This is a genomic window from Bacillus jepli (assembly GCF_047238305.1).
Taxonomy (GTDB): domain Bacteria; phylum Bacillota; class Bacilli; order Bacillales; family Bacillaceae_L; genus Ferdinandcohnia.
Genome location: NZ_JBDFMO010000001.1, coordinates 2,825,903 through 2,883,573, shown reverse-complemented (window position 1 = coordinate 2,883,573; position 57,671 = coordinate 2,825,903). Strand labels below are relative to the sequence as shown.

Annotated in this window: 51 protein-coding genes (2 of these 51 running past the window's edge); 11 read left to right on the top strand and 40 right to left on the bottom strand. The window is 38.3% G+C overall.

Features of this window, described 5'->3' with window-relative positions:
• Positions 1–2,282: the 5' portion of an efflux RND transporter permease subunit gene (locus ABC371_RS14675; RefSeq protein WP_412897462.1), read on the bottom strand. Its footprint begins 778 nt before the window's first position; the window shows 2,282 of its 3,060 coding nt (coding positions 1–2,282); its start codon is at positions 2,280–2,282; its stop codon lies beyond the left edge, outside the window.
• Between the two features lie 216 nt (positions 2,283–2,498).
• Between ABC371_RS14675 and ABC371_RS14670 the strand changes: the two genes are divergently transcribed.
• Entirely contained in the window at positions 2,499–3,407 is a 909-nt protein-coding gene (locus ABC371_RS14670; RefSeq protein WP_412899362.1) for an alpha/beta hydrolase, read from the top strand.
• A gap of 14 nt (positions 3,408–3,421) precedes the next feature.
• Here ABC371_RS14670 and ABC371_RS14665 read toward each other — a convergent pair whose 3' ends face one another.
• Together ABC371_RS14665 and ABC371_RS14660 are read right to left on the bottom strand one after the other, a co-directional pair.
• On the bottom strand, positions 3,422–3,664 hold the full coding sequence (locus tag ABC371_RS14665; protein ID WP_412897461.1) for a DUF2552 family protein: 243 nt from the start codon (positions 3,662–3,664) through the stop codon (positions 3,422–3,424).
• On the bottom strand, positions 3,648–3,992 hold the full coding sequence (locus ABC371_RS14660; RefSeq protein WP_412897460.1) for an iron-sulfur cluster biosynthesis family protein: 345 nt from the start codon (positions 3,990–3,992) through the stop codon (positions 3,648–3,650). The genes ABC371_RS14665 and ABC371_RS14660 overlap by 17 nt, the downstream gene beginning before the upstream one ends.
• A gap of 162 nt (positions 3,993–4,154) precedes the next feature.
• Here ABC371_RS14660 and ABC371_RS14655 point away from each other — a divergent pair, with 162 nt between their 5' ends.
• Positions 4,155–4,358 (top strand): CDGSH iron-sulfur domain-containing protein, encoded by a 204-nt coding sequence (locus tag ABC371_RS14655; protein WP_116352468.1) that lies wholly within the window; start codon positions 4,155–4,157, stop codon positions 4,356–4,358.
• A gap of 99 nt (positions 4,359–4,457) precedes the next feature.
• Positions 4,458–6,251, top strand: coding sequence for a dihydroorotate dehydrogenase (locus ABC371_RS14650; protein ID WP_412897459.1), 1,794 nt, complete (start codon positions 4,458–4,460; stop codon positions 6,249–6,251).
• Positions 6,252–6,350: 99 nt separating this feature from the next.
• On the opposite strand, the gene ABC371_RS14645 is transcribed toward ABC371_RS14650, so the two are convergent.
• The 9 genes from ABC371_RS14645 to ABC371_RS14605 all read right to left on the bottom strand — a co-directional run bounded on the left by ABC371_RS14645 (position 6,351) and on the right by ABC371_RS14605 (position 14,771).
• Positions 6,351–7,067, bottom strand: a complete 717-nt coding sequence (locus ABC371_RS14645) for a dihydropteridine reductase (protein WP_412897458.1) — start codon at positions 7,065–7,067, stop codon at positions 6,351–6,353.
• Positions 7,068–7,204: 137 nt separating this feature from the next.
• Positions 7,205–8,122 carry a ketopantoate reductase family protein gene (locus ABC371_RS14640; protein WP_412897457.1) on the bottom strand — a complete coding sequence of 306 codons (918 nt, stop codon included), beginning with the start codon at positions 8,120–8,122 and terminating at the stop codon, positions 7,205–7,207.
• A 209-nt stretch (positions 8,123–8,331) separates the two neighbouring features.
• Positions 8,332–8,880: a GNAT family N-acetyltransferase gene (locus ABC371_RS14635; RefSeq protein ID WP_412897456.1), complete on the bottom strand. Its 549-nt coding sequence runs from the start codon at positions 8,878–8,880 to the stop codon at positions 8,332–8,334.
• A 66-nt stretch (positions 8,881–8,946) separates the two neighbouring features.
• A complete protein-coding gene (locus ABC371_RS14630) occupies positions 8,947–9,279 on the bottom strand; it encodes a YolD-like family protein (protein WP_412897455.1) in 333 nt (110 codons plus the stop codon).
• 53 nt (positions 9,280–9,332) lie between these two features.
• Positions 9,333–10,595, bottom strand: a complete 1,263-nt coding sequence (locus ABC371_RS14625) for a Y-family DNA polymerase (protein ID WP_412897454.1) — start codon at positions 10,593–10,595, stop codon at positions 9,333–9,335.
• Positions 10,596–10,800: 205 nt separating this feature from the next.
• Complete coding sequence (locus ABC371_RS14620) at positions 10,801–11,301, bottom strand: GNAT family N-acetyltransferase (RefSeq protein WP_412897453.1); 501 nt, start codon at positions 11,299–11,301, stop codon at positions 10,801–10,803.
• A 12-nt stretch (positions 11,302–11,313) separates the two neighbouring features.
• A complete protein-coding gene (locus tag ABC371_RS14615) occupies positions 11,314–12,354 on the bottom strand; it encodes a glutathione S-transferase family protein (RefSeq protein WP_412897452.1) in 1,041 nt (346 codons plus the stop codon).
• Positions 12,355–12,983: 629 nt separating this feature from the next.
• On the bottom strand, positions 12,984–13,778 hold the full coding sequence (locus tag ABC371_RS14610) for an SDR family NAD(P)-dependent oxidoreductase (protein WP_412897451.1): 795 nt from the start codon (positions 13,776–13,778) through the stop codon (positions 12,984–12,986).
• A gap of 27 nt (positions 13,779–13,805) precedes the next feature.
• On the bottom strand, positions 13,806–14,771 hold the full coding sequence (locus ABC371_RS14605) for an MBL fold metallo-hydrolase (RefSeq protein WP_412897450.1): 966 nt from the start codon (positions 14,769–14,771) through the stop codon (positions 13,806–13,808).
• Between the two features lie 463 nt (positions 14,772–15,234).
• On the opposite strand from ABC371_RS14605, the gene proI reads away from it, so the two are divergent.
• The 5 genes from proI (at position 15,235) to namA (ending at position 20,662) form a co-directional block, all read left to right on the top strand.
• The gene (gene proI / locus ABC371_RS14600) at positions 15,235–16,080 is read left to right on the top strand and encodes a pyrroline-5-carboxylate reductase ProI (protein WP_412897449.1); all 846 of its coding nucleotides are present in this window, start codon (positions 15,235–15,237) and stop codon (positions 16,078–16,080) included.
• A gap of 135 nt (positions 16,081–16,215) precedes the next feature.
• Entirely contained in the window at positions 16,216–17,415 is a 1,200-nt protein-coding gene (locus ABC371_RS14595; protein ID WP_412897448.1) for an MFS transporter, read from the top strand.
• Positions 17,416–17,510: 95 nt separating this feature from the next.
• Entirely contained in the window at positions 17,511–18,650 is a 1,140-nt protein-coding gene (locus ABC371_RS14590; protein WP_412897447.1) for a CAP domain-containing protein, read from the top strand.
• Positions 18,651–18,706: 56 nt separating this feature from the next.
• Positions 18,707–19,519 (top strand): hypothetical protein, encoded by an 813-nt coding sequence (locus ABC371_RS14585; protein WP_412897446.1) that lies wholly within the window; start codon positions 18,707–18,709, stop codon positions 19,517–19,519.
• Between the two features lie 123 nt (positions 19,520–19,642).
• Positions 19,643–20,662 (top strand): NADPH dehydrogenase NamA, encoded by a 1,020-nt coding sequence (gene namA, locus ABC371_RS14580; RefSeq protein ID WP_412897445.1) that lies wholly within the window; start codon positions 19,643–19,645, stop codon positions 20,660–20,662.
• Between the two features lie 50 nt (positions 20,663–20,712).
• Here the strand turns inward: namA and ABC371_RS14575 are convergent, their stop codons facing one another.
• From ABC371_RS14575 to rnz, 3 genes are read right to left on the bottom strand one after another with little or no spacing between them, the layout of a single operon-like run.
• Complete coding sequence (locus ABC371_RS14575; protein WP_412897444.1) at positions 20,713–23,916, bottom strand: DEAD/DEAH box helicase; 3,204 nt, start codon at positions 23,914–23,916, stop codon at positions 20,713–20,715.
• A 30-nt stretch (positions 23,917–23,946) separates the two neighbouring features.
• A complete protein-coding gene (gene nfsA / locus ABC371_RS14570) occupies positions 23,947–24,696 on the bottom strand; it encodes an oxygen-insensitive NADPH nitroreductase (protein WP_412897443.1) in 750 nt (249 codons plus the stop codon).
• Positions 24,697–24,722: 26 nt separating this feature from the next.
• Positions 24,723–25,655, bottom strand: coding sequence for a ribonuclease Z (rnz, locus tag ABC371_RS14565; protein WP_412897442.1), 933 nt, complete (start codon positions 25,653–25,655; stop codon positions 24,723–24,725).
• A gap of 246 nt (positions 25,656–25,901) precedes the next feature.
• Between rnz and zwf the strand changes: the two genes are divergently transcribed.
• On the top strand, positions 25,902–27,389 hold the full coding sequence (gene zwf / locus ABC371_RS14560; RefSeq protein ID WP_412897441.1) for a glucose-6-phosphate dehydrogenase: 1,488 nt from the start codon (positions 25,902–25,904) through the stop codon (positions 27,387–27,389).
• A 39-nt stretch (positions 27,390–27,428) separates the two neighbouring features.
• Here zwf and ABC371_RS14555 read toward each other — a convergent pair whose 3' ends face one another.
• The 5 genes from ABC371_RS14555 to mce all read right to left on the bottom strand — a co-directional run bounded on the left by ABC371_RS14555 (position 27,429) and on the right by mce (position 32,499).
• The gene (locus ABC371_RS14555) at positions 27,429–28,682 is read right to left on the bottom strand and encodes a DNA polymerase IV (protein ID WP_412897440.1); all 1,254 of its coding nucleotides are present in this window, start codon (positions 28,680–28,682) and stop codon (positions 27,429–27,431) included.
• A gap of 60 nt (positions 28,683–28,742) precedes the next feature.
• Positions 28,743–29,207 carry a chemotaxis protein CheW gene (locus tag ABC371_RS14550; protein ID WP_412897439.1) on the bottom strand — a complete coding sequence of 155 codons (465 nt, stop codon included), beginning with the start codon at positions 29,205–29,207 and terminating at the stop codon, positions 28,743–28,745.
• A gap of 128 nt (positions 29,208–29,335) precedes the next feature.
• Entirely contained in the window at positions 29,336–30,454 is a 1,119-nt protein-coding gene (locus tag ABC371_RS14545; RefSeq protein WP_412897438.1) for a tripeptidase T, read from the bottom strand.
• A 75-nt stretch (positions 30,455–30,529) separates the two neighbouring features.
• A complete protein-coding gene (locus tag ABC371_RS14540; protein WP_412897437.1) occupies positions 30,530–32,080 on the bottom strand; it encodes an acyl-CoA carboxylase subunit beta in 1,551 nt (516 codons plus the stop codon).
• Positions 32,080–32,499: a methylmalonyl-CoA epimerase gene (gene mce / locus ABC371_RS14535; protein ID WP_412897436.1), complete on the bottom strand. Its 420-nt coding sequence runs from the start codon at positions 32,497–32,499 to the stop codon at positions 32,080–32,082. The genes ABC371_RS14540 and mce overlap by 1 nt, the downstream gene beginning before the upstream one ends.
• Positions 32,500–32,686: 187 nt before the next feature.
• Here mce and prli42 point away from each other — a divergent pair, with 187 nt between their 5' ends.
• Positions 32,687–32,779, top strand: coding sequence for a stressosome-associated protein Prli42 (prli42, locus tag ABC371_RS14530; RefSeq protein WP_152983165.1), 93 nt, complete (start codon positions 32,687–32,689; stop codon positions 32,777–32,779).
• 78 nt (positions 32,780–32,857) lie between these two features.
• On the opposite strand, the gene ABC371_RS14525 is transcribed toward prli42, so the two are convergent.
• The 16 genes from ABC371_RS14525 to ABC371_RS14450 form a co-directional block, all read right to left on the bottom strand.
• On the bottom strand, positions 32,858–33,811 hold the full coding sequence (locus tag ABC371_RS14525) for an aromatic acid exporter family protein (protein WP_412897435.1): 954 nt from the start codon (positions 33,809–33,811) through the stop codon (positions 32,858–32,860).
• 132 nt (positions 33,812–33,943) lie between these two features.
• Positions 33,944–34,678 carry an amino acid ABC transporter ATP-binding protein gene (locus ABC371_RS14520; protein ID WP_278186132.1) on the bottom strand — a complete coding sequence of 245 codons (735 nt, stop codon included), beginning with the start codon at positions 34,676–34,678 and terminating at the stop codon, positions 33,944–33,946.
• Positions 34,671–35,330, bottom strand: a complete 660-nt coding sequence (locus ABC371_RS14515; RefSeq protein ID WP_136378025.1) for an amino acid ABC transporter permease — start codon at positions 35,328–35,330, stop codon at positions 34,671–34,673. The genes ABC371_RS14520 and ABC371_RS14515 overlap by 8 nt, the downstream gene beginning before the upstream one ends.
• 36 nt (positions 35,331–35,366) lie before the next feature.
• A complete protein-coding gene (locus ABC371_RS14510; RefSeq protein ID WP_412897434.1) occupies positions 35,367–36,152 on the bottom strand; it encodes a transporter substrate-binding domain-containing protein in 786 nt (261 codons plus the stop codon).
• A 293-nt stretch (positions 36,153–36,445) separates the two neighbouring features.
• On the bottom strand, positions 36,446–36,883 hold the full coding sequence (locus ABC371_RS14505) for a BrxA/BrxB family bacilliredoxin (protein ID WP_412897433.1): 438 nt from the start codon (positions 36,881–36,883) through the stop codon (positions 36,446–36,448).
• Between the two features lie 187 nt (positions 36,884–37,070).
• On the bottom strand, positions 37,071–38,174 hold the full coding sequence (gene meaB / locus ABC371_RS14500) for a methylmalonyl Co-A mutase-associated GTPase MeaB (RefSeq protein WP_412897432.1): 1,104 nt from the start codon (positions 38,172–38,174) through the stop codon (positions 37,071–37,073).
• A complete protein-coding gene (gene scpA, locus ABC371_RS14495) occupies positions 38,167–40,365 on the bottom strand; it encodes a methylmalonyl-CoA mutase (RefSeq protein WP_412897431.1) in 2,199 nt (732 codons plus the stop codon). Before scpA ends, meaB begins: the two co-directional genes overlap by 8 nt.
• Complete coding sequence (locus ABC371_RS14490) at positions 40,358–42,268, bottom strand: methylmalonyl-CoA mutase family protein (protein WP_412897430.1); 1,911 nt, start codon at positions 42,266–42,268, stop codon at positions 40,358–40,360. Before ABC371_RS14490 ends, scpA begins: the two co-directional genes overlap by 8 nt.
• Before the next feature lie 228 nt (positions 42,269–42,496).
• Positions 42,497–43,780 carry a dihydrolipoamide acetyltransferase family protein gene (locus ABC371_RS14485; RefSeq protein ID WP_412897429.1) on the bottom strand — a complete coding sequence of 428 codons (1,284 nt, stop codon included), beginning with the start codon at positions 43,778–43,780 and terminating at the stop codon, positions 42,497–42,499.
• A gap of 29 nt (positions 43,781–43,809) precedes the next feature.
• Positions 43,810–44,793 (bottom strand): alpha-ketoacid dehydrogenase subunit beta, encoded by a 984-nt coding sequence (locus tag ABC371_RS14480; protein ID WP_412897428.1) that lies wholly within the window; start codon positions 44,791–44,793, stop codon positions 43,810–43,812.
• A 12-nt stretch (positions 44,794–44,805) separates the two neighbouring features.
• Complete coding sequence (locus tag ABC371_RS14475) at positions 44,806–45,801, bottom strand: thiamine pyrophosphate-dependent dehydrogenase E1 component subunit alpha (protein WP_412897427.1); 996 nt, start codon at positions 45,799–45,801, stop codon at positions 44,806–44,808.
• 80 nt (positions 45,802–45,881) lie between these two features.
• Positions 45,882–47,303 carry a dihydrolipoyl dehydrogenase gene (lpdA, locus tag ABC371_RS14470; protein ID WP_412897426.1) on the bottom strand — a complete coding sequence of 474 codons (1,422 nt, stop codon included), beginning with the start codon at positions 47,301–47,303 and terminating at the stop codon, positions 45,882–45,884.
• Between the two features lie 17 nt (positions 47,304–47,320).
• Complete coding sequence (buk, locus tag ABC371_RS14465) at positions 47,321–48,430, bottom strand: butyrate kinase (protein ID WP_412897425.1); 1,110 nt, start codon at positions 48,428–48,430, stop codon at positions 47,321–47,323.
• Between the two features lie 123 nt (positions 48,431–48,553).
• Complete coding sequence (bcd, locus tag ABC371_RS14460; RefSeq protein ID WP_412897424.1) at positions 48,554–49,651, bottom strand: branched-chain amino acid dehydrogenase; 1,098 nt, start codon at positions 49,649–49,651, stop codon at positions 48,554–48,556.
• A 35-nt stretch (positions 49,652–49,686) separates the two neighbouring features.
• A complete protein-coding gene (gene yqiS / locus ABC371_RS14455; protein WP_412897423.1) occupies positions 49,687–50,592 on the bottom strand; it encodes a phosphate butyryltransferase in 906 nt (301 codons plus the stop codon).
• A 158-nt stretch (positions 50,593–50,750) separates the two neighbouring features.
• Positions 50,751–52,472, bottom strand: coding sequence for a sigma 54-interacting transcriptional regulator (locus tag ABC371_RS14450; protein ID WP_412897422.1), 1,722 nt, complete (start codon positions 52,470–52,472; stop codon positions 50,751–50,753).
• Positions 52,473–52,646: 174 nt separating this feature from the next.
• On the opposite strand from ABC371_RS14450, the gene ABC371_RS14445 reads away from it, so the two are divergent.
• A complete protein-coding gene (locus tag ABC371_RS14445) occupies positions 52,647–52,910 on the top strand; it encodes a DUF2627 domain-containing protein (RefSeq protein ID WP_412897421.1) in 264 nt (87 codons plus the stop codon).
• A gap of 28 nt (positions 52,911–52,938) precedes the next feature.
• On the opposite strand, the gene ABC371_RS14440 is transcribed toward ABC371_RS14445, so the two are convergent.
• The 4 genes from ABC371_RS14440 to recN all read right to left on the bottom strand — a co-directional run.
• Positions 52,939–53,667, bottom strand: coding sequence for a glycerophosphodiester phosphodiesterase (locus ABC371_RS14440; RefSeq protein ID WP_412899361.1), 729 nt, complete (start codon positions 53,665–53,667; stop codon positions 52,939–52,941).
• Between the two features lie 145 nt (positions 53,668–53,812).
• Entirely contained in the window at positions 53,813–54,607 is a 795-nt protein-coding gene (gene spo0A, locus ABC371_RS14435) for a sporulation transcription factor Spo0A (RefSeq protein WP_412897420.1), read from the bottom strand.
• A 286-nt stretch (positions 54,608–54,893) separates the two neighbouring features.
• Positions 54,894–56,183 carry a SpoIVB peptidase gene (gene spoIVB, locus ABC371_RS14430; RefSeq protein WP_412897419.1) on the bottom strand — a complete coding sequence of 430 codons (1,290 nt, stop codon included), beginning with the start codon at positions 56,181–56,183 and terminating at the stop codon, positions 54,894–54,896.
• A gap of 395 nt (positions 56,184–56,578) precedes the next feature.
• Positions 56,579–57,671, bottom strand: the 3' portion of a protein-coding gene (gene recN / locus ABC371_RS14425) for a DNA repair protein RecN (RefSeq protein WP_412897418.1). 617 nt of this gene lie beyond the right edge of the window; only the last 1,093 of its 1,710 coding nucleotides appear in the window; the start codon falls outside the window, past its right edge — the gene reads right to left on this strand; it ends in the stop codon at positions 56,579–56,581.

Sequence of the window (57,671 nt, the reverse complement as noted above, 5' to 3'; positions counted from 1 at the left end):
GGCATATCTACACCATTAACCGGTAATTTCATATCAAGTAAATCCGTTTTTGTATCAGGTATTTTCGTCCAACTTAGCTGCAAAGGTATTGTTTCATCATCATTCCGCATCGAACCGACCGGCATTTGAATAAAGGAAGCTTCAATAAATTGTTTAATTTGTGAAGGCAATAAGCCCTCTTCTTCCATTTCTTTTTCTTTTAATAAAACGATTTGCTCTTCAGAGGTTCTTTCAACTGAATTTGTGATTGCTGAAATCCCATCTATATTTTGAAGCTCATCTGCAAATTTGTTTGAAATCATTTGAAGCTGCTCAAAACTATCTCCTTTAATATTTACTTTGACAGGAAACCCTCCCCCGCCAGCCATTGCACTTTGAACACTCAAGACGGGTTGATCTTCCTGCATATTTCGTAAAGTATCTAGTATTTTTTCATTTACTTCCTTTTGTTCTACCGTAATATGATCGCCCTTGGTCATATTAATAATAATGTAAAGCATGCTTCCATTATCCATTACATAATTTGTTTCAACATCTTTTACATTTTGCAGTCTCTGGTTTATTTCGTTTACTACACTCTGTTTTTCTTCCACTGATAATCCTGGTTCTAAGTCTACGCCAAGTTCTGCGTAGCGATTTAACATATCAGGCATGATTGTCATCGGTATTTTCGTTACAAGAAATAGAGAACCAACTAACATCAAAACAAACAATGTTATGATGACAAGGCTATTTCTTTTCTTTTTAATCACCCATGCAATCACATTGCGGTAGCCTTTCATAAAAATCGAGTCTTTTTTCAATTTAGATGGTTTTCTTAGCTTTAAAAATACATCTGACAGAGACGGAATTAATGTGAAAGATATTAAAACGGAACTTATTAAGGTAATTGCCACAACAGCGGACAGCATAATGACAAATTCACCCATTTCACCACCTATTAAACCAATTGGTAGGAAAACAACGATGGTTGTCAGCATAGACGCAATGACTGCCGAAGCTACTTCCTTAGTCCCTTCGATAACAGATTCAAACCTACCAAATCCAAGTTCCTTCTTCTTATATATGGCTTCTAGGATGACAATAGAGGAATCCACCATCATACCTATTCCTAAGCCAAGTCCAAGTAGGGTTAGCATATTAAAGCTATAATCAAATAACCACATCGCTGTAAAGGTTAATAGAACAGAAGATGGAATCGATAGACCTATTATAAAGGTTGCTCTAATATTACGTAAAAACAGTAATAATATAGCAATCGCAATGACTCCACCAATCAAAATATTGTCTTTAACCCCATCAATGGATTCACTAACATAATCTGCTTGGGCAACTACCTCGTTTAATGAAAAGTTGTTTACAAGACCTTCACTTTGAATTTTTTTCACTTCCGCACGTATTGCTTTTGCCATCTCAATTTGCGTGACATTCGATACACGCCCAATTTGTACTAGAATAAAGTCCTGAGAACCATTTTTCCAAACATATGAATTATTCTCTATGGGCTGGATTGTGATAGTAGCAACATCTTTTAATAAAATCGATCCATTTTGCTTTGGTAGTGAAATATTTTCGACATCTTTAACACTCTCTATCTTGGAACTCCATCTCAAGGAAGGTGAACCCTTATCATTTTGTAATTCTCCTAAAGTCGCTTCACCCTCGGACTGTTGAACCGCTGCGACCACTTGGGAAACTTCAAGATTATGTTGTTGTAATTTTTCACGGTCTATTTTAATGGCAACTTCTTGCTCCATGATCCCTGTAAGTAAGACATCTCTCACCTCAGGTAACGCTTCTAATCTTGGCTCTAAAATGTCTTTTGCAAATGTAGACATATCCTCCATGTTGCCACCAGATACATCCATAAAAAATTCGTAGCTTTGACTTCCACCATACTGACCTGATGCAATATCGGTGATATTAGGATACTCTGATTTGGCAGATGCAATAACAGACTCTACTTCTTTATAAATCTCTTCGCCTCGCCCCGTCTCAAATGTAAGATCCAACGTGGTCCTTCCAATATTTGTAGTAGACTGAACACCCTCAACACCATCTATTGCTAAAATGCGTTGTTCAATGGGCGTGGTTATCGTTCTTTCTACTTCAATTGCTGCCGTTTCTCCTGCGTAAATCTCAACAAACGCTCCGTCTAGTTTTACAGGGGGCATGAGCTCTTTGTCTACTTTTAATAAAGAATAGCCTCCTAATACGGTTACTAGGAAAATCATTAAGGTAATTAAGATCTTCCGTTGTACAATAAATTTCAATAATTTCACAGTTCATCTCCTCTTTCTTCCAATAGGTAAAATTTAGTATTACTGTATAAATTAATCATATCGGCTTATTGGAAGTGGCATAATGAGCCGGAGATATATCTTTACCTAAGACCTAAGGCGTAGGAAAATTATGGAGAATCGTTTCAAAAAAGATATAATAAAAGAAGCTAACATTTTCAATCGGACTTTTTAGAAGGAGCGTTTTTTATGAAAAGAATGAAAAAGATATTAATATCGCTTGGAATTCTCATCGGCTATATGACCACAATTGGAATGATTTTTACAAACATTGTTATGTTTATGAAGAAAAAAACCGATGATGAAATTCTTGAACGCGAAACTCGTGAGGGGCGCCTTACATTAGATGAGGTTGAGTCTTTAAAGAAGGAGGATGTATCCATTCAATCAAGGTTTGGATACATGATTAAAGGCTGGCTTGTAAAAGGAACAGATAAAAAACGCATTATTATCATCTCCCACGGTGTAACTCAAAATAAACTAAACTCCATTAAATACATGAAGCTTTTCTTAGAGCGTGACTGGAATGTCCTTTTGTATGATCATCGTCGCCATGGAGAAACAGGGGGAAAGACAACAAGCTACGGGCATTATGAAAAATTCGATCTTGAATCGGTCGTTTCTTGGGTAAAAGAGAAATTTGGGGATGACAGTACGATTGGTATTCACGGGGAATCGATGGGGGCAGTAACGACTTTACTATATGCCGGAATGATTGAAGACGGAGCAAATTTTTATATTGTGGACTGCCCGTTTTCCGATTTTGAAGCACAGCTGAAATATTTGTTAAAGGTTGATTATAAAGTTCCCGCCCCGCTTGTTCTTCCTTTTGCCAATGTCTTTTTAAAGCTTCGCGATGGATATAGCATCAAGGATGTTTCTCCTGTTTCCGTGATTCAAAATATCAAAAAGCCAGTTTTATTTATCCACAGTGCGAAGGATGATTATATTTTACCTGAAATGACAATGGAGCTATATAAAATGAAGGAAGGACCCAAGCAGATGTTGATTGCTGAAAAAGGCAAACACGCCTATTCTTTTGCTGATAACAAGGAAGCCTATGAAAAAGTGATTGACGATTTTCTAGACAAATATGTAAGGGACTGATTCATTTCAGTCCCTTATCCAAGTACATCTGTAATGTCTGTTAAGTTCTCATCTATCCAAGCTAATGCAAGTTCTATTGTTTCAAATTCCTGAACCTCAAAAGTCACCTCATCCTGAAGCAACCAAACATCCTTTTGATCATGGTTTGCCCCTGCAATTGACCAGTGTAAGAGGCTATATGGATGGTTGTCATGTAGAAAGGAAACCCATGTTTTATCTTCTGCAATATTACGAATTGTTTTAAGCTTGGAACTCATGTACATCACTCACTTCTACTAGCCGTAAACGTGGATTTAAGATCTCATTTGGGCTCTTTAACATATAGCAATTTGCCTGTTCAAGAAAATCCACTGTCATATTTTCATCTAAGAACACCATTTTAGATTTTTCTACCAACAATGGTTGATAATTTGTTTCAAGCGTTAGGTCGTCATCGTCTCCAGAGTCTACCAGCCGCAATGCCGTTACCCCACTCACCACACAGCCGCATCCTTCTGTTTCATATTTTAGTTTCAATTTTTTATTTTTATTTTTAATTTGTGTGTTTAGTTTTTCAATCGCCCGTTCTGTAAATGTAACGTTCATTTTTGTTCTCCTTTTTCTTTCATATTACGTCTATTCTAACATATCTTGTCTTCTTCTACATATCATTACAATGTCTGTACACTATTCCAAGCCATTTGAAATTTGGTAAATGCTGGTTTATTATCAATAGTAATATGATTATTTTAAAGGGGGATTTCGGAGATGTCGAAGGTTACCATCAAAGTAAATGATAATGGGTCATTAAGGATTACAGGTGATGTTGATTTGATTGACGCGGAAGGGAATACGTTTCCAACAAAACAAACCTTCTCATTATGCAGATGTGGAAGATCTAACAATAAACCATTTTGCGACGGTTCTCATAAAGGTCACTTCGAATCAGTCGTACGCGCTCCAAAAGAATAATCCTTAATGCACCGAATGCACGACGCATTCGGTTTTTTCGTTATATGGACTATCTCTTATGATACAATACGAGTAAAAGCCTTTCATGGAGGACAAAACATGCCTGATTGGTCATATCATGGACTCTTTAAACCTATTTTATCTCGGCTATCTCCCTATCAATCCCGGGAATTTATTCACCGGGGAATGAATCTGGTTGCCTCCATTCCTGGAGGAAAGCATTTCATTCATTTTCTTGGTAGAGAGGAATCTTCTGAACTGGTAAAAAAGGAAATTCATGGCGTAACCTATCCAAATCCTATTGGACTTTCTGGAAAAATAGATCCGCTTTTAACTGGTTCAAACGCTTTTTCAAATCTTGGATTTGGTTTTATTGAAATTGGTCCGGTAACAAAAGTGCCGACAAAGGACCCTTCTCTTCCAATTGTGGATTGGCAAAAACAGCAAATCGACTTTTCTACAAACTATGAATCAATCGGAGTTGAGCAAACGGTTCAAAAGCTTAAAAAGTGGAAGCCAAAACAGCCTGTCTGGGCAAGGTTGGCTGGAACAAGTAAAGAACAACAGGATTTGATTACGAAATTAGATCCATATGTTGCGGCGTTTGTAACTTCTACTCCAAATATTCTGTGGACTACAGACCGTCCTGTTTATCTTTCTGTTCCAATTTATGAGATCAAAAATCTTTCATTTGATCAGATTCAGTCTACTTGTTCTGGTATCGTCATTGATGAACCTTTGGAAATGGCAAAGGATCATTATATGAGGGAACTACTAGATTCTATTCATTATTTAAGAAAAAGTGGGTTTACGCTTCCCATCATCACAGTTGGCGGTGTTTTTGAACCAGCCCATGCTCTTGCACTTTTTGATGCAGGGGCTGGCCTTGTGCTACTTTCAGAAGGTTATGTTTTTTCAGGACCTGGTCTTACAAAAAGAACTACTGAAGCTCTTTTACACCAGCTTCAGCCACATCCTCCGCTACATTCAGCGTGGATATGGTATTGGCTATTTGGTTTATCCATCTTTATTGGTGGATTAATTGCTGTTCTTTTTAGTTTGACAACTATTATTCTTCCTTACGATGAACAATTTCTTGGAATGCAAAGAGAAGAAATCCTCCTGTTTAATGAACGGATTCTCTATTTTATGGCTCATGATCGGATGACACTTGCTGGGACAATGATTTCTGGTGGTATCGTCTATATGGCATTGGCACGTTTCGGAGTTCGAAAGCAGATTCTCTGGACCAAGCAGACGATCGATCTTGCAGCCATCCTTGGTTTCTTAGGAATATTCTTATTCATTGGATACGGATATTTCGATTGGCTTCACCTTATTTTTTGGCTCATTTTACTCCCAATCTATTTAACTGGTTTTATTAATACGAGACATATGAAGGGGACGCCAACATCGCTTAACACTCGTAATCACCGGGTTTGGAAATATAGTTTAATTGGACAACTAGCGTTTATCACCCTTGGATTTTCATTTGTGTTAGGCGGTATTGTGATTTCATTTATTGGGATTACGAATGTGTTTGTTCCTACTGATATTTTATATATTTGTATGCCGCCTGAAATGTTGGATTTATTTAATGATAAATTGATTTCAGTCATTGCTCATGACCGCGCGGGCTTTGGAAGTGCCCTTCTGAGTGTTGGATTTTTAGTGCTAACTATTTCTCTTTGGGGATTTCAGCAGGGGAATAAATGGGTTTGGCGGACTTTGCTAATAGGTGGACTACCCGCTTTTTTTGCAGGAATTTGGATTCATTTTGCAATCGGATATACGACCTTTATTCATCTTCTTCCCGCTTATTTCGCACTATGCTTATTTTTTATTGGACTTACTATGACGTACCGATTTTTTCATTTGGGGAAAGATATTTAGATGAGATAAAAAAACAAGGCGGCCACTTTCAATGACTGCCTTGTTTAACGCTTGTAATTGTTAATGGAAAATCAATATAGTATTTACCTAGAAAAAGTATTAAAGTGTCAAATCAAATGATAAAAACTTAGGCAGCTGTTGTTCACGCTTATCGAGTACAATCTGTTCTGGCTTGATGCCCTGCTCACGCAATACTTCAATGTTCTGCTTAAGGAAATCGTCGCTACCAACAACATAGAAGAGTCCATCCTTGTCTGAAGCAAGATTTTTCATTTCTTCATAGTAATCTTTACGGTTATCGACGAATTGTGCTGTGAACTTCTTGTCAGGTGCAGATTTAAAAATATTAGTGAACAAGAAATCTTTTGATGAATCGATGTTCAGGGAATGAATTTGATTGACGTTGTCAGCACGTTCGAAATATTCAAGTACAAGTGGTCTGAAAGTTGCCAGGCCGACTCCTGATGACAATAGGTAAACATTTTTGTCTTCCCTTTTAAGTGGTACGTTTGAATGAGTTTTAAAGATTGCAACCTCATTACCGACTTTCAGATTTCTTAAAATCGATTTAAACTCAGAGCACTGCTCTTTGATGCGTGTTGTGATACCGATTGCATTTTCATGCGGTAAAGTAGAGATAGACATATGGCGTACCAAACTCTTATTTGGTTTATCTCCAGCATTGAACCCTTCAAGTGCGAAGTGAGTGTGGGAACCTTCTTCCCATGTAAATTCTTTTGGACAGTCGAGCAGGTATGTTTTAACCTCAGGGGTTTCCTCAATAATCTTATTTATTTTTGTCCAGTATATTTGCATTGTATTTTCTCCTTACCCCATGTATAGATTTGTTACTACTAGTATACAACCAGTGATAACAATTCTCAATTAATAAAATTGATTATTTCAGATAATTTATTCATTAATGGTTTACCTACTAAAATATGAATAATTTTCTAGTATTCACTTTCAATCGCTCTTACTCGGTCGAACAATTCCTGATTCACCGGGGTTTGAACATCATGTTTCCTGCCAAACTCTAAGACAGTCCCACTAAACAAATCGACTTCACTATAACGGCGTGCATCGACATCTTGAGCCATCGATGGTTTTCCTGTTGGACCTAATGCACTTAAAACCTGCAACCAATAATTTAAATCTTCTTCCGTTAAATTCACACCTTCTTTTTCTGAAAGCTCGATTACTTCTTTCATAGCAGCAATCATCATATCCCTTGCAGGACCATCTTTTTGAACTTCATTATAATTGCTTTTATAAACTGCGACTGTTTGGTTTACACCAACATTTAGCATAAATTTGCCCCAAAGTCTTTTTGGCATATTTTGATCAACTTCATACGGAACACCATATTTCTCGAAAAAGGCAGCAACCGCTTTTGTCTTTTCCGAAACAATTCCTGGTTTCTTGTCTCCGATCACAAGCATTCCCATATGGTCATACGTCAGTTGATTTCCTACCTTAACTGCATCCATCCCTTGAGCAACACAATAAAGCACTTTATCCACACCATACTCTTCACCAATAATCGCTTCACTCGTGATGCCATTTAACGCGGATATAAAGACAGTATTTTCATCTACGTGATTTCTTACTGATCTTATGGCATCCTGTAGTCCATTAATTTTAACTGCAAAAATAATTAAATCTGCTGGCTCGCATCGTTCATCTGGTGTGACATAATGAAAATCGCAGTGTTCGCCATTACAATATACTCCATCTTTTTTATATCGTTTTACACGATTTTCATCAGCAATGATTCTAACATTTTCTTTCGGCAATCTTTTCGCAAGCTGATTTCCGAATAATATACCTAATGCACCAAGTCCAATAATTGAGACTGTTTTAATCTCCATAGTAAATCTCCAACCTTTTCTATGTATTACTATTATAGTAACATATTTTTCAATATTTTCTTAAATCTCTCTATTATTGTTTTGGGGCCTTTTAGCTGGTGATAACAACAAAAAAGAGACATCCAAATCGTCGAAATTTGATGTCTCTTTTCTTACACCATTTATATTTTGTACACGAATATGGTACAACGATACTCGGAGCTCGTTTCTTATTTTTCAGTCTTCCAATCCTTTGCGAGCATTCCATATACAACATGGTCCACATAGTGATCGTAGAGCCATTCGGTTTGCCGAACCATACCTTCATTCACAAAGCCTAATCTTTCTGGAATCGATCTGCTCTTATGATTTTCGACCGCTGCCCGGATTTCCACTCGATTTAGCTTTAAATGGGTAAAAGCATAATCAGTTAATGCCTTCGCTACCCTTGTCATGACTCCGTTTCCTTGGTATTGCTGACCAAGCCAGTAGCCGATGTAGGCTATTTTATTGCCCCAATCGATTGAGTTGAAGCTTGCGACACCCACGATTTCGTTTTTATAGACAATAACGGTATGCAATCCTTTATTGTCTGCATAGCTTTTCCTGCACGATTCGATATATGCTTTTGTGTCCTCTACCTTTGTTGTCATATCAAGCCATGGTAGCCATTCTCGTAAGTACGCTCTTGACTGATCTGTTAATTCAAAAATTCGCTCGGCATCGCTTACCTCTGTTAATTTCAAGGACAGTTCCTCGTCAATTTGGTATACAAACATATTTTTTCCCCATTCTATTCTTTTACCATATTAACTTCTATCCTTTGTCTAAAAATCCTTCTAAAATTAGTCTGAAAATCGTAGATCGACTAATGAATTTATAGGGATGTAATGGACTTCCCCGAATTTATCAATGATATGCAATCTATTTTGTAAGTTATCGTAATGATGAATAGTGCCAAGAAGGAGTTTGTGATGTTTGGCTTCATAATGCGTGATAACCAACTCTCTCCCCTCCTCCATCGCCTGATAAAGAACACTGTTCATCTCTTCGATTTGTTGCTCATCTAGTTCTGGCTTTTGCTCATACGTATCTTCTTCTGCCCAATCTCTAAGCAATCTCACATGTTCTGGCAGCATCATTGCTGTCCATTTTATCGTTCCGCGGTCCCGTATCATCTTATTACCTTCTTTCTTACGTCTATCTCTAGCACCTAACCCCTTGAGACGCTCTACTCTGCCTTGTGTCCGCCAACGAGCTTACTACGATGTCTTGATGTTCCGGCATTTGTATAGGAAACTGCACGTAGGATTGCGTCTGAACCGTATTTACCACGGATGCCATCCATTACGTATCCAAGCTTATGCTGCTTGACTCGATTAAGATAAAACAAATCCAATTGCATTTGTCTGTCATCCTCAATATTGGAAAGTGCAATTGAAATTTTGCGAACCGTTTTTTGAGCATAAAATTTTTCAAATAATTCAAGACAGACACGATACATTTCCATCGTAATATTTGTCGGAGTTTCAATTGTTTTCGACCTATAAAATCCCCCGCCAAACTCATCTTGGCTATAATGAATCCCAAGACTAATTGTTCTTCCTGCCTTTTTATGTCGACGTGCCCGCCTTGCTACCTCTTCACACATTTCAAGAATGACGTGCTTCACTTCTTCTGGGTCTGGGTAATCACGCAAGAGGATTTGGCTTTTTCCAAAGCTTACCTGCCCCTGCATAATAGGGGCACCAATTTCTGATAAATCGACACCCCAGGCATGATAATAAAGCTGATTTCCCATCACTCCAAATTTTTTCTCAAGTAATTCAAGCGGATAGTGGGCAAGCTGGCCAACGGTTGTAATTCCCATCCCATTTAAGGTTCGCTCTACCCTTCTCCCAATTCCCCACATTTCTCGTAGGGGCGACACGGGCCATAGTTTTTCGGGAATATCATCATAGGTCCATTCTGCAATTCCTTTTTTCTTTGCATCTAAATCTAAGCATAGCTTTGCCATCAGCATATTAGGACCAATCCCAATGGCACAGGTTAGCCCGTATTCAGTTTCAATCTCTTGCTTGATTTTACGGGCAATTGTTGTCGCATCGCCCCATAACTTTTCAGTTCCATCAATTTTTATAAAGCTTTCATCGACGCTATATACATGGATGGCATCTTTTGGTACGTACCGGTTAAAAAGTCTGGTAATTTCCGTTGAAATTCGTAAATAAGTTGCCATTTTGGGATTTACTATTTTAATTCGAGGGTCCTTGGGTATTTCAAAAAGTCTTGATCCCGTTTTTATCCCAAATTCCTGTTTTAGCTTTGGTGAAGCTGCAAGCACAACACTTCCCGGGCGCTCTGTATCTCCAACAACCGCCAAATAGCACTCGAGTGGATCAAGCCCTAACAATACTGCTGCACAGCTCGCATAAAAGCTTTTTATATCCACGCATAAAATTTTTTGAACGGGCAACTGACTATAATCCACCATCTAACATCATCTCCAAAAAAGAATATACGTTCGTATTCTATTCCTAATAATAGGAGAATATACGTTCGATTTCAATGGAAATTTAAAGCAGAACCTACATAACAGCTTAAAAGAAGTTCTGTACAAATACGTAACTGCCTAACTGAATGACTCGGAACAAAAGAAAAAACCAAAACGCCTAGATTGCGAATTGGTTTTTTGAGGATTATATAGATAAGCGAAAAGCTTTAACAATAATTCCATCATTGGCTGGCTCAAAATCGTAGTGTGGCAAACGCTCAAAGCCGTGTTTTGTATAGAGCTTAATCGCCTGTTTCATGAATTCACCAGTATGTAATCCGATAAATTGATGATTTTTTGCTCGAGAACGCTGTATGCACTCGGTAATTAGGGCTGAAGCGACGCCTTTTCCACGAGCCTCAGGACTCACTGCTAACATCCGTATTTCAGGATATTCCAGTTCTTCTAACTGACCTTCATATGCATCTGTATTAGCGGGAAATAAGACTACGCTTCCGACAATTTCCCCATCGAGTTCACAGACAATAAGCTCAGAACCATGGAGGCGATCAGCTTCAGATGAAATTCCCTGCTTAAGAGCTAGCCAATGAGCAGCTGGAATTACCGTTGAATGCTCATGATAAGCAGCAACTCGTTGCTCTCGAATAAATTCCAATTCTTCCTGTTTTGCATCACGAATTTTCATTACTGATTTCACCTACCCTTGAATCAAGAACTTTTCTTTTTTTCCACTTAACTGATCACGGTTATGTTCAGAACGCCATACCGATTCGTCTGGTCCTTTAGGAAGAATATTCACGTCTCCTTTTGCGGGATCAATGGTGATGGATAGGTGATAATGTCGCTTAATCGCAGCAAAATCAGTCGTTTCACCAAAACCAGGAGTCTGGTATAAGTCACGAGCATATCCCCATAAATTTTTAAATTCACGGATTAAATTTCGGTTTGTTCGAAATGCAGAATAATAAGCAGCATCAAAGCGCACCAATGTCGTATATAAGCGTACATCAGAATCCGTAATAAAGTCCCCAAATAAGAAACGATGCTTGGATAAACGTTCCTCTAATTCATCTAATCTAGCAAACAATCGATCATAGGATTGTTCATAGGCTTCCTGAGAACGAGCAAATCCACATTTATACACACCATTGTTGATATCATGAAAAATAACGTCATTTAATGCATCAATTTCTTCGCGCAAGCTACTCGGATATAAATCAGGAGCGTTTTCCTTATGAAAAGGAGTCCAAACGGTTTCAAAATAGTTGGTAAGCTTAAAATAGTCATTGTTAATCGCTTTTTTGGTTTCAAGATCAACCATGACTGGTACAGTTGGTCTACCTGTATAATCAGGGTCCGCATTCTTATAAACCTCACTCACATACTGAACATTAAGAACAGGATCCACTCCATTTTCATCTAAGGAAAATTCCCAATCTACACGCTCAATTCTAGGTCGAAGTGGACTTACTGTTCCTAGGCTAATTGCACTTTCTAATCCCAGCACTTTGCGAACGATTACAGAGCGGTGTGCCCATGGGCATGCAGCAGACCATAGCAAACGGTAGCGTCCAGACTCAACGGGTAGCTCGTCTGGCTGGTTTCCAAAAGGAGTTGTAAAGCGATTTGTTTGACGATTAAACGAACCATCCGCTTTTATTTCTGCAGGCTTATTGGTTGAAGTATTGTTTGCTTCTGTGGGAATCTTACAGCTTATTGTCTGATCATTTTGTGACATATCATTCTCTCCCTCATGTTCCTTCTCTTTAATGCGCAGTAACTCAATGCGTTTAATGTAGTTTACTCATTATCTAATTTATACGTCAAGTAATAATACTCAGAAATTAAGCCTTCTATCTATGGAAGTTTATTTACCTGTTAGTCTATAAAATATTGCCTTATAACAGGAAAAATTATATTTTATAAACACGGATGAAGATGACATTTAAAAGGGACACTCTTTCGTTTGCGGTATATCATTTATCGTTTTGCAACTTCTCGATATACCGGTAACACCGTTTGCGGTATATCATTTATCGTTTTGCAACTCCTCGATATACTGGTAACACCGTTTGCGGTATATCATTTATCGTTTTACAACTCCTCGATATACTGGTAACACCGTTTGCGATATACCATTTTTCGTTTTGTAACTCCTCGATATACCGGTAACACTGTTTGCGGTATATCATTTATCGTTTTGCAACTCCTCGATATACCGGTAACACCGTTTGCGGTATACCATTTACCGTTTTACACCTCCGTGATATACCGGTAATGTCGTTTGCAGGTGCTTGACTTAAAAAATACCTGCGATTTCTCAAATCAAACAAAAAATACCCCTTATAAAAAGGAGTATGTTGAAACCTATTTCTTAAAAAACGCCTTCCCGCCCACTTTTTCAACAAGTCGAGGAAAAAGGGTATAAAAAACACTACCTGCATTCATCCAGCCCGGCAGGTTAATTTCGCGTTTTGGAGTTAACATGGCATTTACAATTTTAGACGCTACTACATCCGGATCCAGCATAAAACGATTTACATTTTTCGCATAGGTCCCAGACTCATCTGCAATATCGAAAAAACGTGTTCGAATGGGTCCTGGATTTACGGCTGTTACATGAATATTTGTACTCGATAGCTCCATCCGTAAACTATTTGTAAAACCAAGAACCGCATGTTTTGACGCAGAATATACACTTGATTTTGGTGTCGCAATTTTTCCAGCCTGGGAAGCAATATTAATAATATGACCTGAGTTTTGCTCAATCATTGTCGGCAATACCATTTTTGTACATGAAATAAGCCCGAAAACATTCACTTCGAACATAGCCTTCATTTGCTCTATTTTTGCATCTACAACATCAGCAAACACGCCAAACCCTGCGTTATTCACGAGCACATCAACCGTTTTTACATTCCGAAGGATGTCCTCGAATACTTCTTTTACATTTTCAGTATCCCGCACATCTAACTTATAAAATAAGCAGTCGACATTGTATTTTTCTTGAATATTCTGTGCGATTTTTTCCAACTGGCTATAACTTCGAGCCAATAGAATCGGAGTTGCCCCCTGCTCTGCCACAAGATAAGCAATTTTTTCACCTATCCCGCTCGAAGCCCCAGTTATAACAATTGTCTTTCCTTTAAGTCTTGAATTCATACGAATTTTTTTCACCTCGGGAATTTGTTAATTTGAGTGATATATATGTTGTCCGTTCACTACTTCTATCTTAATTTCCCCTAATTCCTCAAGGAAGTCAAGCTGTCCAACTGTTTCAGAAATTGTGAAAAGAGGCTGCCTTAAATAGACTTTTGGGAATAACCTGGTACATACTTCAAATGCGGTCATCGGCTTTTCCTCGATCATTTTCAGCACATGATAGGCTCGTTCTTTTTGTGAGACGAATCTTTCTTGAATTAAATGATGTGCATTCGTAATGTCGTCTCCATGCCCTGTTACGACCTTGGATATGTCGAGCGATAGTAGTTTTCTTAGAGAATTATTATATTGAATTAATGGTCTTGGTCTAGATGTTTCACCAAATTGCGGTGGTTCAAGCAATGGATTTGGCGAGATTTTTGCTAAAAGGGTATCTCCTGCAATAAGCATTCCATCCTCTTCCCGATACAGAACAATATGACTCTGTGCATGCCCAGGCGTCTCCAATACCTTAAAGCCAGGTAACCCCTCAAGTGTATCTCCTTCTCCGATTGTTGAAGTTAACGATCTACGGCAAGAATATTCAAATTCTTCATCCATATTGATTAAAGCTATAAATGCGGGATTAAGCCCCAATTGAGTAAAAAGCTCTTTATAAAACGGCTCATTCTGTGTAAAGAATTGCTGGTCCTGACTAATCCATGGCTGATTTTTCGGATGACCGATGATAGGAATATCCTTACTAAAATAATCAAGAAGCCCGACATGGTCTGGGTGATGATGGGTGATTACAATTTTTTCAATATCAGCTGGTGTATAGCCTAGCTGGGCAAGTTGCTCCTTAAAGGATTGCCATGCTTCCTCTGTTTTTGCACCCGCATCAATTAATGTTAGTGCGTCTCCTTTAACAACATATACATTCACATCCCCGACAGCAAAAGGTGTGGGTAAGGTAATTTTAAAAACATCCTTCGTGGTCGTAAGTTTGCTCATAGTAATCTCCTTTGTACAAAATCCATATCATTTAAGTTACATTTATCCAATTATAAGTTTACCTTTTCATCCTCATTTTGTCATTATATTCGAATAATTTCTCGGTTATGTAAAAAAATTGGGCTTATTTTTTCAAAAATGTGCCCTTGACATCCCGCTAAAATCAGTGCATAATGACCATTAATATAAAATCGTAAAGCAATGATTAGGACTAGTAAATCATGTAATGGTGAAAGAGAATGAGATCCACCGGCTGAAAGATCTCATCGCCCGCTTCTTGATTGAACCTACCTATGAGCTGTTAGGAAAACCTAACCGTTCCCCACGATACGGGTTCAAGTGGAACATTGGAAAATTACTTTTTCATATGTTAAGTAAGGTGGTACCGCGGATAGCTGACCTATTCCGTCCTTTAACGAGGATGGAATAGGTCTTTTTATTTTAATTTAACGGAGGGATCATTATGGAAATGAAACAAAATATGGTGTTTGTTGGAGCTGGCTCAATGGCCGAGGCAATGATTTCTGGGATGCTACAAAAGGAGCTCTTCTTGCCGAGACAAATTTCTGTAATGAACCGCTCCAACCATGCACGATTAGCAGAGCTAAACAAAACGTATGGAGTAACGATTAGTCAGAACCAAAAAGAAACGATTGAAAATGCCGGAATCATTATTCTCGCGATAAAACCAAAGGATGTTGCGGAAGCTGTTTTAGCCATAAAAGAGTATATCAATGAAAAACAACTGATCATCTCGGTACTAGCAGGAGTAGCAACAACAACCATTACTGACTTACTTAACAAAGAAGTAGCAGTAGTTCGTGCGATGCCAAACACATCAGCCACCATCGGAAAATCAGCTACTGCCCTAGCAGTAGGAATGCACGCAAACGAAAATCATCTTCTCATAGCTCGCCAATTGTTTGAAACAATTGGAATTGTTACAACAGTCGCAGAAAAAGATCTTCATGCGGTCACAGGTCTATCGGGAAGTGGTCCTGCGTATGTATATTATTTAGTTGAAGCGATGGAAAAAGCTGCTGATGATATCGGGCTCGAAAAAGGAATTGCCAAAGAATTAATTCTTCAAACGATCATTGGTGCAGCCGAAATGCTTAAAAATTCAACAAAGCAACCCGCTACTTTACGAAAAGAAGTAACAAGTCCAGGCGGTACAACAGAAGCAGGAATAAAAGTGCTGGAGCAATTTAACTACCAGCAAGCTATGGTGGCATGTATTAAACGTGCCACTACTCGCTCCGCTGAGCTCGGAGAAGCAATGCTTCAATCCGTTTCGAAAGAAAATTAAACGTCAACATGAAAGTAAACATAGTCAGTGGAATTCTGCCGAATCCAAAAAAGTGGTGAAGGAGGGGTGGGATTTTACTGACATTTTTGGTAAAATTATTTAGGTAACCGAAATATTACATAATGGGGAGATTCTATGAGTGCACCGCTTATGAAAGAAACACCACCACAATTGCCTATGACCAAAGAAAAAATTTGGACCCGCGATTTTACCCTTATTTGCATTTCAAACTTTTTTATTTTTCTTGGCTTTCAAATGACATTACCGACCATCCCACTCTTTGTAGAACAACTCGGAGGCAATGACCAGCTGATTGGATTAGTCGTTGGAATTTTTACCTTTTCAGCACTTTTAATCAGACCTTTCGCCGGCCATCAATTAGAAAAAAGAGGACGACGCTTCGTTTTTCTAATTGGACTTTCCATTTTCGTATTATCTGTTGGTTCCTATGGAATCATCTCCAGTTTACTCTTTTTATTCATGTTCCGAATCATACAAGGAATTGGTTGGGGCTTTTCAACAACAGCCTCAGGAACAATCGCTACAGACTTAATCCCTGCCAAAAGACGAGGAGAAGGAATGGGCTATTTCGGTCTATTCGGCAATATTGCCCTTGCGTTTGGGCCTTCTTTAGGTCTAGCACTCGCGGGTACAATATCCTTTACAAAACTCTTTTCCATTTGTGCCATACTTGGATTAGTGGCACTCATCCTTTCATCTAGAATCCACTACAAAAAAATCGAGCCAGTAAAAGAAAACCCTAGAAAATGGGACTTTTATGAAAAAACAGCCCTTCCACCATCAATTCTATTATTCTTTATAACTGTGACATTCGGAGGTATTGCAGCCTTTTTACCTATCTATACTTTACAAAAGGAAATACCCGGGATTGAATGGTACTTTCTTATTTTTGCAGTCGCTTTAATGATTTCTCGCACCTTTTCTGGTCGCCTTTATGATTTAAAAGGTCATCAAGCTATTTTTGCACCTGGAGCTGTTTTGATAGTTATAGCTATGTTTCTACTAGCATGGTTACCTAGTAGTCTTGTCCTTTATATTGCTGCCTTTCTTTATGGACTTGGTTTCGGTGCCTTACAACCAGCCTTACAAGCATGGGCTGTCCAAACGGCTCCGGCACATCGCAAAGGAATGGCAAATGCAACCTTTTTTTCATCGTTTGATTTAGGAGTTGGAATTGGTGCGATTACGTTCGGTCAACTTTCACACCTATTAGGTTACCATTCAATCTACATTGCCTCCGCATTTTCGGTTCTTATTTCTATTTTGCTATATTTCGTATGGATTGGTAAAACAACAACTTCAACTTCCGTTTAAGGGAGTCCTCTCCCGTTTTTTGTTTTTCGTCAATAAAATTCCTTATCGTTTCGAAGAAATTTGGATAGAATGTATTTAGGGATGGGAGGTTAGTTATGAGGAGAATCCTATTATTTTTATCCTTTTTATTTTTCTTATATGCCGCTTGGACGGTACTTGATAAACTCGCTGTAAAATCTGATAATCAATCAGTTTTCGATACTATTACGTCTGAACTCGACCGCGTTTCTGAATCTGAGGAAATCGCAACGATTAAAACTAAATTAAATGATGGAATAGATTATATCGCTACATTACTGCAAACATTGGAGGAAAAAGCACCGGAAAATTCAATTATTGGTGAGAATGAAATTGAAAAACCAGAGTTACATGTACCTAGTGAACAGGCTTTTTCGATACACAATATTGAGCTTGGAGAGAGTAAACAGAGTGTAGAAAAGAAGCTTGGTTCCGCGCAACGGAGATCATTAAATGAATATGGAACGAACTGGTATACGTACCATGAAAACTACCATAATTTTATGATGGTCGCTTATGACTCTCGTGATAAGGTTGTCGGATTATACACAAATCAAGACCTTATTTCATCAACGAAAGGAATCAAACGTGGAACACCAAAACAAGACGCTCTCAATCTACTTGGTGAACCTATGACCCGAATCCAAAAAGGATTTGTCTATTATGAATTTCAGAAGGACCGCGACTATGACGTCTTCCAAATCGATAACACCTATGTCACCCTCTTTTATGATAAACACGAAAACAATACGGTGACTTCGATTCAGATTGTTTCAGAAGCACTCGAACAAAATAGAGCAGATTTTTATACAGATGCTAGCGATCAATTAAAGGAAGGCTTTGAATGTCAATTATTTGATCTTACGAATGCATCAAGGGTTAATCACGGGTTAGGGGTACTAACTTGGGATGAACATGTGAAAGAAACAGCACGAAAGCATAGTTTAGACATGGCAGAAAACAACTATTTTAGTCACACAAATTTACAAGATCAATCTCCTTTTGATCGAATGCTTGAGGATGAAATAATATTTACGATTGCAGGAGAAAATCTTGCGTATGGACAGTTCAGCAGTATTTTCGCCCATGAAGGTTTAATGAACTCAATGGGACATCGAGAAAATATATTAAAAAAAGAATATACGTATTTAGGGGTTGGAGTTGCCTTTAATACAGAGTCTCATCCTTATTACACGGAGAACTTTTATACAAAATAAGAAGTCTCACCTATATCCCTCTCAATTTTTGGTTATCCTACCAAAGAGGTGATTTTGTGAAACTTGTACGATTTTTATTATTATTAGGCCTTCTCATCGGCTTTCATAGTGTGACTCTTGCCCAGCAAACCGATGTTGAGTATGGTCCCTTTACAATTGTCCAAAAGGAATATATTGATTTAGACGGAGATGGTAATAAGGATATTATCGAGTTATATGCGAGAAAAAATCAATATAATCTCGCGAATGAGTGGTCTTTAAAAATCAATGGTGAACAATTAGGTACCTATCATAATAAACAGGATTTATACCAATTGGCAGACATGAAGTTTGCTGACGTCCTTCAAAATGGAAAACAAGATATACTCCTCTATTTTCATTCTGTAGGAAGCGGAGGTATTACCGGGTTAACGGTCTTGAGCTATACAGGCGAAAAAGTTGAGGAAATTTTTAAAGACCCTAATACGTCAGGCTGGTTTGACGAAGCCAAAAAGCGTTTTTCGATGAAATACTCTGGCAATTACCAAGTAGAATTTATTGATAAACAGACTGACTTAGAGGCAATCATTCCGTTATCAGAGGATCGCTACCGAGATTTTCCCGACAAGGAAGAATTAAAAAAACGACTTGAAGCGATCGAAACATGGGTTGACCCAGTTTCTGGCTACCGTTTTGATAAATTAACAAAAATGAAGCCACAGGAAATCGTGGCAATTCGAGCTGTTTCAGGTATTGCCCATTATGATGTCATTGCGTATCTTGAAACAACATATATTTTTGATAAACAAATTCAAAAATATGTACCTACGAAAGTGGCACTCATTAGTACAGAAACGGGCAAGAAATTAGCTGAAATACCATATAAATAAACAACAAGCATCGACATTGTAAAGGTCGATGCTTCTTTAAATTGTTATGCACAATCGATGAACTTAACGCCATAACTTGATATACTATTTAGCGTAACGAAATACATAGGAGGCTGTAATTTTATGGAAACAGCATTATTCTCACCTTACACCATTAAAAATGTCACCTTAAAAAATAGAATTGTGATGTCACCAATGTGTATGTATTCCAGTCATAATCAGGATGGAATGCTACAGGATTGGCATTATACCCATTATGTAAGCCGAGCTGTTGGTCAGGTTGGACTTATCATGGTGGAGGCAACAGCTGTTACACCACAAGGAAGAATCTCTGCACAGGATTTAGGGATATGGAGCGATGAGCATATACCAGGCTTCAAAAAACTTGTTGAAATGATCAAAGTTCATGGCGCAAAGACAGCTATTCAAATTGCTCACGCAGGTCGAAAGGCAACTGTTGAAGGAGATATTGTGGCCCCTTCTGCTATTTCATTTAATGATAGATATAAAACTCCAAAAGAATTAACAATTAATGAAATTAAAGAAATAGTTGAAGCATTCAAGGATGGAGCAAGACGTGCGAAGGAGGCTGGTTTTGATATTATTGAGATTCACGGAGCACATGGCTATTTAATTAATGAATTTTTGTCGCCACTTTCCAATAAACGAGTGGATGAATATGGCGGAAGCAGCGAAAACCGCTACCGTTTCCTACAAGAGGTAATCAAGGCTGTTAAGGAAGTATGGGATGGCCCCTTATTTGTTCGTATATCCGCAAATGATTATACGGATGGCGGCTTGAATCCTAGCGATTATGTAGACTTTGCAAAACGTATGAAAGACCAAGGGGTCGACTTAATCGATGTCAGTTCTGGTTCTGTCGTGCCGGCTAAAATTGATGTATACCCTGGGTATCAGGTCGGTTTTGCAGATAAGATTCGAAATGAAGCAGATATCCCTACCGGTGCAGTTGGTCTAATCACAAAAGCTGTTCACGCTGAAGAAATTTTAAAAAATAATCGTGCAGATTTAATATTTATCGCACGTGAATTATTACGTGATCCCTACTGGCCAAGAACTGCTGCAAAAGAATTAGGTATATCCATTGAAAGCCCGAAACAATATGATCGCGGTTGGCTTTAATTTTTCGTAAATAGTATAAATGGCACTCTCCTACGTGGAAAGTGCCTTATTTAAATCATTAGAAGCTCTCGAATATCCTCTTCCGTTAGCTTCGTATTTTCCTCAGAATCAATCAGGTCTGAAATTAGATCTCGCTTCTTTTCTTGTAACTCATTCATTTTCTCTTCAATGGTACCTCGAGCAAAAAGCTTAATCACTTGGACAACCTTTTTTTGACCAATGCGATGAGCACGGTCTGCAGCTTGTTCTTCTACAGCCGGATTCCACCAAAGGTCATATAAAATAACCGTATCAGCACCCGTCAGGTTCAGACCTGTTCCACCTGCTTTTAACGAAATTAAAAACAATTCCCGCTCTCCCGCATTATAACGCTGGCATAATTCCACACGTTCATCTGTAGGGGTTTGTCCGTCTAAGTAAAAGAAGGTAAAGCCCCGATTCGTAAGTTCCCTTCCAATCAACTCAAGCATTTTTGTAAACTGAGAGAAAATCAAAACTCTCCTTCCAGACAATTTGGATTCCTCAAGGATTTGAAGAAGTTGCTCAAATTTTGCAGAACTTCCCTTATAGCCATCCACGAATAAAGCTGGGTGGCAGCAAATTTGCCTCAAGCGAGTTAACCCTGCAAGAATTCGGATTCGATTTTTTCGAATCGTATCCTTATCAAGATGCTTTAATGTATCTTGTCTGAGCTTTGCTAGATAGGCAGCATAAAGCTTTTTCTGTTCAGGTAGTAACTCTGATGATTCCATGAGTTCAATTTTTTCAGGTAGCTCTGAAAGTACATCTTCTTTTACACGACGCAACAAAAAGGGTCGAACCCTTCTTGATATGTCCTTTCTAGTCAAATGACTATACTCCTTTAAGCCTTTAAACAGTTGCGGAAAGACAACATGATAAATGGACCAGAGCTCCTCGATTGAATTTTCAATCGGGGTTCCGGTTAATCCAAAACGATGCTCTGCTTTTATCCGCTTGACAGCCCTTGCTGTTTGGGTCACTGGATTTTTAAAAGCTTGAGCCTCGTCAAAGAATACGGTATGAAAGTGTTGAGATTCATACCATTTAATATCTCGTCGTATTAGCGGATAGGATGTGATGAGAACATCCATGCTCTCACTCTCTTTTTGCAGCTCATTTCTTTCTGCCTTATTTCCGTCAATCACAACTGCTTGAAGTTCAGGAGCAAATTTCAATAACTCATGAAGCCAATTATAGGTTAAAGAGGATGGGCAAACAATGAGTACAGGCTGCTTCTTTTCTCGGATATTAGCAACTTCAGAAACCATAAAAGCAATGCTCTGCACGGTTTTCCCTAGTCCCATATCATCGGCAAGGACTCCACCAAATCCATAGCTTGCCAACGTCTTCATCCATTTGTAGCCCACCTTCTGATAATCTCGTAGAATCGACTCTAAAGGCTTCGGAACCTCAACAGCTAAATCATTCGGATGTCGGATAGAGTCCAGAAATTGGCGGAATGATTTCTCTACCCTAAAAATATCACTGTCATCAATTGACCCTAAAAGAGGCAAAGCCTCAATCATCGGCATATTTAAGGTTGATTCAAAATCATCATCCTGGACTGGAACGGCATGTAAAAAACGCTGTATCTCTTCCATTTCTCTCGTTTCAAGTGAGAGTAGTGACCCATTTTTCAAACGGTAATACTTTCGTTTTTCCTCAAGGGCAACTAGAATTTCACGAATTTCCTGGTCAGCAATGCCCTTCATCTCAAATTTGAATTCCAGCCAATTTGTGCGTTCTTTTTTAATCTTCACCCTTATTTTCGGATGTTCATTTTTCGGAATGATGCGATTACGTATCGCTGTTGTGGCATATATTTGGCAGAGTGGCTGGAGTCTTGGAATGATATGATATAAAAACTCATACTCAAGTTCCTCATTATGCATATAATATCCGCCTTCCGTTTTCGAAAGACCACTCTCATCCATGATTTGTAGAATTTCATCCTCTTTTTCCACATCTCTGATGATCATAGGACCAGTTGGCAGATCACGATTCTCTAATGGTTGGATGATGATATTTTCATAGTGAAATTCCAGACCTGCAAGCAACTTATGTCTCAGCCGATCCAAATACAGCTTAGCAACAAGAGGTGTTTTCAACATCTCTTTGGATATAGCGTGAGACATATGAACAACACCAATCTTTTTCAGGCTTGGGACAATTTTCTTAAGAAAAAATTGCGCTTGCTCCTTTTGAATGGGAATATGGTTTGCTCCAGGGCTCGTAAGCATTTGTTTTAGCTCCAATAATCGGTCACAATCTTCTTCTTCGATTTGATAAAGAAGTCCATCGCTCAGGACGGTGTGGTAGGGTTTTAAAATACTCATACGATTGAAACCCTGGATCCTTAAGAGATAGTCATTCTCTTCCCCTTCCTCAAATGAAAAACGAAGTGGAGGTGGCTCCTGTACAATCTGTAGCCCTTCATAAAATTGACCATTGTATTCCAGAAAAACGAATGGACATTTTGAAAATAAAGGAATGAGCCCTTTCCAGGATGATGGAGGAATTAGCAACGTTTTAGGACTACCTTTATAATTTGAATGCCCAGTGATCATGTCTAGATAAATTTTTTCATCCTCGGTTACTTTCACTAATTGGTGAAGAAGGATATCCGCTTCATCTAAAAAGCAATGGAGGTTTGGGTCATAGATAAAGTGGGAAGAAATTTCACTTTGCTCTCCCTGTTTTACATCCTCTAGAAAGTTACGAATATCATGTATTTTTATCTGATCGATTTCAATCTCCACGCCAAATAAAATTTGGTCACTTGCAACTTTGACAGGTTGAAATATGAAGCGAGCATCTAGGATTTCTCTCTTTTCAAAATGAAGCTGGTGACCACTCGAAGGCGTTGGGCGATTTAAAAAAAGCGTCATGAAGTCACTTGTTAGGTTTTCAGTTGTTGATGTTGTGATCGTTGAGAATTCGAATGGTTCCTGACTTTGCTGTTCATGAATCGCGATTAAAACTGCTGCAATATGCTGGCAATCCTTATCGAAATTCACAAGTGATGGACAAGTGCATGTAGCTTTTAGCTTTCCATTTGTGGTTTTCTCAATGCTAACATGAAAGTCCTCTGCACCTTTTACAATGGCTTTGCATTGATCAGGTCCGGATTCCGTAAATGTCACTTTATTCGTTCGATAAAAAGCGTCCCCTCTTTTGAAGGAGACGGTACCACACATTTCTTTGATCATTTTAAGATTGATTTTGATATCCATGGTTCCGCTCCTTTCAATTTGGGCTAGGGATTACTGTTGATTAAATCCTTGTTTTTTTACAAAGTCTTTCATATACATTCGTTTCGGATTTTCAAGCATATTTGCCATCTGACCCGTCCACGTATCTGAGCGCTTCCCTTTTGTACGTTGTGTATAATAATCAGAAATTGTTTGATTGTAGGTTGTTAACTCTTGTTTATATATAGCTTTGTCTTGCTCGTATTCCTCTTCGTGATAAATATGCTCGTATGGAAGTCGTGGCTTTTTATCAGGCATTTGTGCCGGGTAGCCAACAGCAATTCCGAAAAGTGGAATCACAAATGTAGGGATATTTAAAATTTCACAAACCTCTTCTAGATTATTACGTAAGCCACCAATATAGCAAGCACCTAATCCCATTGATTCTGCTGCGAGTACAGCATTTTGTGCGGCTAAAGCAGCATCAATTGTTGCAACCATGAACTTTTCTGTACTCTCCAAAGAGGTCGATAAGTCCTTTTCTTCTATTTCGCTGATGACTTGGTGGCGATGAAGATCACCACAAAACACGAAGAAATGTCCATTTTCCGCAACATAGGCTTGATTACCAACAATTTCAGCAAGGCTTTGCTTTTTATTCGGATCCTTAACTCCGATAATGGAATAAGCCTGAATAAAGCTTGAGGTTGAGGCCGCTTGGGCAGATTCAACAATCGTGCGGATTTGTTCGTCTGTTAATAGTTTTTCTTCAAATTTACGAATCGAACGATGATTCATAATGGTTTCAATTACTGAATTCATGATTATGTATCCTCCTCGTAGTCGTCTTACTCGGTGTGGCTTGACTTAATATCAAACCTAAAAAAATCCTTAGACATATATGTATGTTGAAACACCTGTTGCGCTTCTTCAAGGAGTTTCTGACTATCTTCACCTTGATATCTTGAACTAATATGTGTCAATATCAAATTTTTAACTCCAGCCTGTCTAGCAACCTCAGCAGCCTGAGTAGTCGTCGAGTGAAAATAATCATGAGCTAAACCCGCTTCATTCGAGCTAAAAGTTGCTTCATGAATAAGAAGATCCGCATTTTTTGCTAGTTCAATACTTTCTTGGACATAACGAGTATCACCTAAAATGGTCACAACTCGTCCTTGTTTAGGCGGACCAATGTATTCTTCACCATTTATCATACGCCCATCCTCTAGAACGACCGTTTGTCCTTCTTTAATTTTTTGATAGATAGGACCAGGTTTAATCCCTTCTTTGGATAGCTTGTTAACTAGCAATGTTCCAGGCAGGTCTTTTTCAACAATACGATATCCATAGGATTGAATCCCATGGTCTAGCTCTTGTGCAAGAACACAAAATTGATCATCTTCAAAGACCACTCCTTCTTCGATTTCAACCACTTCTAGCGGATATCGAATATGAGTCGTGCTAACTGTTAATGAAGTGTCAATAAATGCTTTTATCCCCTTTGGACCATAGACGGTTAATAAAGACTCTCCTCCCTGAAAGGAGCGGCTTCCTAACAGTCCAGGCAATCCAAAGATATGGTCACCATGTAAATGAGTGATAAAAACCTTCTCGATTTTCCCTGGCTTTATGGATGTATATAAAATTTGATGCTGCGTAGCCTCCCCACAATCAAACAACCAGGTGGCCCTCCGTTCATCAAGCAATTGTAAAGCAATTGAAGTGACATTCCGCTCCTTTGCAGGCACCCCTGCACCCGTTCCCAAAAATACGACTTCCACTTGAGAAATCCTCCAATTAATCGATATATTTATTGCGTTTTCCTCTGTTTTCCTATTACCTACTATATCATATTCTGCCTTTTCTTCTCTATATATGCCCTTTTAAGTCGTTCTACCGAATATCCATTCCCTGTTAAGGCATACTTTAAATGAATCCTAAAAAAATAATTTGAATTAGTTGATTTACTAAACAAAAAAGTATAAATTAAATAGATAACAAATTGCGTGAAAAATTGGGGGATTATTATGACAAATATAGCACCAAAATCAATCGTGATTATTTTTGGAGCAACGGGTGATTTGGCGAATCGAAAGCTCTATCCTTCTATATATAATCTTTATACAAAAGGAAAACTTTCTGAGGATTTTGCAGTTATCGGTGTAGCAAGACGTCCATTAAAAAATGAAGAATTCCAACAAAACGTAAGAAATTCAGTTGCTGGACAATTTGAGGAGCAACGAGATGATATTGAAAAATTCTCAAAACATTTTTACTACCATCCATTTAATGTGAATGACACTGCTTCATATAGAGAATTGAAAGTGATTGCTGAAGAATTAGATACTACTTACAACACAGGTGGAAATAGGATCTTTTATTTAGCCATGGCTCCTGAGTTTTTCGGCACAATTGCGGTCAATTTGAAAACAGAAGGATTAACCTCAACAGAAGGTTATACAAGACTTGTCATTGAAAAACCATTTGGACATAATCTACCTTCTGCAAAACAACTAAATGAACAGCTTCGCCATGCCTTTTCAGAGGATGAAATCTACCGAATTGACCATTATTTAGGTAAGGAAATGGTTCAAAACATTGAAGTCATCCGTTTTGCAAATGCAATTTTCGAACCACTTTGGAACAATCGTTACATATCTAATATCCAGGTCACATCAAGTGAGGTACTTGGTGTAGAAGATCGTGGTGGCTATTATGAAAAATCTGGCGCTCTTCGCGATATGGTTCAAAACCATATGCTTCAAATGGTGGCACTTTTAGCTATGGAACCACCGATTAAATTAAATACTGACGAAATTCGAAGTGAAAAAATAAAGGTATTACGCGCCCTTCGACCATTAGAAGAGGAAGATGTTAAAAAGTATTTTGTTAGAGGGCAATATGATGCTGGCACTATAAATGGAAAAAATGTACCTGGTTATCGCCAGGAGGAAAAAGTAGATCCGAATTCAAATACTGCTACATTTGTTGCCGGTAAGTTGATAATTGATAATTTCAGATGGGCAGGTGTCCCCTTCTATATCCGTACAGGAAAAAGAATGAAGGAAAAATCAACAAAAATTGTTGTTCAGTTTAAGGACATTCCTATGGATTTATATTATAGAGAAGAAAATGACCGTCAAAATCCTAACCTGCTTGTCATTAATATTCAACCCGACGAAGGCATCACGCTCTATTTAAATGCGAAAAGACCGGGACAAAATACAATGACATTACCTGTTAAGCTTGATTATTGCAATAACTGTATCGACGGCATTAATACACCTGAGGCTTACGAAAAGCTTATTTTTGACTGTATGATGGGTGATACAACAAACTTTGCTCACTGGGATGAAGTTGCCCTTTCTTGGCGTTACGTTGACTCCATTTCAAAGGTTTGGGAAAATCAAATTGCAACTGAATTCCCGAACTATCCTTCTGGTTCTAACGGTCCAAAAGCAGCCGATGAATTATTGGCAGAAGACGGATTCCACTGGTGGTCAGTTGAAGATTAAAACAAAAAGAGACCCCTTCTCTAATGAGTTGGGGTCTTCTTAATCACTTAAAAAATCCTTTTCGAAGCTTGTTCCATGTTCATTATTTCGAGGATTTTTATCTTTTGGAAGCTTGATTCCTTTTGTTAAAATCTCGTTTCCATATTTGCCTTTCAATTTATCAATCACCTTTAATAATGGTTCTTTTTTTGCCTCTTTTTCATAAGAAAACAGATCAAGCTGTTTATATGCCTCATGTTTCTCAACTAATTCCTGTGCTGTAACACCTAATAATCGGATTGGTTCCCCGTTCCAATGTTTTTTCCAAAGGCGCTTAGCAGCCAGAAAAATTTCATTATCTTGATTAATCGGATTCTCAAGTTTTCTGCTTCTTGTTACCGTTTTTCGATCACCATAGCGAATCATTAACTGGACATTATTTGATAGCATGTCCTTTCGTCTAATTCGGGCCCCGACAGAATTTGAAAGTCTTTTGATGACCCCAAGAAGCTCCTCTTCGTCTGTTGAGTCATATGGTAATGTTGTTGAATTCCCGATGCTTTTAAACTCTGAATAGGCATCAGGATCAACAGGGCGATTATCCATTCCATTTGCTCTTTGCTTTAGTCTTTCCCCATTAATACCTAACAATTGCTTTAATTGAATGTCATTTCCTTTTGCAAGATCACCGATTGTTTGAATTTTAATAGTCGAAAGCTTTTCAGCCGTCCTTGATCCCACTCCATGCATTTCATTAACTGGCATTGGCCAAAGGACAGTGGGAACATCTCGTTTTCGTAGGACAGTAATTCCTAGCGGCTTTTTCATATCTGAGGCCATTTTTGCTAGAAATTTATTAGGCGCAATTCCAATACTACAAGGAAGCAGAAGGGTCTTTTGTAAAGTTTCTTGAATAGAATTCGCAATTTCAATCGGAGTTCCTTTTTCATAACAGTCTGTAATATCAAGATAGCCCTCGTCTATGGAAACAGGTTCAACTAAGCCCGTATATGAACGAAGAAGATCAAACATCGCTAATGAAGCCCTACGGTAGCGTTCAAAATTGGGTTTCCGGACGATGAGGTTTGGACATTTTCGTTTCGCCTCCCACAATGGCATCGTCGTTTTTACCCCAAATGCACGTGCCTCATAGCTACAGGTGACTATAATCCCTTTACGCTCGTCAGGATTACCTGCAATCGCCAGTGGCTTTCCTTGTAAGCTAGGGTCATAGGCAATTTCAACCGACGCAAAGAAACTATTCATATCCACATGTAAAATAACCTTTCCGTTTTTTGGATACATTTCTTTCATGTTATGCACTTCCCTACTCATCCACTATCACTAGTTTATCATAGAAAAAAGCCACCTATTCTAATGGTGGCTGTGAATGTGTTCCTCAATTCTTTCGAATCCTTCTAGACCGTAAAAAAGTTTGTGAGGGTCTAGTAAGGTAATCAGTCTCCCTTCGAGGGTAGCAACTCCTGTAATATATGAGGAGAGCTGATAGGTTACATTCAATGGTTTTACTTGATTCTGAGGGATATCAATAATTTCTTTTGCATCATCGACGAGTAAGCCAACTGATAGTGTATCCGTTTTGGCGACAATGATCTTCGTTTTATCCGTATGATTTATTGATTTATTAAATAAAATAATTCCCGTATCCACAATCGGAACCAGCTCATCTCGAATGGTTAGGACGCCTAGCATATAGTTCGGCATTTGCGGTATAGCATTAAGCTGCTGTGCCCTTTCAATGGATATCACGTTTAATACAGGGACACCAAATTCCTCATTTTCTGCTGAAAAAACAACTACTTTTTGGTCTTCGATCATAACTTTCACCTCTGCCCTAGTAACAACAATCTATATTCTCTTTTTATCATACTTTACCCGTTTGGGAAAAGAAACAAAAAAAGAGAAACTCCCATACTAAATGAGAATTTCACTTTTTGGTATGAACTTTATTTTGCAACCTCTTCAACAATCGCAACGATTAGTTCAGCTGTTTTAACAAGTTCTTCGATTGGCATTTTTTCATTTGTTGTGTGGATTTCTTCATAACCAACTGCTAGATTTACTGTAGGAATACCATGTCCTGCGATGACGTTCGCATCACTTCCTCCACCACTTTGTTGAAGTTCGCTTTGACGTCCAATTCGTGCAACTGCTTTTTTTGCAACCTCTACAACATGGTCACCATCTGCAAATTTAAAACCTGGATACATGACTGTAGTCTCAACCTCTGCTCTACCACCCATTTCAGTAGCAACAGATTCAAAAGCTTCTTTCATTTTTTGAACCTGATTTTCCATTTTTTCTGTAATTAATGATCGAGCTTCAGCCAAAATTTCAACATGATCACATACGATATTTGTCTGTGTTCCACCTTCAAAACGTCCGATATTTGCAGTTGTTTCTTCATCAATTCGACCTAAAGGCATTCTTGAAATTGCTTTAGCAGCCATTGTAATTGCTGAAACACCTTTTTCAGGGGCAACACCTGCATGTGCTGTTTTGCCAATAATTGTTGCTTTCACCTTCGCTTGTGTGGGTGCAGCTACAATAATGTTTCCAACCTTGCCATCACTATCAAGCGCATAGCCATATTTTGCTGTAATCATCGAGCGGTCCAACGCTTTAGCGCCCATAAGACCTGATTCTTCACCAGCTGTAATAATAAATTCAATTTTACCATGTGGAATTTGATTTTCCTTCAGAACTCGAATCGCTTCAAACATTGCAGCTAAGCCTGCTTTATCATCTGCACCTAAAATGGTTGTTCCATCTGAGACAATATATCCATCCTTGATAGAAGGCTTTATGCCTTTACCAGGGACAACTGTATCCATGTGAGATGTAAAATAAATTGTATCCACATCATTTTTTGTTCCTTCAAGGGTACAAATTAAATTCCCTGCACCATGTCCAGTTTGACTAGTTGTGTCATCCTCAACAACATGCACACCCAATGCTGTGAATTTTCCTTTTAAAACCTTGGCAATTTCTGTTTCAAATTTTGTTTCTGAGTCTACTTGTACTAACTCTAAAAATTCATTGACAAGTCTATCCTGATTAATCATAATTATGTACCTCCAAGATGTATAGGTTAATGAAATTAGCCTACCACATTATCTTCAAAAATCAAATACGTATGCCTACAATGGAATATTTCCATGCTTTTTATCTGGGCGAGTTTCTTTTTTATTTCGAAGCATTTCTAATGCCTGAACGATTTTAATTCGTGTTTCCCGAGGATCAATAACGTCATCAACCATTCCTTGGCTAGCCGCAACATATGGGTTGGCAAACTTTTCGCGATATTCTTCAATCTTCATGGCACGTGTTTTTTCCGGATCATCACTTTCACTAATCTCACGAGCAAAAATAATATTGGCTGCACCTTGTGGACCCATTACCGCAATTTCGGCATTTGGCCATGCAAAAACTAGATCAGCCCCAATTGATTTACTATTTAAAGCTACATATGCTCCACCATATGCTTTTCTCAAAATGACAGTTAGCTTTGGTACTGTTGCTTCAGAATATGCGTATAAAATCTTTGCACCATGGCGGATAATACCTCCATGCTCCTGTTTTACCCCTGGGAAGAAGCCTGTTACATCCTCAAATGTAATAAGTGGGATATTGAAGGAATCACAAAAACGAATGAATCTTGAGGATTTATCAGAAGAATCGATATCAAGCCCACCAGCCATATATTTCGGCTGGTTACATACTAGACCAACTACTTCCCCTTTTATCCTTGCAAAACCAACAACGATATTTTTGGCAAAATCTTTATGAACTTCCATGAATGATTTTTCATCCACCACTTGTTCAATCACTTTGCGAACATCATATGGTCTGACTGCATCAAATGGAATTATGTCTGTTAGATCTGGTCGATAATCATTCTCTTCTTTTATAGGTAGAATGGGTGTTTTTTCTTCATTATTTTGTGGTAGATAGCTAACTAAATCTCTTACCTGTTGTAGTACCTCCTCCTCTGTCTCCCCTGAAAAATGCGCGTTCCCACTAATTGAATTATGTACGTTTGCCCCACCTAAATCCTCTGAGCTTATTTTTTCACCAGTAACGGTTTCAATGACTTTCGGTCCTGTAATAAACATTTGAGATGTCTTTTCCACCATAAAAACAAAGTCGGTAATCGCTGGAGAATACACAGCCCCACCTGCACATGGTCCCATAATCACAGAGATTTGCGGAATGACCCCTGAATAAATTGCATTTCGGTAAAAAATATGACCGTAACCATCAAGGGAGACGACTCCCTCTTGGATTCTTGCCCCACCTGAATCATTTAAGCCAATAAAGGGCGCACCATTTTTAGCTGCTAAGTCCATGACATTCGCAATTTTTTTTGCATGCATTTCGCCAAGTGCTCCACCAAAAATTGTAAAATCTTGTGAAAATAAGTAAACCGATCTACCGTTGATTTTTCCATATCCAGTAACGACACCATCGCCAGGTCCCTTTTTATCTGCTAAGCCAAAATCCGTACTACGATGTTCAATAAATGGATTAAGCTCTACAAAGGTTCCTTTATCAAGTAATAGGTCAATACGCTCTCTAGCTGTTAATTTTCCTTTTTCATGCTGTTTATCAATCTTTTCATCACCACCGCCTAACTCTACCTCACGACGACGATCATAAAGTTCGTTTATTTTCTCATAGATATCAACCATTATTTATGTTCCCCCTTACTTAGTTTTTCGCAAAGTTCATAAAGGATACTCCCCGTAGATTTTGGATGCATGAAAGCAATCTTTGCACCACCTGCACCAATCTTAGGCTCATCTGCAAGCATTCGAATGCCGTGTTCTTTGATTTCTTGGATACGCTCTTCAATGGAAGATACACCTAAAGCGATATGGTGTATTCCTTCACCACGTTTTTCAATAAATTTAGCAATCGGACTTTCTGGTGAAAGTGGCTCCAATAACTCGAGTTTTGATTCACCAATTTTGATGAAGGCAACTCTAACTTTCTCTGATTCTACTTTTTCAATTCCTTCTAACTTAAGATTGAGAATATTTGTGTAGAATGGAAGGGAATTTTCAATTGATGAAACGGCAATTCCAATATGGTCAATCTTTTCAATCATAGTTTCACTCCTCAAGCGAGCGCTCGCTCAGCGTTGTAAGCGCTTCATAGATATATAAGTATATTTTAACACGAACTCATCAAAAATTGTGTATTTTCAGTTTTAATGGAGATGACTTAATGGTTGTCCAACTGTCATTTTCGCGGTAAAATATGAGTAAACATGTAAGCAGAAGGGAGTATGTGACATGTCCCGTAAAACTCAAAAAATTGTGGTTTATTTAATGATTGCAGTAATGGTTATTACTACTCTTTTAGCAGGCGTAGGTATGTGGTTCTAATTCGAAGATGTAAAGTGATACGAGGTTTGTAGACAGCTTAAGGAGGTGACCAAAATGGTCACCTTTAGCTATATTATTTTACGTTGGCAACCCTTTGAACAATCTTTTTATAATTAAATATTCTTCCATTTCTTTAATAAATTGAAGTAGAGCTGCTCTTGTCTCAAACTCCTCCCGAGTTTTTGGCAATGGCATTTCCCTAAACACTTTTCGCATCTCTTCAAGTTTCTTCAAAAAAACACTTGCTGTGTTACCAGGATGAATGGATTGGCTCACCTCCATAATAAAATCGGCAACCATGCCCCTCTGTTCAACAGACTGGGTAATCGAAGTAATCGTAGGTAACATCCTTTGCAGTATTTCAAATTGCTTTTCTCTCATTTCAAAATACGTATAATATAAGTTTTCTTCGCGCATAAGATTGTTTTCAACATCTCTATATGCAATTCTTTTCGCCTTATTTAATAAATTTTCAACAGCTGTTATCTCTCGACCATCCCAAATACTTTCACCTGTCCGAAGATAATGAACCATTTCGTTTAAAATATTTCCAAAAAGTGACTCAAGTTCTTGTTGGTAAGCCCTAAGTTGCTTGTCAACACTCGGCATATATAAATTTATGAGTAGTGCCACACCAATCCCAATAATAATTAATCCTAGTTCATTAACAATCAAATCAAGTGTTACCTTCCCGGCTGAAAATATATGTAAAATAATAACGGTACTTGTTACAATCCCATCTTTTGCTTTTACGGCTACCACAGTAGGGATAAAAAATAGGAGTAACAAACCAATTGTTAATGGATGATAGCCTATTCCCTCGAAGAATACAAATGAAAATATGATTCCAACCACACATGCAATAAATCGCTCCCACGAACTCTCCAGTGATTTTTTTCTTGTTACTTTAATACATAAAATCGTTAAAATTCCAGCAGAAGCAAAACTATCAAGTCCTATTAGTTTTGCGATTGATATAGAAATCGTTGTACCTATTGCTGTTTTTAAAGTGCGATAACCTATTTTAAACATAAATCGGCTCCTAAAAATACATAATGGTTTTATTTATATTGTTATCAATAGGAAAAATAAAACACCTATACAAATCCTAATATGACTAAATTCACGAAAAAAGGAATGATCACGTTGATCATTCCTTTTATATTATAGAACCTTTTCTAAGAAATCTTGCGCACGTTGGCTTTTTGGATTTGTGAAGAATTCATCAGGTGTTGTTTGTTCAACTATAAGCCCATCATCCATGAAGAGTACTTTGTCTGCCACTTCACGTGCAAAACCCATTTCATGAGTTACAATGAGCATCGTCATTCCAGTATTAGCTAACCCCTTCATAACATTAAGAACTTCTTTTACCATCTCAGGATCAAGTGCGGAAGTAGGCTCATCAAAAAGCATGATTTCTGGTTCCATTGCTAAGGCCCTTGCGATCGCTACCCTCTGCTTTTGTCCTCCAGAAAGGCGATTTGGATATTCATTTTCTTTTTCTGATAATCCAACCTGCTTTAATAGCTCCCTCGCTTTGTTTTCCGCTTCACTTTTTGAAATCCCTTTTACCTTCATTGGAGCGTAAGTAAGATTTTGAAGAACCGTCTTATGTGGAAATAGATAAAAATGCTGAAATACCATTCCAATATGCTGACGAACCTTCGTAATATTCGTCTTTGCATTTGTGACTTCATCTTCCCCAACCCAAATCTGTCCTTGAGTTGGTCTTTCAAGTAGATTTAAACATCTTAGAAATGTTGATTTTCCAGAACCAGAAGGACCAATAATGGCAACAACCTCACCTTGTTTAAAGGTGGTCGTAATCCCTTTTAACACTTCAAGCTTGCCAAAAGATTTATGAAGACCTTCTACTTTAATATGATCGTTACTCACTACGACGCAACCTCCTCTCAAGTCTTCCTCCTAGGAATGTGAGGATTGTAACAATAATCCAATAAACTAGACCAGCAATTAATAATGGTTCAAAATAGCGGAATGTATTCGATCCGACAACTTGAGCACGTCTCATAATATCCAATAACCCAATTGTACTTACAATTGCAGATTCCTTCGTTAAGGTTATAAATTCATTTAAAAGTGCGGGTAAAATATTTTTTACTGCCTGTGGAAGGATAATATCCAACATCATTGGGCGGTACGAGATCCCAAGTGCTTCCGCCGCTTCTTGTTGACCTTTATCTACAGCCTGAATACCCGCTCTAATGATTTCAGAAATATACGCACCTGAGTTTAATCCAAATGCTAAAACCCCAGCAACAAATTTATCAATATCATAATGAAAAAGCTGTGGAACTGCAAAATAGATTAAAACCAATTGGAGGATAAGTGGTGTTCCTCTAAATATGGATGTATAAATATCCGCAAACCACTTTAAAAATGAAACTTTGCTTATTTTAAAAACCGCTAAAATTGTCCCCAAAATTAAACCTAAAATTGCCGATACTAGTGCAAAGGATACCGTAAGGCCGATCCCTTCTAGTATAAACGGAATTGAAGGCACGATTCGGGAAAAATCAATATCCAAACCCATGCCTTACACCTCATTTCTACTAAAAAATTTTTATTTTTCAATCCATTCTTTTTCTATTGCTTTTAACTCGCCATTTTCCTTCATTTCATCTAAAACCTTGTTAAATTCCTCAGTCAGTTCACTACCTTTTGCAAATGCAATCGCCATACCTGGTGAAGCTTCTGTAGGATCATCAAAACCTGCTAAATCAAGTTCTTCAATGAATCCTACTGCAACTGTCTTATCTAAATAAACTGCATCAATTCGTCCTGCTTTTAGCTCTTGAATTAATTCTGGAGCCTTATTTAAAGCTGAGATTTCCAGACTTTTAAGTGTTTCTTCTTTAATCTTTTTAGCTCCTTCTTCTTGAATGGAACCTAATTGAACCCCAACTGTTTTACCGTCTAAATCCTCTAATGATTTAACATCAGAATCCTTTAATGTAACAAACATTTCCCCAGATTTATGATATTCTGTTGAAAAATCAACACTTTCTTTACGTTCAGCAGTTGCAGACATACCTGAAATGATAAAATCAATACGTTCTGCTTGTAATGCGCTTATAAGACCACCGAAGTCCATATTTTCAATTTTAAGCTCATAACCAAGTTTCTCTGCAATTTTCTTCGCTAACTCAATATCAAATCCAATATATTCACCTGTTGTCTCATCAATTGTTTCAAATGGTGGGAAGTCAGCAGATGTTCCCATTGTTAATACTTTCTTTGTTTCAGTACCTTTATCAGATCCTGTTGCATTATCATCGCTTGTCCCACAAGCTGCTAAAAATACAATTGATAAAATAGTAATCAATGATGCTAGTAAAAACTTTTTCATTATGTTTTCCCCCTAAGACGTTATTTATAATTATTCGATAAAATGTATTTTAACACATCTGCATAAATATACAATATGTTTTTTAAAAATAATAATTGATTAATAATTCTATCATTTGCGTAATGTTTACAATTTATTCTGCTTACAAGGGATTTTAGAGGGTAAATTTAGTGTTTATTTTAGTGTAATCATCATTTAATACTTTACTGATATAAACAATTAAAGTAAAAAGCGATAAAGTATTCAACCCAATATGCATAATTTAAGACAAAAAAAGAAGCCTAAAAGGCCTCTTAAACTTCTTCACAATATTCTTCAAAGGTTTCTTGTAATTTAGTGATGACATCCATTGGCTCATGTCCTTCGATTTCATGACGTTCAATCATTTTAACAATTTTTCCATCTTTTAATAATGCAAATGATGGAGATGATGGCGGATAACCTTCAAAATATGATCTTGCTTTTTCTGTTGCTGCTTTATCTTGCCCTGCAAATACTGTTACTAATTGATCTGGGCGCTTATCATAATGGATCGAATGTGCTGCTGCTGGTCTTGCAATTCCACCTGCACAACCACAAACAGAATTAACCATCACTAAAGTTGTACCCTTACGATTTAATACTTCATCCACCTCTTCAGGTGTTTTTAATTCTTGATATCCAGCATCAGTTATTTCTTTTCTAGCTGTTTGTACTATATCATTCATAAACAGATTGAAATCTATTTCCATTTTAAACACTCCTCCTAAAGAAAAATATCTTCCTATTTTTTATAATATCAATTTACATCATGTTTTTTCAAATTTAAGGAACTTAAATGAACGTTTAAAAAATAAATATCCGGGTATTCTAGTAATACATCTAGATCATACCCCTAAACTCCCTAGATGGAAGGAGAGCGAATGCACTCCTTCTTTTTTATGCTTCAAAAAGCTCAATTAATTCCTTCACAGCCGTTGTAACATTCAAATCTCCCTGTACGACCTTATTTTCAAGTGTTGGGAGCTTTGTTTTTATGGATGGGTGGGTAAAAAAGCTTGTTTCAAGATAATCCTTTATCATGGCATGAATCCAATCCTTTGTTTGAGCGTTCCTTCGCTCTGTAAATGCACCAGATTCTTTCGTAGTCTCAACAAATCGCAGGATGATTTTCCATATTTCTTCCATTCCTTCATGATAAAGTGCGGAAGCTGTATAAGCTTTCGAAGCCCATCCTTTCGTTGCAGGCTGAAGATAGTGGAGTATTCGATTGTATTCAGCGCGAGCAATTTTTGCTCTCTGTCGATTATCACCATCCGCTTTATTGATCAATATGGCATCCGCAAGCTCCATTACTCCTTTTTTCATGCCTTGTAATTCGTCCCCTGCGCCAGTTAACACAAGAAGAAGGAAAAAATCCACCATACTACGTACCACTACTTCACTTTGACCAACACCAATCGTTTCAACAAGAATCACATCAAACCCAGCAGCTTCACAAAGTAAAATGGTTTCCCTCGTTTTACGATTGACCCCACCAAGGGTTCCCCCCGAAGGTGATGGACGTATAAAAGCATTTTTATTCCTGGTTAGAGTCTCCATTCTTGTTTTATCGCCTAGTATACTACCACCTGTTATACTACTACTCGGGTCAACAGCTAAAACCGCAACGCGATGTCCTTGTTCACATAAATGAGAACCAAAGCTCTCGATAAATGTACTTTTTCCCGCACCCGGTACTCCCGTGATACCTATCCGTATCGAGTTTCCGGTGTATGGAAGAATTTCATTAATAACTGCTTGTGCCTGGTCTTCATGACGTTTTGCGTTGCTCTCAACAAGAGTTATTGCTTGGGCAAGAATTGTACGATTACCACTTCGTATACCCTCTACATACTCTTCAGTTGTGCGCCCCTTCTTCTTCACAAATTTACGTGCACTTCCAGAAGTGCTATTTTGCTCTACACCCTTCACAATTTCAGATGTAAAGCCATCAGAGGCATTTTCAGGAACCCATTCAGGTTTCTTTTTATTATTAGTCATTGCCTTCTTCCTCATATCCGAGGCGTAGATAAATTTCTTCGATTACTTTTTGTGCAGCCACTGGAATTACTGTACCCGGTCCAAAAATTGCTGCAGCTCCTTGCTCTTTTAAGTAATCATAATCTTGTGCAGGGATGACTCCACCAACAATTACAAGTATATCTTCTCGCCCCAATTTCCTCAGCTCTTCAATTAACTGTGGAAGTAATGTTTTATGACCCGCCGCAAGTGAACTCATTCCAACAACATGTACATCATTTTCTACAGCTTGAATAGCGGTTTCTTCTGGTGTTTGAAACAATGGTCCAATATCAACATCAAAACCAAGGTCTGCAAAAGCAGTAGCTATAACCTTTGCTCCACGGTCATGTCCATCCTGCCCCATTTTCGCAATTAAAATCCTCGGGCGTCTTCCTTCATTTTCCAAAAACTCATCTGTCATCTTCTTCACATTCATAATTTCTTCCTCATTTGAATATTCTGAGCTATAAATTCCACTAATTGAACGAATGACAGCTTTGTGGCGTGTTGAGGCTTTTTCAACGGCATTTGAAATCTCACCGAGCGTTGCACGAACTCTTGCGGCATTAACCGCTAGTTCCAACAGATTTCCATTACCTGTTTCAACCGCATTCGTAATGGCAACCAACGCCTCTTCCACTTTTCCATCATCACGTGTAGCCTTTAATTCACTGAGTCTTTCAAGTTGTTTGAGTCGAACAGCTGTATTGTCAATGTCTAAAATATCGATTGGGTCTTCTTTTTGTAAACGATATTTATTGACACCTATAATCGTTTCTTTACCAGAATCAATTCTTGCCTGACGTCTCGCCGCCGCTTCTTCAATTCTCATTTTCGGAAGACCCGTTTCAATTGCTTTAGTCATTCCACCAAGTGCCTCAATTTCCTCGATATGCTTCCAAGCCCGCTCCATGAGCTCCTTCGTTAGTGTCTCTACATAATATGAGCCACCCCACGGGTCAATCACATTACAAATACCTGTTTCATCCTGTAAATAGAGCTGTGTATTTCGTGCAATTCGAGCAGAAAAATCAGTCGGAAGTGCGATTGCTTCATCAAGTGCATTCGTATGCAAGGACTGCGTATGACCCGATGCGGCTGCCAATGCCTCAATACATGTTCTTGTCACATTATTGAATGGATCCTGCTCTGTCAAGCTCCAACCTGAAGTCTGTGAATGAGTTCTTAACGCAAGTGATTTTGGATTTTTAGGATTGAAAGCTTTCATCATTTGGGCCCAAATAAGTCGAGCTGCCCTTAGCTTCGCTACCTCCATAAAATAGTTCATACCGATTGCCCAGAAAAAGGATAATCTAGGAGCAAAGGAATCAATATCAATCCCCTTCGCAATACCCGTTCGAACATATTCCAAACCGTCAGCTAATGTATAGGCTAATTCAAGATCTGCAGGTGCACCTGCTTCCTGCATATGATACCCAGAAATACTTATGCTATTGAACTTTGGCATGTTTTTTGACGTGTACTCAAAAATATCTGAAATAATTCGCATAGAGGTTTCTGGTGGGTAAATATAAGTATTTCTCACCATATACTCTTTTAAAATATCATTTTGAATCGTTCCAGACAGTTTTTCAGGAGAGACACCCTGCTCCTCTGCCGTTACAATATAAAACGCCATTATCGGAAGTACTGCACCATTCATCGTCATCGAAACACTCATTTGATCGAGTGGAATTCCATTAAATAATGTTTTCATATCTAGGATTGAATCAATCGCAACCCCAGCCTTCCCGACATCACCAACAACACGAGGATGATCCGAATCATAGCCACGGTGGGTAGCTAAATCAAACGCAACGGATAGCCCCTTTTGCCCCATCGCTAGGTTACGCCGGTAGAAAGCATTACTTTCCTCTGCTGTGGAAAAACCAGCATATTGTCGAACAGTCCAAGGTCGGTTTACATACATCGTTGGATAGGGTCCACGTAAAAACGGAGGAATACCAGGCATGTAATCTAGATGTGTCATCCCATCCATGTCTTCCTCAGTATATAAAGGTCTTACAGCAATCTGTTCGTTCGTTTCAAATAGCAAATCTTCAATTGATTGCGTAATCTCTTCTTCTACTTTTTCACGCCATTTTTCAGGAGAGGATGATGTATCAGATTTTTTTAACTTTACTTTGGAGAGATCAAGTCTTTTAGCCATGGGAGTGCACCCCCATTTCTTGTTGTAAGTGATGTAAAAACGCAAAACAATCCGTACCAATATGGATAAAGTCATTTATTCCTACGTTTCGATAGAATTCTTCATTTTCTTGTTTACCTGCTAAAAACAATTTAATATCTGGGGTCGTTTTTTTAAATTCATCGCATATTTCAGTGACCATTTCCTTGTAAGAGTCATCTTTTCCACAAATAATATAGGTTGTTAGATTCATTGTTTTTGCGCCTTCAATCACATCTCCTGCCGTTACGTACCCTTCTTTGTTTTTCACGACCTGGAAGCCACCTGCTTCAAAAAATCCTGTAATAAAATCCGCTCTAGGCTTATGTTCTGGGATAGGGCCTAAATTTATTAAACCGACTTTAGGTCGCTTACCAGAAGTTTGAAGATACTGCTCAGATGCTTGTCGAAGTTTCTCAAAGCTTTCTGAAATTCTTATCGGTGATATTCGTTTGATTGAAACAACTGCGTCATTACTTTCATAGGTGGCTATTGTTTTGGTGTATGGTATTGGCTTTTCCTGGATATTCGCATACTTATTCGTACCGACTATTTTTTCTTTTCGACGGTTCACCTTTTTTTGTCTTTCTTGTAAAACGGACGAAATGCTTTCTTGAACAATACCCTCTCTCAACGCGTCAAGCATTCCACCCTGTGATTCAATATCTTTTACCAACACCCATGCTTTTTCTGCCAGTTCATTTGTCAAAGTTTCCACATACCATGAACCACCCGCAGGATCGATCACCTTATTTAGGAAGGATTCCTCGCGTAGAATCGATTGTGTATTTCTTGCAATCCTTCTTGAAAATGAATCTGTGGCTTTGATTGGTTCATCAAATGATGAAACATGAAGACTATCAATTCCACCTACAATTGCAGAAAATGCTTCTATTGTCGAACGCAACATATTAACATATGGGTCATAAATCGTTTTCGTAAATGCAGATGTTCTTGCATGGATGTTCATTTTACAAGAATCTTCATTTCCTCCATATGCTTCAATGATGGTCGTCCAAAGAATTTTGGCAGCTCTTAATTTAGCGATTTCCATAAAAACATTGGAACCAATTGAAAAAGAAAATGTTATTCGTGAGGCAATTTGGTCAACAGTAAGCCCTCTATCTAGTAATTCACTCATATATTCAATGGCAGTACCTATTGTAAAAGCAAGTTCCTGAACTGCATTTGCACCACCATTATGGTAGGGTTCACCTTTTACAAGAATTGTCCTTAACTTTGGTTGTTTTTCCATCACCCATTTTACGGATTCTGCTAATTGGTCATACGCAGCTTCTGGTTCCATTGATAACTGGCCTTTTTCCACTAATAGCCCAAGTGGGTCCATACCGATTGTTCCAGTTAGAGAATCTGTTTTTGCGTATGAATTGATAAGTGATAAAAATGCTAACAAATCGGTTTGAGCATCAATTAGGACAGGCGTTTTAGCCAGTGAAATTCCGTTGAATGCTTTTTCGATATCTTCTTCTGTATGTAATGCGAGTCCCTCACCCGGGCAATTTTGTGGTTGCAATGTAAAATGGATCATTGTTTGACCGTTTTGAAGGGCGTCCTTTATTACAGGGTTAAAATCCTCAGGCATTTTTATGTCCATTTCCTGACTAACATGCCACGATTGATTCAGATAACCTGTACGTTTTGAGCCACGCACTCTTGATCCTTCACCAGGCATATCGTGTAGAAACGGTATTTCCTGAACATCTTTCATCGTATAAATCGGTTTCAGTGTGATTTTTTCATAGGTTTGTTTATGTAATTTTTCAATGGGTTTTCCTTTTAATGATTTTTCTGCTTCTTGTTTCCATGTCTCGTAATCTATGGACGGAAAGGTAATATTCTGAAATTCTTTCGATTGTTTCGTCACAAGGCTTCCCCCTCTTTCGAAATCGTTTTCACTTTTAATTTTAGTATATAAGCCGGGTTGTCGCAATGAATAGATGGAAGATTAAAAAAGGTCATGGGGCATGTTCCTTTTTTATTTCGCGGTAGCGTGTACCTCTAGAACACCCTTGCGCTACATACTCTCTTCTTATTCCGTTCTAGCGTTTACCGCTTTCTTCCCATAAAAAAAGACACTGCATAGGCAATGTCTTTAGTAAATAGATGTATTTTCTTTAGAAGTAGTCTCGATGATTTCCTTTACTCGTGCTAGGAAGCGTCCGCAAACAAGGCCATCCAACACACGATGGTCAAGTGACATACAGAGATTCACCATATGACGAACCGCAATCATGCCATCGATGATAACTGGTCGTTGCACGATGGATTCCACCTGTAAAATCGCCGCCTGCGGATAATTGATAATCCCCATTGACTGAACAGAGCCAAATGAACCAGTATTATTTACTGTGAACGTACCACCCTGCATATCATCTGCAGATAGTTTTCCAGCTCGTACTTTGGCAGCAAGTTCGGTGATGTCTCTTGCAATACCTTTAATTGATTTCTCATCCGCATTCTTAATGACTGGTACAAATAAAGCATCCTCTGTGGCAACCGCTATTGAAATATTAATATCCTTCTTCTGGATAATTTTATCTCCTGCCCACATTGAATTGATTTGTGGAAACTCCTTAAGCGCTTGAGCGACAGCTTTAACGAAAAATGCAAAGAATGTAAGATTGAAGCCTTCCTTTTGTTTAAAATCATTTTTAATTGAATTTCTGTATTGAACCATATTGGTTGCATCCACTTCAACCATCGTCCAAGCATGAGGAATCTCATGCTTACTACGAAGCATGTTCGATGCAATCGCCTTTCGAACACCTGTTACAGGTATTTCAACATCGCCAGCTGTTACAGGTACCGTTGGTGCTGGAGTTTGCTTTGTAGTTTGTACACTCGAAACCAGCTGATTCGTTGCTTGAGTTGCTACTTTTTCAACTTTCTGACCAGCAGTTGGAATCAGTCCAGATTCGATTAATTTTTGAAGGTCCTTACGGGTAATTCTTCCACCTGCACCTGTTCCTTGTACTTGCGTAAGATCAATATTATGTTCCTGTGAAAGCTTAAGAACAGCAGGTGAATATCGTAATTTTTTCGTAGTATCGTTTGGCTCAGCGGCCACATTTACAGCCTTTTCAGGAGTTTCTTCTTTTACAGTTTCTTGAGGTGCCGTTTGTTCAGTACCACCACCAACAGTTTCAATGACACAAATCACCTCACCTACTGCTAGTGTTTCTCCTTCTTCCGCAATAAGCTCTGTTATTGTCCCTGAAAAAGAGGAAGGTACCTCTGCATTTACTTTATCTGTCATTACTTCAGCTAAGGGGTCATATTTGTTTACGGTATCCCCAACTACTACAAGCCATTTACTAATCGTTCCCTCTGTAACACTCTCACCAAGCTGGGGCATTGTTATTTTTTCAGTTGCCACTCATAAAACCTCCTCTGTATAGTAGCAAATTAGAATTCCGCTAGCTCTCTCATTGCTTTCTCTACTTTATCCGGATTTACCATAAAGTATTTTTCCATCGTTGGTGCATATGGCATTGCAGGTACATCTGGACCAGCAAGTCGCTTAATTGGTGCATCTAAATCGAATAAGCAGTTTTCAGCAATGATGGCAGCAACTTCACCCATAATGCTTCCTTCTTTATTGTCTTCCGTTACCAATAATACTTTACCCGTTTTTGAAGCTGCTTCAATGATTGCTTCTTTATCTAGCGGATATACTGTACGTAAGTCAAGGATATGAGTTTGAATTCCGTCTTTCGCCAGACGCTCTGCAGCTTGTAAGGCAAAATGAACACATAAGCCGTACGTGATAACCGTAATATCGTCACCCTCACGCTTCACATCTGCCTTACCAATAGGTAATACATAATCGTCTACAGGTACTTCACCCTTGATTAAGCGATAAGCACGTTTATGTTCAAAAAATAACACTGGATCTTCATCACGGATAGCGGCCTTCAGCAAGCCTTTTACATCATAAGGGGTAGAAGGCATCACAATTTTCAATCCCGGTTGGTTTGCAAAAACTGCCTCTACAGATTGCGAGTGGTAAAGTGCTCCATGTACACCCCCACCATAAGGAGCTCTAATTGTGATTGGGCAATTCCAATCATTGTTTGAACGATATCGAGTTTTTGCAGCTTCAGAGATAATCTGATTGACAGCAGGCATAATAAAATCTGCAAACTGCATCTCTGCAATAGGTCGCATACCATACATGGCCGCCCCAATTCCAACACCTGCAATAGCCGACTCAGCTAAAGGGGTATCTATCACGCGTTGCTCGCCAAATTGTTCATAAAGTCCATTTGTTGCCTTAAATACTCCGCCTTTTTTCCCTACATCCTCACCTAAAATAAAAACTTTAGGATCTCGTTCCATTTCTTCGCGAATTGCCATTGTTACAGCATCAATATATGAAATTACAGGCATTCTATTTCCCCCTTACTGTTCCGCGTATACATGTTTAAGAGCATATTCCGGCTCTGCATATGGTGCATTTTCAGCATAATCGGTCGCTTCATTAACTAGACCCGCAATACGTTCTCCAATTTCCTTTTCCTTCTCATCATTTAAGACTCCGATTTCCTTTAAATAATTTTCAAAAGAAAGAATTGGATCATTCTTTTTCGCTTCTGCCACTTCTTCCTGCTCACGATATGCACGATCATCATCATCAGAAGAGTGCGCCGTTAAACGATATGAGACCGTTTCAACTAAGGTAGGACCTTCTCCACGACGACCCCTATCAGCTGCTTCTTTAACTGCTTTATAGACTTCAAGTGGGTCATTTCCATTCACCGTTACTCCTGGCATCCCGTACCCAATAGCACGGTCGGAAATTTTTTCGCAGGCTACCTGCTTTTCATAAGGAACAGATATAGCGTATTTGTTATTCTCACACATGAAGATGACTGGTAGCTTATGAACTGCTGCGAAATTCGCGCCTTCATGAAAATCTCCCTGATTCGAAGAACCTTCTCCGAACGTCACAAATGTAACTAGATCCTTTCCTTCCATTCTGCCCCCAAGTGCAACACCTACCGCATGTGGAACCTGAGTTGTTACAGGAGATGAACCTGTTACAATTCGATTTTTCTTTTGCCCAAAGTGACCAGGCATTTGACGTCCACCTGAATTCGGGTCTTCTGCCTTCGCAAATCCAGATAACATTAATTCCTTTGCTGTCATTCCGAATGTCAGAACAACTCCCATATCGCGGTAATATGGCAATACGTAATCTTTTTCACGGTCAAGTGCAAAGGCTGCGCCTACTTGGGCTGCTTCTTGCCCTTGGCAGGAAATAACAAATGGAATTTTTCCGGCGCGGTTTAATAACCACATTCTTTCATCAATTTTTCTTGCTAACAGCATGGTTTCATACATTTCAAGAACTGCTTCATCACTTAAACCCAATGCATGATGACGATTTTCGGTCATGAAAATACCTCCCTAAAAAAATCATAATTAACTATTCGGACAAGCCCGACATATTAAAAAATATTAGTTGTGTGAAAATTTTATGCGTGAATTGCCTTTCCATCAACAGCTAGAGCTGCCTCTCCAATTGCTTCAGACAAGGTTGGATGTGGATGGATTGTGTGGGCAATCTCCCAAGGAGTTGCATCTAGCACTCTCGCTAGACCAGCCTCTGATATCATGTCTGTTACATGTGGACCAATCATATGAACTCCTAATAAATCATCTGTTAGTTCATCGACAACCAATTTTACAAACCCATCAGACTCACCAAAAACAAGTGCTTTTCCGATTGCTCTAAATGAAAATTTACCAACTTTAACAGTAAAGCCTTTCTCTTTTGCTTCTTCTTCAGTAAATCCAACACTTGCCACTTCAGGATTGCTGTAGACACATTTTGAAATGAGTGAATAATCCATTGGTGAAGGATTTTCACCTGCAATATGCTCAACAGCAACAATACCCTCATGGGATGCTACATGTGCAAGTTGTAGCCCGCCAATGACATCGCCAATCGCATAAATATGTGATTCTTTTGTTTGGAAATATTCATTTGTTGTAATAAATCCTTTTTCCAAAGCAATCTCCGTATTTTCAAGCCCAATATTTTCAACATTCGCTTGTCTGCCTACTGAGACTAGCACCTTGTCCGCAGAAAAAGATTTAGCTTCACTTTTAAGCTCAGCTTTAATCGTAATCCCTTCTCCTTTTTCAAGTGTCTCCGGTAAAACTTTCGCACCTGTTACAACTTTTACGCCTTTTTTCTTTAGCAAACGCTGCATTTCCTTTGAAATTTCACGATCCTCCGTTGGAAGAATGCGATCGGCATATTCAAGCACTGTTACTTCAACCCCAAAATCGTGAAGCATTGATGCCCATTCAATCCCAATCACTCCCCCACCAACGATGATGATTGAATTTGGAAGATTTTCCATTTGAAGAGCTTCATCAGAAGTTAACACATATTCACCATCTATTTCGAGCCCAGGTAATGACCTTGGTCTAGAGCCTGTTGCAATAATGACGTTTTTAGGAATGAGCATTTCATTCTCTTCACCATTGTTCATTTCAACGGAAATAGTTCCAGGGATTGGTGAAAAGATAGAAGGACCTAAAATTCGTCCATAGCCATCTATTACATCAATTTTTCCTTGTTTCATTAAATGCTGAACACCTTTATATAGTTGTTCAGTAATTTTATTTTTTCGATCCTGCACTTTTGAAAAATCAAGTGAAACATCCTTTGTGATGACACCGAATTCTTCACTTCTTTTTGTAGTTGCATATACTTCCGCACTTCTTAAAAGAGCCTTACTTGGTATACAGCCGGCATGCAAACAGGTACCACCAAGCTTTCCTTTTTCTACAACCGCCACTTTCAGTCCAAGCTGTGAGGCACGGATGGCAGCAACATACCCACCGGTACCGCCTCCTAAAATCACTAAATCATATTCCTTTGACATAATCTGAATTCACCTTCCTATTTTAAAACAGGGGCCTGGAGTTGTTTTCCGGGATATTCCTTTTCCTTCTCTTCTCCGCGGAGCACACGTAACGCACCCTCTGCTAATGCCTGTAATTCATTCTCACCTGGTTGAATAATGACATCCGCTATCCAATTTACATGGTTGGAAATTTCGGAGATAAAATCATCACCATATGCTAATCCACCCGTTAAAATGATCGCATCAACACGCCCTGATAGAACTGCACTTGCCGCTCCGATTTCTTTCGCGATTTGGTACGCCATTGCCATGTAGACTAGTTTCGCCCTTTGATCTCCTCTTTCAATCATTCTTTCGACTTCAACTGCATCATTTGTACCAAGATAGCCAACTAAACCACCTTGACCAACCAGTTTTTTCATGACTTCTTCACGGAAGTACTGACCAGAAAAGCAAAGATCTATTAAATCACCTGCAGGAACTGTCCCCGCTCGTTCCGGGCTAAATGGTCCGTCACCATGCAACCCATTATTAACGTCCACCACTTTACCATGCTTATGGACGCCAACTGTAATTCCACCGCCCATATGGGTAACGATTAAATTCATTTCTTCATAGGTTTTCCCGAGGTCCTTCGCGACTCTTCTTGCTACCGCCTTTTGATTTAAAGCATGAAAAATGCTTCTTCTTTCAATTAAATGAAAACCAGAAATTCTAGCAATAGGTTCAAGTTCGTCAACTACAACGGGATCGACGATATATGGCGGAATATTTAAGCCAGAAGCAATTTCATATGCTAAAATCCCTCCAAGATTCGATGCATGCTGCCCTGCATAACCAATTCTCAAATCATGAAGCATCTCATCATTTACTTTATATGTTCCACCTTGGATTGGCTTTAATAATCCACCTCTCGCGCAAACTGCGTTCAGTTTTGAAATATTTATGCCTTCATTATCTAATGTTTCAAGAATTGTAGTCTTTCGAAATTCATATTGATCGATAATATTCTCATACGCATTTAATGCGGATCGATCATGTCGAATTGTCTTCTCGAAAACAGAACGTTCATTATCATAGACGCCAATTTTAGTAGAAGTTGAACCTGGATTAATAACGAGAATCCGATATTCTTTGTCATGCAAGATTGAAACCTCCAATACGTAAATGCAGTCCTCCGTTTGTTTTGCTATCTCAATCGCAAGTATGATTGGAAAAGGTAAAAAGGAGGAAAAGCTTAATTTGCCTTCCCCCATCTAGAAGTCTTATTACTTTCTACGACTTAAAATGTGGTGTCCATTTTGTAAAAATTGGCTTCTTGAATTTCTCATTCTTTCAATGCGCTCTTCTGCTAAACGATCCGCAGCCTGATACGTTGGTATGCCATCTCTTTTCGCGATTTCAATTACTTTTTCAATTGTGTCGTACAGTGATTCAACCTTCTTAAGCGCACGTTCCTGATTGTAACCATATAATTCATCAGCAACATTGATAACTCCGCCTGCATTAATCACATAGTCTGGAGCGTATACAATGCCTAATTCATGAATCACATCTCCATGACGTGGTTCTTTTAGCTGATTATTGGCTGAGCCAGCAATGACTTTCGCTTTTATTTGTGGAATTGTTTCATCATTTACTGTTGCGCCTAGTGCGCAAGGTGCATAAATGTCACACTCTACACTATAAATTTCGTCAGGGTCCACTGCTTTTGCTCCGAAATCTCTTACAGCACGCATAGCAGCATCTTTATTAATGTCTGTTACAATTAAGCTTGCTCCTTCTTCATGAAGGTACTTACAAAGTGTGTATGCTACATTTCCAACACCTTGAACAGCTACTATCTTTCCTTCAAGTGAGTCAGAACCAAATGCTTCTTTGGCTGCGGCTTTCATTCCGCGGTATACACCAAATGCAGTCACTGGAGAAGGGTTTCCAGAAGATCCAAATGCAGGTGATATCCCTGTTACAAAATCGGTTTCTTCGTGGATAATATCCATATCCGCAACTGTCGTACCTACATCTTCTGCCGTAATATAACGACCATTTAGCCCTTGGATATAACGTCCAAAAGCACGGAACATTTCTTCGTTTTTATCTTTGCGAGGATCGCCAATAATAACTGTTTTCCCTCCACCAAGATTTAGCCCAGCAGCTGCATTTTTATAGGTCATACCTTTTGCAAGTCTTAATGCATCTTCAATCGCTGCTTCCTCTGAAGCGTATGTCCACATACGAGTACCACCAAGTGCAGGTCCTAATGTTGTATCATGTATCGCGATAATCGCCTTTAAACCAGATTGTTTATCCTGACAAAATAATAATTGCTCATAATCATATTTTTCCATGTAAGAAAAGATTTCCATTTTGTTAGTACCTCCAAAGAATGATAATTAGTTGATTATTTGTTAGCAGAACAAACTGCTAACGCTAATGAATATAATTTGCTTTTTGCAGAATCAGCCCTAGAAGTTAACACAATTGGTGCAGAAGCACCCGCGATAACGGCCCCTACCTCTGCTTTTGCAAAATAAACCAATGATTTATATAATGCATTTCCAACCTCAATTGTTGCAACAAGCAAAATATCAGCCTGTCCAGCCACTGCACTCGTAATTCCTTTGTGCTCAGCTGCGTGAATCGAAATGGCATTATCTAGCGCTAATGGTCCATCAACAATACAGTTTTGAATTTGGCCACGATGGTTCATTTGGGTTAAAACAGCTGCATCTACAGTTGCTTGCATTGCTGGATTCACCACTTCTACAGCTGCGATTGGGGCTACTTTTGGAGTGTCTATCCCAATTGAGTTTGCCACCTTAACTGCATTATTTAAAATTTGTATCTTTTCCTGTAGCTCAGGAGCTATGTTCATAGCTGCGTCCGTTACAATTACGAAGCGTTCATAACCTGGTACTTCAAAGACAGCAACATGGGATAAAACATTCCCTGTCCGTAGTCCATATTCTTTATGCAAAACGGCTTTTAGAATAGTTGATGTTGGAATATTTCCTTTCATTAACACATCTGCTGCCCCTGTATGAACCGCTTTGACAGCAGCCTTTGCTGCTTCTTCTTGTGTTGGCGAATCTACAACATCGAGTACATCAGACTCTTGAATGTTTCCCCCTTTTTCAGAAAGGATTTGGACTATTTTTTCCTGATTACCATACAATAAAAAACGGGCAAGCCTGTGATTTACAGCTTCGACAATTGCCTCAAGTACTTCTTCATCCTCTGCAGCCGCAACTGCAACGGTAACATGAGATCGTCCTGCAGCTTGTTTGATTAGATTAGTCAGTTTCATTCGTTTTTACCTTCTTTTCAATCAAAGCCCCTCGTTCCTCGCTTTTTATATATGCAATTATCGTGCCAACGCAAACGAAATGAAAGCGCTTCACATACACCCTATTTCGCGAAAAACATTATGCAACATCATGCATATTTTGCAAAAAATTGCGTGCTTTAATTTGCAATATTATATTTTTCTAACTTATAATAAAGACTCCGAAGCGATATCCCTAACGACTTGGCAGCAGCTGTTTTATTACCCTCATTTAAATTTAATACCTCTGAAATAACTTTTGCCTCGTACTTCTCCACTAGATCTGATAGAGGAACATCCTTAATATCAGTTTCAGGTAAGGATTGAATTACACGGGCTTTTTCCTTCAGATTTTGTAGAGGTTGGATATGCTTTATATCAATTAGTCTTTCCTGATAGTTCATAAAGATTACGGCTCGTCCTAACACGTTTTCAAGCTCCCTAACATTACCAGGCCAATCATAACCATATAAATAATGAATGGCTTCTTCAGTTAATCCTTCAACCGTCCGCCCGTAATCCTGATTTATTTTAACTAGCAAATGCTCAGCGAGTTGTTTTATATCCTGTTTTCTCATCCTCAGTGATGGAATATGAATCGGTATTTTGTTTATTCGATAGTAGAGATCCTCGCGAAATGTTCCATTTCCAATACTTTTTTCTAAATTTACATTTGTTGCAGCGATGATTCTTACGTCGATTGGGATTGACTTTGTGCCCCCTACTCGCCTGATTTCTCTTTCCTGCAAAACCCTTAATAATTTTGCTTGTGTATTTAAGGACAATTCGCCAATTTCATCTAAGAAAATACTGCCATTGTTCGCTTCTTCAAATATGCCACGTTTCCCACCGCGCTTCGCTCCTGAAAAAGCACCTTCTTCATATCCAAAAAGTTCGCTTTCCAATAGTGATTCTGAGATTGCAGCACAGTTCACACGAACAAACTTATTATATTTGCGCCTACTTTCATTATGTATCGCATGTGCAAACAATTCCTTACCCGTTCCAGACTCCCCCCTGAGTAATACAGTTGCTGGAGTTTTCGCACCAAGCTTTGCTTGTTCAATTGCAATTTCCATTTCTTCTGAAGAACCGATAATATCATCAAATGTATATTTTGCTTCGAGGGAACGAATGATATGCCTGGCTCGGTTCAATTCCGATGTGAGTTGACTAATTTCAGATACATCGTGAATAACTCCAACACTGCCCTTAAGCTTTCCATCTACTATGACTGGCGCAACATTTACAATTACGTCTTTATCATGAGGGCCCACCTTCATCCGAGCACCTCTTACAGGTCTTCTTGTTTTTAAAACCTGCATGTGCATACTTTCTCCTTCAGAAATATCTGCATTTGCAGGCTTCCCAATGACTTGATCCTTTTCAAGTCCGGTAATTCTGGTGTATGCACGATTTATTAAAATTCCATTTCCATTCTCATCCACAACTGTTATAGCTTCATCAGAAGACTGGATGATTGCTTCAAGCATTGTTTGAATCTCTTTTAAATTTGTAATTTCCTCAGCAAGATCAACAACTTCAGTAATATCCTTAAAAACAGCAAATGCACCTAGTAGCATTCCTGATTCATTCACTACTGGTATTCGAGTTGTAATGATTTTACGTCCATTTTCCAGAACAAATTCTTGGTTAACTTCAATAGCCCTTGTTGAAAGAATCTCCGGTAATCGGCTATCAGGAATGCATTCGTAAATATGCTTACCAATTGCTTCCTTCTTCGAAATACCAATCATCTTTGATGCGCTATTGTTTAGTAAGATGACTTGGCTATTTATATCAATGACAATCATTCCATCATGGGTTGAATCTAAAATCAAATCTACCATAACCTTTTCCATAACCATAGCCACCCCCCAATCATCGGTAAGAGTTTTGCAATATTTTACATACTCTTCTTATTCCCTTTGCAAAATTGTGCACACATTTATAATAACCTTAAACCTTCATCTTGACAAATTTTATGAATAGCTTACATTTAATATAGAAGTCATTTTGTGAAAGGATTATTTATTATGCAACGAATACTGGCTCTAATCGTGCTACTAATACCAGGCATTATTGCAGGAGTTGGAATTAAATTCATGAGGGATATGTTTTTTGGTGTGTTACATAGCCCGATTCCATCCTTAATGCTACAATTTATTATCGGTCTTATTTTCTTCCTAGCAGGTTTATCCTTCATCGGCGGATTCATACTTTACCGTGACCGTAAACGAAATAAAGTGCAAGAAAAATTCCAAAAAGAAAGCTCCCCAGTTGGAGAGCAAAATAAATAATCCTGCTAAATTTAGCAGGATTTTATGTTTATTTAAGCAAAGCTTTCGCCTTCTTTGGATAATCTGTAATAATTGCAGAACACCCAAATTCGATAAATTGTTTCATCTTCTTTTCATCATTTACAGTAAACGGACGAACCGCAATACCATTTCGCTTCGACTCTTCGATTATTTCTTTATTAATGGTTTGATGGTACGGATGAATTCCGTTTGTATGAAGTCGTTTTGCATATTTCCAAGGCTCGTAAAGACCCTCCATATATAAAATAGCCAAATCAATTGTCCTCGATAACCGTCTACACTTTACTAAGCTATAATGATTAAAGCTAGATAACACAATTCGATCTTCCATTCCGTAGTCATAAATCATCTTCAAGGTCTTCTCTTCTATGCCCTTATAAGAAACTAATCCAGTTTTAAATTCAACGTTGATATGCAGATTGTTTGATTTAGCCCAATCAAATACTTCTTCAAGGGTTGGTATCTCGCAAATTCCGTATTTATCCTTAAATTTATAGCTTACATCCATTTTTTTGATTTGGTTTAATGTATAATCCTTGACCCAGCCCTTATTTTCTCCATTTGTTGTTCGGTTGACCGTTTCATCATGGATGACAATTATTACACCATCCTTGGTCATTTGGATATCTAATTCAATTCCATCCGCACCAACTCTTGCCGCTTCTTTAAACGCAATCATTGTATTTTCCGGATGTGTTCCGGCCGAACCTCTATGCCCAAAAATTTTCGTTCTCATCATCGATAATCTCCTTTTTTTGGTATACTTCCATTATAGAGTAATTTCCTTAAATGGATCATAAAAAACACCGCCTTTAAATAAAAGCGGTGTTTTCTGAATATACGACTAATAATAAGTTCGAATGTATTTATTTCTTACCCTCTCATGAAGCCTTGTGCTCTAGACGAAGCTTATCAGCTACCATTGCGATAAATTCGCTATTTGTGGGTTTTGCTTTGGACATACTCACTGTATAACCGAAAAGATTAGAAATAGAGTCTATATTTCCACGGCTCCATGCGACTTCAATGGCATGACGAATCGCACGCTCAACGCGGCTTGCAGTGGTATTAAATTTCTTTGCAATATCTGGGTAAAGAACCTTTGTGATTGAGCCTAATAATTCGATATCATTGTATACCATTGAGATTGCTTCTCTTAAATATAAATATCCTTTAATATGCGCAGGGACCCCAATTTCGTGAATAATACTTGTAATGCTTGCATCTAGGTTTTTCGGGCTATTTTCTTGCTGTGTTCGAATAAGCGAATTGGATGGATTACGTTTAACGATCGGAGCAGACTTTCCGCTAACTTGACGGATTCGACTCGCAAGATTTTCCATGTCAAAAGGCTTTAGAATAAAGTAAGCTGCACCTAAATCGACAGCCTTTTTCGTCACATCTTCTTGACCAAAAGCTGTTAACATAATAACATTCGGCTGTTTTTCAAGATTTAAATCACGTAGTTTTTCTAATACAGCTAAGCCATCTAGGTGAGGCATAATAATATCTAAAACGAGAACATCTGGCTGTTTATCTTGAAGCATATTAAGGCAATCTTGACCATTATAAGCAACACCTAAGACTTCGATATCATCTTGGCTAGATAAATATTCATCAAGTAAATTAACCAGTTCCCTGTTATCATCAACCACACAAACTGTTATTTTTTTCACTCTGTTTCCTCCTCAAGCTAAAATCCGCAAAAATTTGTCTATATATTCTTATTCTAAAGAAAGAATTCGACAATGCAATAAGATTTCCTTTATTTTTTTAAAAAAATAGGAAAAATTTATTGAAAAATAATTTATTCTCCATTATACTTAAATATTCGACTAAATACGCCATAATTTATAAATGAAATTTAGGTTTTGTCGAAAAATCTTTATTTTGATTTTATTATATAATCTCATTCATCTTTTGGCGACAAAAAATATCAGCCCAAAAAGAAAAGCGAGCATGTTAGCTCGCTTTTTTGTGCTCTTTCTCATAAATATCAATACCCGCTTCACTTAGCATCCATTCAATATGGACACCATACCCGCTAGTCGGGTCATTTACAAATACATGTGTAACTGCACCAATTAATTTACCGTCTTGAATAATAGGGCTACCGCTCATTCCTTGAACGATACCACCTGTTTTATCTAAAAGGCGTTTATCCGTTATTTTTACAACCATTCCTTTTGTAGCAGGAATTTTTTGAGGAACAGCACTTACAATTTCTATGTCAAATTCCTCAACCTTATCATTTTCGACGACGGTTAAAATTTTGGCAGGTCCCGGCTTTACCTGATGTGAAAGTGCGATTGGTAGCGGCTTATCCATAACGCCGTTATTCACTTGTTTGTTTAACTCACCGAAAATACCAAAGGGACTGTTTCGTTTTATGTTCCCGATGATTTCCTTATCTGCTGAAAAACGCGCAAGCTTTTCACCTGGATCACCATTACTTCCCTTTTCAATGGAGGTAACAGTTGATCTTACAATTTGTCCATCAGATACGACGATTGGCTCTTTTGTATCCATATCTGAAATAACATGTCCTAATGCTCCATATTTTTTCGTTTCAGGATGGTAAAAGGTCATCGTCCCTATACCAGCTGCAGAATCACGGATATACAATCCGATTCGATATGCCTCATCATTTTTATCCTTTAACGGCATAAGCTCGGTCTTGATATCCTCGTTGTCTCGGACAATTACTAGGTTTAACGGTTCACCTGTCTTACCGGATTCTTGAACAAATGGTCCAACATCACTCATTTTTTCAATTTTCTTACCGTTAATTTCTTTAATGATGTCACCCACCTGGACTCCGGCAATTTCACCTGGGGACTTTTTTCCATCTTTTGTATCAATTTGGTGGTGACCAACAACCAACACACCTAGTGTATTAAGTTTCACCCCTATTGATTGCCCACCAGGTATAACTTTAAAATCAGATAAAACATTGACATTGACTTTTTTGACAGGAATACCTGCGAACTCAACCATCATTTCGCCTTCACCGCTTTCTTTTGCAGCAACAGAGATCTGTTGATCATCGGCAGCAGTTGAAAAGGCATAACTGGAATCTTGAATCGTTGTCGTGACAGGTAATGTGGATTGAACTGTAAAATCTTGGCCTTCAAATAGTGTAAGGTGTTTTGGAATATCTATATATTCTTTAAGCGGCTTAGAAAACCCCAAAGCCATTATTGAAACAAGGAGAAATGTACCAATTATATATCTAATTTTATCTATTTTCATTTACTTTTCACTCTCCTCGCTCCTATCCCATGCCATAACATAAATCAAATGCGCCTTAGCGTATTTGCCGCCCGATTTTTTTAGGCCCACACGAGGTGGGTCACAAAGACGTTGCCACAGGAAGTGGCGTTCTTAGTCTTTGATCTTACGTGTCGAAAAATCTCATTTGAAAAATCGTGGCATCCGCCGGAGGCTTAACTCTTATTCAGACAGGGTGGAAACCCGACTGAATAAAAGTTATGGCTACATTCTATAATTTGACCTTTCAGGGCAACATTTATAACCACTCTGAGATTAAAAAAGCTACCCAATTTGGATAGCATTACAAATAAAAATTGCTCTTAACTTTGCATAAAGCCAATCATTATTCACATACACCGTGAAATTGCTTCTTTTTAGTGATTTACCATTTGGCGTGCAAGTTTGCTTTCTTTTGCAAGACTTAACAATTCTTTTGAGTGCTCTTTTGTTAAATCTGTGATTTCTACTCCAGAAATCATACGGCTAATTTCCTTGATCTTTTCTGTTTCATCTAGTGAAGTAACTGAGGTGGTAGTTCTTCCCTGAACGGTTTCCTTTGTAATAAACAAATGGGTGTCGGCCATTGCCGCAACCTGTGGAAGGTGGGAAATACAAAGCACCTGCGAGTTTACAGAAATCCCATAAATTTTTTCTGCAATGGCTTGAGCAACACGGCCACTAACACCAGTATCTACTTCGTCAAATATGATTGAGGTAACACCTTGATGCTTTGAGAAGATACTCTTAATCGCCAACATAATCCTTGAGAGTTCTCCTCCTGAGGCAATTTTTGCCAAAGGTTTTAGTGGTTCACCCGGATTTGTTGAAATATAAAATTCTATATCATCTTTCCCATTTGGAGTGAATTTAATAGGTGAATCCTCAAAAAATTTAATATCAAATTTTGCTTTTTCCATATATAGGTCTTTTAATTCCTGTGTTATTTTTTCAACAAGCTCTTTTGCTAGCTTTTTCCGAAGAAGTGATACATTTTCGGACTCAAGCTTAACATCTTCTAAAATGGATTCAAGCTCTTCTTTTAGCTTACCAATATGCTGCTCACGATTTTGGATGGTGTCGATTTCATCCTCAATCGTCGCGGCATATTCGAGAATTTCCTCGACAGATTGTCCATATTTCCGCTTTAGCTGTGAAATTTCATTCAATCGACCTTCGATAAAATCCAGTCTTGCTGGATCATACTCTAAATTGTCTAGCTGATCGCGTATTTTATAGGAAATTTCCTCTAATTGATAATAGCTGTTGGAGATGACCTCCTGAATGCCTTTTAAATCATTATCAATGTCCATTACATCCTCGGCATGATTCATGGCAAGTCCAACCCAATCAAGCCCTTTTTGATCTCCATGGAGAGCGTTATAGCTATTTTGAAGGGCCTTAAATATCTTTTCATAATTTGAGATCTTATTTCTTTCTTCAGTTAGTTCCACATCTTCATTAGGCTTC

Bases quoted from the DNA above. Each gene is read 5' to 3' on its own strand.
- ABC371_RS14555 (WP_412897440.1), bottom strand. From the start codon at position 28,682: ATGAAAGAAATGTATCCAAAAAACGGAAAGGTTATTTTACATGTGGAT.
- ABC371_RS14505 (WP_412897433.1), bottom strand. From the start codon at position 36,883: ATGGAAATAGATTTCAATCTGTTTATGAATGATATAGTACAAACAGCT.
- ABC371_RS14635 (WP_412897456.1), bottom strand. From the start codon at position 8,880: ATGTTTGTATACCAAATTGACGAGGAACTGTCCTTGAAATTAACAGAG.
- ABC371_RS14550 (WP_412897439.1), bottom strand. From the start codon at position 29,207: ATGATCGAAGACCAAAAAGTAGTTGTTTTTTCAGCAGAAAATGAGGAA.
- ABC371_RS14590 (WP_412897447.1), top strand. From the start codon at position 17,511: ATGAGGAGAATCCTATTATTTTTATCCTTTTTATTTTTCTTATATGCC.
- proI (WP_412897449.1), top strand. From the start codon at position 15,235: ATGGAAATGAAACAAAATATGGTGTTTGTTGGAGCTGGCTCAATGGCC.
- ABC371_RS14660 (WP_412897460.1), bottom strand. From the start codon at position 3,992: ATGAACGTTACATTTACAGAACGGGCGATTGAAAAACTAAACACACAA.
- lpdA (WP_412897426.1), bottom strand. From the start codon at position 47,303: ATGTCAAAGGAATATGATTTAGTGATTTTAGGAGGCGGTACCGGTGGG.
- zwf (WP_412897441.1), top strand. From the start codon at position 25,902: ATGACAAATATAGCACCAAAATCAATCGTGATTATTTTTGGAGCAACG.
- ABC371_RS14545 (WP_412897438.1), bottom strand. From the start codon at position 30,454: ATGATTAATCAGGATAGACTTGTCAATGAATTTTTAGAGTTAGTACAA.
- ABC371_RS14610 (WP_412897451.1), bottom strand. From the start codon at position 13,778: ATGAATTCAAGACTTAAAGGAAAGACAATTGTTATAACTGGGGCTTCG.
- ABC371_RS14480 (WP_412897428.1), bottom strand. From the start codon at position 44,793: ATGCCTGTAATTTCATATATTGATGCTGTAACAATGGCAATTCGCGAA.
- ABC371_RS14445 (WP_412897421.1), top strand. From the start codon at position 52,647: ATGCAACGAATACTGGCTCTAATCGTGCTACTAATACCAGGCATTATT.
- ABC371_RS14650 (WP_412897459.1), top strand. From the start codon at position 4,458: ATGCCTGATTGGTCATATCATGGACTCTTTAAACCTATTTTATCTCGG.
- meaB (WP_412897432.1), bottom strand. From the start codon at position 38,174: ATGACTAATAATAAAAAGAAACCTGAATGGGTTCCTGAAAATGCCTCT.
- ABC371_RS14670 (WP_412899362.1), top strand. From the start codon at position 2,499: ATGAAAAAGATATTAATATCGCTTGGAATTCTCATCGGCTATATGACC.
- yqiS (WP_412897423.1), bottom strand. From the start codon at position 50,592: ATGAAACTGACTAATCTAATCAAACAAGCTGCAGGACGATCTCATGTT.
- ABC371_RS14645 (WP_412897458.1), bottom strand. From the start codon at position 7,067: ATGCAAATATACTGGACAAAAATAAATAAGATTATTGAGGAAACCCCT.
- ABC371_RS14540 (WP_412897437.1), bottom strand. From the start codon at position 32,080: ATGGTTGATATCTATGAGAAAATAAACGAACTTTATGATCGTCGTCGT.
- ABC371_RS14620 (WP_412897453.1), bottom strand. From the start codon at position 11,301: ATGAAAATTCGTGATGCAAAACAGGAAGAATTGGAATTTATTCGAGAG.
- ABC371_RS14630 (WP_412897455.1), bottom strand. From the start codon at position 9,279: ATGATACGGGACCGCGGAACGATAAAATGGACAGCAATGATGCTGCCA.
- ABC371_RS14615 (WP_412897452.1), bottom strand. From the start codon at position 12,354: ATGTCACAAAATGATCAGACAATAAGCTGTAAGATTCCCACAGAAGCA.
- spoIVB (WP_412897419.1), bottom strand. From the start codon at position 56,183: ATGAAAATAGATAAAATTAGATATATAATTGGTACATTTCTCCTTGTT.
- ABC371_RS14440 (WP_412899361.1), bottom strand. From the start codon at position 53,667: ATGAGAACGAAAATTTTTGGGCATAGAGGTTCGGCCGGAACACATCCG.
- ABC371_RS14475 (WP_412897427.1), bottom strand. From the start codon at position 45,801: ATGACCGAAAATCGTCATCATGCATTGGGTTTAAGTGATGAAGCAGTT.
- ABC371_RS14625 (WP_412897454.1), bottom strand. From the start codon at position 10,595: ATGGTGGATTATAGTCAGTTGCCCGTTCAAAAAATTTTATGCGTGGAT.
- ABC371_RS14665 (WP_412897461.1), bottom strand. From the start codon at position 3,664: ATGAGTTCCAAGCTTAAAACAATTCGTAATATTGCAGAAGATAAAACA.
- ABC371_RS14605 (WP_412897450.1), bottom strand. From the start codon at position 14,771: ATGAGCAAACTTACGACCACGAAGGATGTTTTTAAAATTACCTTACCC.
- nfsA (WP_412897443.1), bottom strand. From the start codon at position 24,696: ATGAATTCAGTAATTGAAACCATTATGAATCATCGTTCGATTCGTAAA.
- ABC371_RS14655 (WP_116352468.1), top strand. From the start codon at position 4,155: ATGTCGAAGGTTACCATCAAAGTAAATGATAATGGGTCATTAAGGATT.
- prli42 (WP_152983165.1), top strand. From the start codon at position 32,687: ATGTCCCGTAAAACTCAAAAAATTGTGGTTTATTTAATGATTGCAGTA.
- ABC371_RS14510 (WP_412897434.1), bottom strand. From the start codon at position 36,152: ATGAAAAAGTTTTTACTAGCATCATTGATTACTATTTTATCAATTGTA.
- ABC371_RS14450 (WP_412897422.1), bottom strand. From the start codon at position 52,472: ATGGAAAAGGTTATGGTAGATTTGATTTTAGATTCAACCCATGATGGA.
- ABC371_RS14575 (WP_412897444.1), bottom strand. From the start codon at position 23,916: ATGGATATCAAAATCAATCTTAAAATGATCAAAGAAATGTGTGGTACC.
- scpA (WP_412897431.1), bottom strand. From the start codon at position 40,365: ATGGCTAAAAGACTTGATCTCTCCAAAGTAAAGTTAAAAAAATCTGAT.
- ABC371_RS14525 (WP_412897435.1), bottom strand. From the start codon at position 33,811: ATGTTTAAAATAGGTTATCGCACTTTAAAAACAGCAATAGGTACAACG.
- bcd (WP_412897424.1), bottom strand. From the start codon at position 49,651: ATGGAAATCTTTTCTTACATGGAAAAATATGATTATGAGCAATTATTA.
- namA (WP_412897445.1), top strand. From the start codon at position 19,643: ATGGAAACAGCATTATTCTCACCTTACACCATTAAAAATGTCACCTTA.
- ABC371_RS14640 (WP_412897457.1), bottom strand. From the start codon at position 8,122: ATGGAGATTAAAACAGTCTCAATTATTGGACTTGGTGCATTAGGTATA.
- mce (WP_412897436.1), bottom strand. From the start codon at position 32,499: ATGATTGAAAAGATTGACCATATTGGAATTGCCGTTTCATCAATTGAA.
- ABC371_RS14595 (WP_412897448.1), top strand. From the start codon at position 16,216: ATGAGTGCACCGCTTATGAAAGAAACACCACCACAATTGCCTATGACC.